This is a genomic window from Streptomyces sp. NPDC058469, from assembly GCF_042721125.1.
Taxonomy (GTDB): domain Bacteria; phylum Actinomycetota; class Actinomycetes; order Streptomycetales; family Streptomycetaceae; genus Streptomyces.
In genome coordinates this window covers 54,827-111,807 of sequence record NZ_JBHXME010000005.1, presented here as the reverse complement: position 1 = coordinate 111,807, position 56,981 = coordinate 54,827, and the positions used below count along the sequence as shown (strand labels likewise).

At 70.9% G+C, this 56,981-nt stretch carries 51 protein-coding genes and 1 pseudogene (1 of these 52 cut by a window edge); 24 read left to right on the top strand and 28 right to left on the bottom strand.

Going from position 1 to position 56,981, the window contains the following annotated elements; all coding sequences use genetic code 11:
• The first annotated feature begins 39 nt into the window (after positions 1-39).
• Both ACFWP5_RS05065 and ACFWP5_RS05060 read left to right on the top strand, forming a co-directional pair.
• On the top strand, positions 40-1,338 hold the full coding sequence (locus tag ACFWP5_RS05065; RefSeq protein WP_384150355.1) for an ABC transporter substrate-binding protein: 1,299 nt from the start codon (positions 40-42) through the stop codon (positions 1,336-1,338).
• A 93-nt stretch (positions 1,339-1,431) separates the two neighbouring features.
• Entirely contained in the window at positions 1,432-2,463 is a 1,032-nt protein-coding gene (locus ACFWP5_RS05060) for a LacI family DNA-binding transcriptional regulator (RefSeq protein ID WP_384150352.1), read from the top strand.
• Between the two features lie 2 nt (positions 2,464-2,465).
• Here the strand turns inward: ACFWP5_RS05060 and ACFWP5_RS05055 are convergent, their stop codons facing one another.
• Entirely contained in the window at positions 2,466-3,638 is a 1,173-nt protein-coding gene (locus ACFWP5_RS05055) for a glycoside hydrolase family 76 protein (RefSeq protein ID WP_384150349.1), read from the bottom strand.
• A gap of 204 nt (positions 3,639-3,842) precedes the next feature.
• On the opposite strand from ACFWP5_RS05055, the gene ACFWP5_RS05050 reads away from it, so the two are divergent.
• Positions 3,843-5,456 (top strand): glycoside hydrolase family 27 protein, encoded by a 1,614-nt coding sequence (locus ACFWP5_RS05050; protein WP_384150346.1) that lies wholly within the window; start codon positions 3,843-3,845, stop codon positions 5,454-5,456.
• A gap of 34 nt (positions 5,457-5,490) precedes the next feature.
• Complete coding sequence (locus ACFWP5_RS05045; protein WP_384150342.1) at positions 5,491-6,951, top strand: glycoside hydrolase family 76 protein; 1,461 nt, start codon at positions 5,491-5,493, stop codon at positions 6,949-6,951.
• 35 nt (positions 6,952-6,986) lie between these two features.
• Here the strand turns inward: ACFWP5_RS05045 and ACFWP5_RS05040 are convergent, their stop codons facing one another.
• Positions 6,987-7,886, bottom strand: coding sequence for an amidohydrolase (locus tag ACFWP5_RS05040; protein ID WP_384150339.1), 900 nt, complete (start codon positions 7,884-7,886; stop codon positions 6,987-6,989).
• A complete protein-coding gene (gene hutH / locus ACFWP5_RS05035; RefSeq protein WP_384150560.1) occupies positions 7,883-9,439 on the bottom strand; it encodes a histidine ammonia-lyase in 1,557 nt (518 codons plus the stop codon). The genes ACFWP5_RS05040 and hutH overlap by 4 nt, the downstream gene beginning before the upstream one ends.
• Before the next feature lie 223 nt (positions 9,440-9,662).
• Between hutH and ACFWP5_RS05030 the strand changes: the two genes are divergently transcribed.
• Positions 9,663-11,144 (top strand): MFS transporter, encoded by a 1,482-nt coding sequence (locus tag ACFWP5_RS05030; protein WP_384150557.1) that lies wholly within the window; start codon positions 9,663-9,665, stop codon positions 11,142-11,144.
• Positions 11,145-11,165: 21 nt separating this feature from the next.
• Here the strand turns inward: ACFWP5_RS05030 and ACFWP5_RS05025 are convergent, their stop codons facing one another.
• The 3 genes from ACFWP5_RS05025 to ACFWP5_RS05015 form a co-directional block, all read right to left on the bottom strand.
• Entirely contained in the window at positions 11,166-12,950 is a 1,785-nt protein-coding gene (locus ACFWP5_RS05025; protein WP_384150336.1) for a SpoIIE family protein phosphatase, read from the bottom strand.
• A gap of 53 nt (positions 12,951-13,003) precedes the next feature.
• Positions 13,004-13,708: a class I SAM-dependent DNA methyltransferase gene (locus ACFWP5_RS05020; RefSeq protein WP_384150333.1), complete on the bottom strand. Its 705-nt coding sequence runs from the start codon at positions 13,706-13,708 to the stop codon at positions 13,004-13,006.
• Positions 13,709-13,876: 168 nt separating this feature from the next.
• Complete coding sequence (locus ACFWP5_RS05015; RefSeq protein WP_384150330.1) at positions 13,877-14,008, bottom strand: hypothetical protein; 132 nt, start codon at positions 14,006-14,008, stop codon at positions 13,877-13,879.
• A gap of 197 nt (positions 14,009-14,205) precedes the next feature.
• On the opposite strand from ACFWP5_RS05015, the pseudogene ACFWP5_RS05010 reads away from it, so the two are divergent.
• Positions 14,206-14,373 (top strand): annotated as a pseudogene (locus tag ACFWP5_RS05010) (aldehyde dehydrogenase family protein); the annotation flags it as partial.
• Between the two features lie 116 nt (positions 14,374-14,489).
• Entirely contained in the window at positions 14,490-14,783 is a 294-nt protein-coding gene (locus tag ACFWP5_RS05005; RefSeq protein WP_384150327.1) for a hypothetical protein, read from the top strand.
• Here ACFWP5_RS05005 and ACFWP5_RS05000 read toward each other — a convergent pair.
• Positions 14,746-15,324: a TetR/AcrR family transcriptional regulator gene (locus tag ACFWP5_RS05000; protein ID WP_384150325.1), complete on the bottom strand. Its 579-nt coding sequence runs from the start codon at positions 15,322-15,324 to the stop codon at positions 14,746-14,748. The genes ACFWP5_RS05005 and ACFWP5_RS05000 overlap by 38 nt on opposite strands.
• 237 nt (positions 15,325-15,561) lie before the next feature.
• Here ACFWP5_RS05000 and ACFWP5_RS04995 point away from each other — a divergent pair, with 237 nt between their 5' ends.
• The 4 genes from ACFWP5_RS04995 to ACFWP5_RS04980 are packed head-to-tail and all read left to right on the top strand — an operon-like array spanning position 15,562 to position 20,522.
• Positions 15,562-16,152, top strand: a complete 591-nt coding sequence (locus tag ACFWP5_RS04995; protein ID WP_384150322.1) for a 2Fe-2S iron-sulfur cluster-binding protein — start codon at positions 15,562-15,564, stop codon at positions 16,150-16,152.
• A complete protein-coding gene (locus tag ACFWP5_RS04990; protein WP_384150319.1) occupies positions 16,149-17,141 on the top strand; it encodes an FAD binding domain-containing protein in 993 nt (330 codons plus the stop codon). Before ACFWP5_RS04995 ends, ACFWP5_RS04990 begins: the two co-directional genes overlap by 4 nt.
• Positions 17,138-19,273, top strand: coding sequence for a xanthine dehydrogenase family protein molybdopterin-binding subunit (locus tag ACFWP5_RS04985; protein WP_384150316.1), 2,136 nt, complete (start codon positions 17,138-17,140; stop codon positions 19,271-19,273). Before ACFWP5_RS04990 ends, ACFWP5_RS04985 begins: the two co-directional genes overlap by 4 nt.
• Entirely contained in the window at positions 19,266-20,522 is a 1,257-nt protein-coding gene (locus tag ACFWP5_RS04980; protein WP_384150313.1) for an XdhC family protein, read from the top strand. Before ACFWP5_RS04985 ends, ACFWP5_RS04980 begins: the two co-directional genes overlap by 8 nt.
• A 9-nt stretch (positions 20,523-20,531) precedes the next feature.
• Here ACFWP5_RS04980 and ACFWP5_RS04975 read toward each other — a convergent pair whose 3' ends face one another.
• Together ACFWP5_RS04975 and ACFWP5_RS04970 are read right to left on the bottom strand one after the other, a co-directional pair.
• On the bottom strand, positions 20,532-21,215 hold the full coding sequence (locus ACFWP5_RS04975) for an HAD family hydrolase (protein ID WP_384150310.1): 684 nt from the start codon (positions 21,213-21,215) through the stop codon (positions 20,532-20,534).
• Between the two features lie 19 nt (positions 21,216-21,234).
• Entirely contained in the window at positions 21,235-21,711 is a 477-nt protein-coding gene (locus ACFWP5_RS04970) for an Lrp/AsnC family transcriptional regulator (RefSeq protein ID WP_384150307.1), read from the bottom strand.
• Positions 21,712-21,901: 190 nt separating this feature from the next.
• Here ACFWP5_RS04970 and ACFWP5_RS04965 point away from each other — a divergent pair, with 190 nt between their 5' ends.
• Positions 21,902-23,395 carry an FUSC family protein gene (locus tag ACFWP5_RS04965; protein ID WP_384150304.1) on the top strand — a complete coding sequence of 498 codons (1,494 nt, stop codon included), beginning with the start codon at positions 21,902-21,904 and terminating at the stop codon, positions 23,393-23,395.
• Between the two features lie 155 nt (positions 23,396-23,550).
• Positions 23,551-24,588, top strand: coding sequence for a lactonase family protein (locus tag ACFWP5_RS04960; protein WP_384150302.1), 1,038 nt, complete (start codon positions 23,551-23,553; stop codon positions 24,586-24,588).
• A gap of 104 nt (positions 24,589-24,692) precedes the next feature.
• On the opposite strand, the gene ACFWP5_RS04955 is transcribed toward ACFWP5_RS04960, so the two are convergent.
• The 4 genes from ACFWP5_RS04955 to ACFWP5_RS04940 all read right to left on the bottom strand — a co-directional run bounded on the left by ACFWP5_RS04955 (position 24,693) and on the right by ACFWP5_RS04940 (position 28,594).
• On the bottom strand, positions 24,693-25,616 hold the full coding sequence (locus tag ACFWP5_RS04955; protein WP_384150299.1) for a sirohydrochlorin chelatase: 924 nt from the start codon (positions 25,614-25,616) through the stop codon (positions 24,693-24,695).
• Positions 25,617-25,711: 95 nt separating this feature from the next.
• Positions 25,712-26,713, bottom strand: a complete 1,002-nt coding sequence (locus tag ACFWP5_RS04950; protein ID WP_384150554.1) for an N-acetylglucosamine kinase — start codon at positions 26,711-26,713, stop codon at positions 25,712-25,714.
• The gene (locus ACFWP5_RS04945; RefSeq protein ID WP_384150297.1) at positions 26,698-27,375 is read right to left on the bottom strand and encodes a uracil-DNA glycosylase; all 678 of its coding nucleotides are present in this window, start codon (positions 27,373-27,375) and stop codon (positions 26,698-26,700) included. Before ACFWP5_RS04945 ends, ACFWP5_RS04950 begins: the two co-directional genes overlap by 16 nt.
• Positions 27,376-27,508: 133 nt before the next feature.
• Positions 27,509-28,594, bottom strand: a complete 1,086-nt coding sequence (locus ACFWP5_RS04940) for a WD40/YVTN/BNR-like repeat-containing protein (protein WP_384150294.1) — start codon at positions 28,592-28,594, stop codon at positions 27,509-27,511.
• A 281-nt stretch (positions 28,595-28,875) separates the two neighbouring features.
• Between ACFWP5_RS04940 and ACFWP5_RS04935 the strand changes: the two genes are divergently transcribed.
• A complete protein-coding gene (locus ACFWP5_RS04935; RefSeq protein ID WP_384150291.1) occupies positions 28,876-29,460 on the top strand; it encodes a hypothetical protein in 585 nt (194 codons plus the stop codon).
• A gap of 88 nt (positions 29,461-29,548) precedes the next feature.
• Here the strand turns inward: ACFWP5_RS04935 and ACFWP5_RS04930 are convergent, their stop codons facing one another.
• A complete protein-coding gene (locus ACFWP5_RS04930; RefSeq protein ID WP_384150288.1) occupies positions 29,549-31,651 on the bottom strand; it encodes a HEAT repeat domain-containing protein in 2,103 nt (700 codons plus the stop codon).
• Between the two features lie 86 nt (positions 31,652-31,737).
• A complete protein-coding gene (locus ACFWP5_RS04925; protein ID WP_384150285.1) occupies positions 31,738-33,405 on the bottom strand; it encodes an acyl-CoA dehydrogenase family protein in 1,668 nt (555 codons plus the stop codon).
• Positions 33,406-33,479: 74 nt separating this feature from the next.
• Here ACFWP5_RS04925 and ACFWP5_RS04920 point away from each other — a divergent pair, with 74 nt between their 5' ends.
• A complete protein-coding gene (locus tag ACFWP5_RS04920) occupies positions 33,480-34,235 on the top strand; it encodes a PaaX family transcriptional regulator C-terminal domain-containing protein (protein WP_384150282.1) in 756 nt (251 codons plus the stop codon).
• Between the two features lie 64 nt (positions 34,236-34,299).
• Here the strand turns inward: ACFWP5_RS04920 and ACFWP5_RS04915 are convergent, their stop codons facing one another.
• Together ACFWP5_RS04915 and ACFWP5_RS04910 are read right to left on the bottom strand one after the other, a co-directional pair.
• Positions 34,300-35,094: a pectate lyase gene (locus ACFWP5_RS04915; RefSeq protein ID WP_384150279.1), complete on the bottom strand. Its 795-nt coding sequence runs from the start codon at positions 35,092-35,094 to the stop codon at positions 34,300-34,302.
• A gap of 32 nt (positions 35,095-35,126) precedes the next feature.
• Positions 35,127-36,077 carry a polysaccharide lyase family 1 protein gene (locus tag ACFWP5_RS04910; protein ID WP_384150276.1) on the bottom strand — a complete coding sequence of 317 codons (951 nt, stop codon included), beginning with the start codon at positions 36,075-36,077 and terminating at the stop codon, positions 35,127-35,129.
• Between the two features lie 238 nt (positions 36,078-36,315).
• On the opposite strand from ACFWP5_RS04910, the gene ACFWP5_RS04905 reads away from it, so the two are divergent.
• Together ACFWP5_RS04905 and ACFWP5_RS04900 are read left to right on the top strand one after the other, a co-directional pair.
• The gene (locus tag ACFWP5_RS04905; protein WP_384150273.1) at positions 36,316-37,641 is read left to right on the top strand and encodes a PHB depolymerase family esterase; all 1,326 of its coding nucleotides are present in this window, start codon (positions 36,316-36,318) and stop codon (positions 37,639-37,641) included.
• Positions 37,642-37,741: 100 nt separating this feature from the next.
• Positions 37,742-39,004: an SGNH/GDSL hydrolase family protein gene (locus ACFWP5_RS04900; RefSeq protein WP_384150552.1), complete on the top strand. Its 1,263-nt coding sequence runs from the start codon at positions 37,742-37,744 to the stop codon at positions 39,002-39,004.
• A 238-nt stretch (positions 39,005-39,242) separates the two neighbouring features.
• Here the strand turns inward: ACFWP5_RS04900 and ACFWP5_RS04895 are convergent, their stop codons facing one another.
• Positions 39,243-40,628: a nucleobase:cation symporter-2 family protein gene (locus ACFWP5_RS04895; protein ID WP_384150270.1), complete on the bottom strand. Its 1,386-nt coding sequence runs from the start codon at positions 40,626-40,628 to the stop codon at positions 39,243-39,245.
• Positions 40,629-40,741: 113 nt separating this feature from the next.
• Complete coding sequence (locus ACFWP5_RS04890; RefSeq protein WP_384150267.1) at positions 40,742-42,088, bottom strand: FAD-dependent oxidoreductase; 1,347 nt, start codon at positions 42,086-42,088, stop codon at positions 40,742-40,744.
• Positions 42,089-42,315: 227 nt separating this feature from the next.
• On the opposite strand from ACFWP5_RS04890, the gene ACFWP5_RS04885 reads away from it, so the two are divergent.
• On the top strand, positions 42,316-42,789 hold the full coding sequence (locus tag ACFWP5_RS04885; RefSeq protein WP_384150264.1) for a DUF6214 family protein: 474 nt from the start codon (positions 42,316-42,318) through the stop codon (positions 42,787-42,789).
• A 9-nt stretch (positions 42,790-42,798) separates the two neighbouring features.
• On the opposite strand, the gene ACFWP5_RS04880 is transcribed toward ACFWP5_RS04885, so the two are convergent.
• Positions 42,799-43,545, bottom strand: coding sequence for a TetR/AcrR family transcriptional regulator (locus ACFWP5_RS04880; RefSeq protein ID WP_384150261.1), 747 nt, complete (start codon positions 43,543-43,545; stop codon positions 42,799-42,801).
• 262 nt (positions 43,546-43,807) lie between these two features.
• On the opposite strand from ACFWP5_RS04880, the gene ACFWP5_RS04875 reads away from it, so the two are divergent.
• Positions 43,808-44,056 (top strand): DUF2630 family protein, encoded by a 249-nt coding sequence (locus tag ACFWP5_RS04875; RefSeq protein ID WP_384150258.1) that lies wholly within the window; start codon positions 43,808-43,810, stop codon positions 44,054-44,056.
• A 115-nt stretch (positions 44,057-44,171) separates the two neighbouring features.
• On the opposite strand, the gene ACFWP5_RS04870 is transcribed toward ACFWP5_RS04875, so the two are convergent.
• The 5 genes from ACFWP5_RS04870 to ACFWP5_RS04850 form a co-directional block, all read right to left on the bottom strand.
• Entirely contained in the window at positions 44,172-44,873 is a 702-nt protein-coding gene (locus tag ACFWP5_RS04870; RefSeq protein ID WP_384150255.1) for a Clp protease N-terminal domain-containing protein, read from the bottom strand.
• A gap of 139 nt (positions 44,874-45,012) precedes the next feature.
• Positions 45,013-45,708: an HAD family hydrolase gene (locus ACFWP5_RS04865; RefSeq protein ID WP_384150253.1), complete on the bottom strand. Its 696-nt coding sequence runs from the start codon at positions 45,706-45,708 to the stop codon at positions 45,013-45,015.
• Positions 45,709-45,772: 64 nt separating this feature from the next.
• A complete protein-coding gene (locus ACFWP5_RS04860; protein ID WP_384150250.1) occupies positions 45,773-46,420 on the bottom strand; it encodes a phosphatase PAP2 family protein in 648 nt (215 codons plus the stop codon).
• A gap of 136 nt (positions 46,421-46,556) precedes the next feature.
• Complete coding sequence (locus tag ACFWP5_RS04855) at positions 46,557-47,492, bottom strand: M56 family metallopeptidase (RefSeq protein ID WP_384150247.1); 936 nt, start codon at positions 47,490-47,492, stop codon at positions 46,557-46,559.
• A gap of 223 nt (positions 47,493-47,715) precedes the next feature.
• On the bottom strand, positions 47,716-48,285 hold the full coding sequence (locus tag ACFWP5_RS04850; protein ID WP_384150244.1) for a DUF5134 domain-containing protein: 570 nt from the start codon (positions 48,283-48,285) through the stop codon (positions 47,716-47,718).
• A 267-nt stretch (positions 48,286-48,552) separates the two neighbouring features.
• Here ACFWP5_RS04850 and ACFWP5_RS04845 point away from each other — a divergent pair, with 267 nt between their 5' ends.
• The 3 genes from ACFWP5_RS04845 to ACFWP5_RS04835 all read left to right on the top strand — a co-directional run bounded on the left by ACFWP5_RS04845 (position 48,553) and on the right by ACFWP5_RS04835 (position 53,722).
• Positions 48,553-50,379: an FUSC family protein gene (locus ACFWP5_RS04845; protein ID WP_384150241.1), complete on the top strand. Its 1,827-nt coding sequence runs from the start codon at positions 48,553-48,555 to the stop codon at positions 50,377-50,379.
• A complete protein-coding gene (locus ACFWP5_RS04840; RefSeq protein WP_384150238.1) occupies positions 50,376-50,948 on the top strand; it encodes a MarR family winged helix-turn-helix transcriptional regulator in 573 nt (190 codons plus the stop codon). The genes ACFWP5_RS04845 and ACFWP5_RS04840 overlap by 4 nt, the downstream gene beginning before the upstream one ends.
• A 116-nt stretch (positions 50,949-51,064) precedes the next feature.
• Positions 51,065-53,722: a cellulosome protein gene (locus ACFWP5_RS04835; protein ID WP_384150235.1), complete on the top strand. Its 2,658-nt coding sequence runs from the start codon at positions 51,065-51,067 to the stop codon at positions 53,720-53,722.
• Between the two features lie 37 nt (positions 53,723-53,759).
• Here the strand turns inward: ACFWP5_RS04835 and ACFWP5_RS04830 are convergent, their stop codons facing one another.
• Positions 53,760-54,524, bottom strand: coding sequence for a VOC family protein (locus tag ACFWP5_RS04830; RefSeq protein WP_384150232.1), 765 nt, complete (start codon positions 54,522-54,524; stop codon positions 53,760-53,762).
• A 105-nt stretch (positions 54,525-54,629) separates the two neighbouring features.
• The gene (locus tag ACFWP5_RS04825; RefSeq protein ID WP_384150230.1) at positions 54,630-55,022 is read right to left on the bottom strand and encodes a VOC family protein; all 393 of its coding nucleotides are present in this window, start codon (positions 55,020-55,022) and stop codon (positions 54,630-54,632) included.
• 76 nt (positions 55,023-55,098) lie between these two features.
• Between ACFWP5_RS04825 and ACFWP5_RS04820 the strand changes: the two genes are divergently transcribed.
• Positions 55,099-55,638: a GNAT family N-acetyltransferase gene (locus ACFWP5_RS04820; RefSeq protein ID WP_384150227.1), complete on the top strand. Its 540-nt coding sequence runs from the start codon at positions 55,099-55,101 to the stop codon at positions 55,636-55,638.
• Positions 55,639-55,659: 21 nt separating this feature from the next.
• Here the strand turns inward: ACFWP5_RS04820 and ACFWP5_RS04815 are convergent, their stop codons facing one another.
• Positions 55,660-56,343: a glycerophosphodiester phosphodiesterase gene (locus ACFWP5_RS04815; RefSeq protein ID WP_384150224.1), complete on the bottom strand. Its 684-nt coding sequence runs from the start codon at positions 56,341-56,343 to the stop codon at positions 55,660-55,662.
• A 406-nt stretch (positions 56,344-56,749) separates the two neighbouring features.
• Between ACFWP5_RS04815 and ACFWP5_RS04810 the strand changes: the two genes are divergently transcribed.
• Positions 56,750-56,981, top strand: partial view of a DUF6421 family protein gene (locus tag ACFWP5_RS04810; protein ID WP_384150222.1) — the start only. The gene runs 1,166 nt beyond the window's last position; only the first 232 of its 1,398 coding nucleotides appear in the window; it begins with the start codon at positions 56,750-56,752; its stop codon lies beyond the right edge, outside the window.

Sequence of the window (56,981 nt, the reverse complement as noted above, 5' to 3'; positions counted from 1 at the left end):
CCTACGAGCCGTATGCCAGCCAGGTATCAGGAGGCCACGATGAAACGATGGATCCGTTGCGCCGGAGCGTTGCTGTCGGCGGGGGGACTGCTCGCGACGGCGACGGCCTGCGGCGGCTCGTCCGGGAAACAGTCGGACGGCAAGGCCACGGTCACCCTCATGACCTGGGAGTCCGCCGCCACCAACAAGGCCATCGACCAGGCCCTGACCGGCTTCCACGACCCGAACATCACGGTCAAGCGCGTGGACACCCCCAACGGCAACTACAGCGACAAGCTCGCGGCCCTGACCCAGGCCAAGAAGCTGCCCGATTTGTTCTGGTGCGGCAACGACACCGAGCAGCAGTACACCAGCCAGGGCCTGCTCACCGACTGGTCCTCCCGGCTCTCCGACTCCAGCGACTTCGGCGCGAGCAGCTTCGTCTCGTCCACGATGAAGAACTGGAAGACCGCCGACGGTAAGATAGGCGGGGTTCCCTCGCTGCTGAACACCTACGGCATCTGGTACGACGTCGACGCCTTCAAGGCCGCCGGCATCACCGTGCCCGCCGCCGGCTGGACCTGGGACCAGATGTTCGACGCCGCCGCCCAACTGCACGCCAAGGGGGCCAAGTACGGACTGGTCGCCGACGCCCTGACCTCCACCGACGGCCCCTTCTCCCTCAGCACGTACGCGCTGTCAGCGGGTGGCAAGCCCTTCGCCGACAACGTGCACCAGCCCACGAAGACGACCATCGACGCGACGTACACCGAAGGCGTCAGCAAGGTCGTGGCGGGCATCAAGAGCGGTGCCATCGCACCTCCCGGCTACGACATCAGCAACCAGCAGGGTCTGTTCGCCGCCGGACAGATCCCGATGCTGTGGAGCGGCCAGTGGCTGGCCGCGGGCTTCCTCACCGACAAGCCGAAGATCAAGTACGGCTTCGCGCCCCTGCCCCAGGTGACCAAGCCCGCCACCCTGTACGACGCCGTGGGCATCTGCACCCCGTCGTACACCCAGAACGCGGACGCCACCTTCAAGGTTCTCAAGTACCTCGACTCCACGGTGTGGACCAAGGTGCTGCCCGACTCCCCGGTCGCGGCCCCGGCCTATCTCTCGGCCCAGAACGCCTACTTCGGCGCCCTGGACAAGGCCGGGCAGACGACCGTCGCGGCCACCGTCAAGGCGGGACTGAACACGCCGACCACCATCGGCGTGCGCTTCACCACCCAGTGGGCGAGTCAGTCGAACGACTTGATCACCGCCTACTGGCCGGACATCCTCAACGGCAAGAAGCCGCTCTCCGACCTCCAGACGATGACCGACAAGATCAACGATGTGATCAAGAACAACAGTTAGCGCCCCGGACCGAGCGGCGGGCCGGGACCCGATACGTATCCTGAGGGCGGTCCCGGCCCCCGGTACGCGATGGAAGGTTGGTCTTCAACTCACGTGAGCAGTCGTCCCCCGCACCGCGAGAACACCAGGCCCACGATGCGCGATGTCGCGGAGCGGGCCCAAGTCGCCGTCGTCACCGTCTCCCGCGTCGTCAACGGCATCGGCACGGTCCGCGAGGAGACGGCCGAGCGTGTGCACGCGGCGATCGCCGCCATCGGATACCAGCGCAACGAGATCGCGCGCTCCCTGCGCCCCGGCCAGAACTCCATGACCATCGGGCTGCTGCTGGGCGACCTCACCAACCCGTTCTACGCCTCCCTCGCCAAGGCGGCCGTCGAGGTCGCCAACGAGGCCGGTTACGCGGTCCTGTTGAGCACCGCCGACGAGGACCCCGAGGTCGAACGCCGGGCCGTGGGCGAGCTGATCGGCCGCCGGGTCGCCGGGCTCATCATCGTCCCCGACCAGGGCGACCACGCCTTCCTCAACGAGATCAACGGCCACGACCACGTGCCCATCGTCTTCGTCGACCGGCCGGCCACCGGCGCCGAGGCCGATGTCGTCCTGGTCGACAACGAGGACGGCGGACACAAGGCCACCCAGCACCTCGTCGACCAGGGCCACCGCCGCATCGCGATCCTCGTCGCGCCCTCGTACTACAGCACCGGCCGACGGCTGCGCGGCTACCGCAAGGCCCTGCGCCGCGGCGGCATCGAGCCCGACAACGACCTGGTCGTCACCCTGCGCCGAGGCACCACCGAGGAAGCCGAGGCCGCCACCCGCACCCTGCTCACCTCCGCGAACCCGCCCACCGCGGTCTTCTCCACCACGGGCTTCCTCACCGAGGGCGTCCTACGGGCCTGCCGTGACCTCCAAGTCTCCGTGGCGGTCGTGGGGTTCGACGATTTCAAGCTCGCCGACATGCTCCCCACCCCGGTCACCGTCGTCACCTCCGACACCGAGGAACTCGGCCGCCGGGCCGCCCACATCCTGCTGGACCGCATCGACGGCGACGACAGCCCCTCCCACCGCACCGTCCTCCCGGTGCAGCTGATCGCACGCGGCACCGGGGAGATCGGACGCCCGTAACGTCAGTACAGCGTCCGCCACTTGGCGCGGGGCCAGGCGAGCACGGCGTAGAGCTGCGCGAGCGCGGCCTGCTGGATCGCCTGGGTGCCGCCGGCCGAGTCGAAGTGCACGAGGCCGGTGGCGGGATCGCGCATCGTGTCCCAGACCTGGTCGGCGTAGGCGGCCATCGCCCGGTGGTAGGTGTCCTTCCCGGTCACCGACTCCAGGAGCAGCAGGTTCTTGAAGAAGATCGAGTTGAAGAACACGGGCTGACCGAACAGCCGCCCCTGCGTGACGTAGTAGGCGTACGCGGCCTCCGCGATCCGCTCGGCCCGGCGCAAGTAGGCGCGGTCGCGCGTGACTTGGTACAGCAGCACGGCGACGCCCACCGGCACGCCCTGGTTGTAGGACCAGAAGGTCTTCTCGACGGTCCCTTGCAGGTCAAGTTGGTCCCAGTACAGGCCACTTGGGCTCTGCAGATGCGCGTTCGTCCAGTCGTAGAAGCGTCTGGCCCAGTCCAGGTAGTCGGCCTCGCCGGTGATCTGGTGCAGGCGCAGGGCGAGTTGGGCGCCCGGCATGTTCGAGACGGTGTTGCGGTCGTGGCTCCAGTCGGCCTGCGTCCAGAAGACCCCGCCGGGTGCGGCGTGACCGCTGTCGGTGTCCCAACCCGACCCGACCAGGGCGAAGATCTCCTTCGCGCGGGCCAGCGCGGCGGTGTCCCCCGTCTGCAGATACCGCTGGACCTTTGCCAGGCCGACCCATTCGTTGTCGTCGTAGAACATGTCACCGCCCGAGCCGTACGGCGCGACCGGGTAGGAGGCGTAACCGGGCAGGTCGGTCGTCCCGCCGCTCGCGTTCCAGTGGTGCTCCTGCGCCGCCGCCCGTCGCGTCAGCTCCGGCTCGAACTCCGGGGCCACGACGGTGAGATCGAGCGCGGCGATGTGCACCTGGGAGAAGGGCCATTCGTACGAGTACGGGTTGTCGCCGGCCGCCGCCGGAATCTGTTCGCGGACCAGCCCGGAGCCGTCGGTCGCGTCGAAGTGTCTTCTCAGCGCGGCGTACGTGGCCTTGGCGCGGGACAACGCCCGTGCGGAGCTTGGTCGTTCGGCCGCGAAAGAGGGTGTGGCGGCCGTCGCCGTCAGGGCGGCGGCCAGGCCGGAGCCGATCATCACTCGCCGGGAGGGACGCGGGGACATGGAGGCCTCCAAGGGTGCGGGTGATGGAAACGTTGTCATCGACTCAAGAGGTCGTCAACGCCTCTGACGACACGGGCAGTTCACTCCCGGGGCATTTTGGTCCGGACCATTGACGATGAAGCTCCGCTGATGGAACCTTCACGATGGTTACGTTTCCAAAGGTGAGTTCGTCCGGCCCCACACGGCGAAGCAGGAGACATCGACATGACCGTTCCGTCACCCTTCAAGAGACGCCTGAGCGCCGCCCTCACGATGGTGCTGCTGCTGGCCCTCGTCCCGGCCCTGCTGGTGCTGCGCGCCGCGCCGCCCGCGCAGGCCCTCGACAACGGCCTCGCCAGGACGCCCCCGATGGGCTGGAACGACTGGAACGCCTTCGGCTGCAACGTGACGGAGCAACTCGTCGAGCAGACCGCCGACTACCTCGTCTCCTCCGGGCTGAAGGACGCCGGGTACCAGTACGTCAACATCGACGACTGCTGGATGACCTCGGCCCGCAACTCGGCGGGCCAACTGGTCCCGGACCCGGTCAAGTTCCCGAACGGCATCAGCGGCACCGCCTCCTACGTGCACAGCAAGGGCCTCAAGCTCGGCATCTACGAGAGCGCCGGCACCGCCACCTGCGCGGGCTACCCCGGCAGCCTCGGCCACGAGCAGACGGACGCCAACAGCTTCGCCGCGTGGGGCGTCGACTACCTCAAGTACGACAACTGCAACCACCAGAACGTGCCCGACCAGCAGCGCTACACGGCGATGCGCGACGCCCTCGCCAACACCGGCCGTCCGATCGTCTACAGCCTCTGCAACTGGGGCCTCGCCGACGTGTGGACCTGGGGTGCGGGCGTCGGCAACAGCTGGCGCACGACCGACGACATCAACGTCAACTTCTCGACCGTGGTGTCCATTTACAAGGCCAACGTCAAGCTCGCCGCGTACGCCAAGCCGGGCGCCTGGAACGACCCCGACATGCTGGAGGTCGGCAACGGCATGTCGTTCACCGAGGACCGCTCCCACTTCAGCCTCTGGTCGGAGATGGCCGCCCCGCTGATCGCCGGCACCGACCTGCGCAAGGCCTCCGCCGCCACGCTCTCCCTCTACGGCAACAAGGACGTCATCGCCGTGGACCAGGACTCGCTGGGCAAGCAGGGCACCGAGATCTCCAACTCGGGTGGCCTGCACGTACTTTCCAAGCCCCTCGCCAACGGTGATGTGTCGGTCGTGCTCTTCAACGAGAACTCCTCCGCCGCGACCATCACTACCTCCGCGACGGCGGCCGGGCTGCCCTCGGCGTCCTCGTACAAGCTCAACAACCTCTGGTCGCACGTCGTCAGCAGCACCGGCGGAAGCATCTCGGCGAGCGTCCCGGGCCACGGCTCGGTGATGTACCGGGTCTCCGTCGGCAGCGGCACCAGCGTCGGTACCACCCACCCGCTGATCGGTGCCTCCTCCAACCGCTGCCTCGACGCCTACAACGGCGAGACGACCCCCGGCACCAAGATCGAGATCTGGGACTGCGGCGGCGGCACCAACCAGGCCGTGACCATCACGGCCGCCGGTGAACTCCGGCTCTACGGCGGCACCCAGTGCCTGGACGCCTACAACAACCAGACCAGCAACGGCACGAAGGTGCAGCTCTACGGCTGCAACGACGGCGCCAACCAGAAGTGGAGCGTCAACGCCAACGGCACGATCACGGGCACCCAGTCGGGCCTCTGCCTCGATGTCACCGGAGGCGACCAGGCCGCAGGCAACGTCAACGGCACCGCGCTGGAACTCTGGAGCTGCAACGGCGGCGCCAACCAGCAGTGGCGCCTGGGCTGACCTCCCGCATTCCCCCCACCTCCATGGAGCCGGCATGACACCGACAGCAGTGCGCGCCCGTAGAACCGGAGCAGGCCTGATCGCCGCCCTCGCCCTTCTCGTGCCGGCCCTGGCCGGCACAGCGGTCGCCGACGCGCAGGCGAGCGTGTGCAACAAGTACTGCGACGCCCGCGACCCGGCCCTGTCCCCGGGAGACCGACAGCCGGTGACCGCCGGCATCTACTCCCGGAGCATCGCGCTGCACTTCGACGACACCGACGCGATGGGCTGGGCCTCCATCACCAACGGCAGCCCCGGCGACGAGGTCTGGCTCGACCGCTCCTTCGACGGCGGCCGCACCTGGACCTCCGGCAGCAAGCTCGGCGACACCACCACCCCTGCGGGGCAAGGCGGTTGGCGCACCCTGATGTACAACGTCGACGACTGGAACGCCCTCGGCGTCGGTGCCCTGCGCGCCTGCGGCAAGGCCGGTGACCGGGCCGAGATCGCCTGTACGGCGTGGGCCCGCACGACGTGGAACGCCGGCAGCCGCCCAACTGCCGCCGCCACCGCGCTGATGCAGTCGTACAACCTGGGCACGGGCCTGTTCGACACCACCGGCTGGTGGAACTCGGCCAACGCCCTGACCGCCCTCATCGACAACGCCCGCGTCACCGGAATGGGCAGCTACAAGTACGCGATCGCCAACACCTACGACCGCAACCTCTCCGCCCAGGGCGGCAACTTCACCAACGACTACATCGACGACACGGGCTGGTGGGGGCTGGCCTGGGTCGACGCGTACGACCTCACCGGTGACAGCCGTTACCTCAACACCGCCCGCGCGGACGCCGACTACATGGCACAGTACTGGGACTCCACCTGCGGTGGCGGCGTGTGGTGGAGCACGGCGAAGACCTACAAGAACGCCATCGCCAACTCCCTCTACCTGGAGCTGAACGCCGCCCTGCACAACCGCATCGCGGGCGACACGGCGTATCTCGGCCGGGCCAACGCCGAGTGGTCGTGGTTCAAGGGCACCGGCATGATCAACGGCTCGCATCTGGTCAACGACGGCATCAACCTGGCGACCTGCGGCAACAACGGCGACACGACGTGGTCCTACAACCAAGGCGTGCTGCTCGGCGGTCTGTCGGAGCTGTACCGGGCGACCGGGGACTCCGGTCTGCTCACCACCGGCCGTCAGATCGGGGACGCCTCGACCACGTCGACGGCCCTCAACTCCGGCGGAATCCTGCGGGAACCGTGCGAGACGAGCGGCTGCGGCGGTGACGGTCCGTCGTTCAAGGGCGCGTACATCCGAGGTCTCAGCGCCTTCAACTCCCGCTTGTCCGACCGCCCTTACACCTCCTACATCAAACGCCAGGCCGACAGCGCGTACGCGAACGACCGCAACTCCCTTGACGCGTACGGGTTGCACTGGGCCGGACCGCTGGACTCCACCGACGCGGCCCGGCAACAGAGCGCGCTCGACCTGATGAACGCGGCGAACTGACATATCGTCAGTTGCGAACACGGCCGCCGGGTCGGTCACCCCTCCCCGGTGAGGAGCCGTCGCGGATTGGCGATGCGAAAGGCGTAGGCCGCCGCCCCACCCAACCCGTACCCCGGGTGGCGGGGCGGCTCCGCGTAGGGGCGGTCCGAGCCCTGGACGACGGCATTCACGCCCAGCGCGCGCACGATCGCGTCGACGGCTGTCGGGCCGTAGGACGACGTCTCGACGAACACGCCCTGGTCGCCCTCCTGTTGCTGCCCGCCCCGGGCGGTCAGCCGCTCGCCGTGCAGCGGGGCGAGTCCGGCGAGCAGGGCGAAGCACACGCGGAGGCGTGGATGGCGGGGGCGGCCGAAGGCGCGGAAGGCGTACCAACCGGCGTGCATCTGCTGGACGTACGGGACCATCGCGGGCCACCAGGCGGGGCCCGCCGAGGAGCCCACCGCGGGCCCCGGGTGGACGAAGAGCGGGAGGTCGCGTTCTTCGAGGAGATCGAGGAGCGGGGCGCAGCGGGCGTAACCGGCCGCGTCGGCAAGGGAGTTGGCGGGGAGTTGGAGGCCGGCGAAGCCCCGGTCGAGGTCCTTGGCCGTCACCTCCGCGTCGATGTCCCGTACGCAGGCGGCGGCCCATGCCCCGAACGGCTCGGGCAGCGCTGCCGCGCCGTCGTGATACGCGTCGAGCAGGGGCCGTGCGGCGGCCTCGGGCAGCCACTCCACACCGATCGGGGCGGACAGCGAGACGAGAACCCGGTCGAGACCGTCGGCGGCGGCGAGTTCCGCGCGCCGGGCGATGTCGTGGTCGGCGGGCGGTATCTCGAAGGGCGGCTCACCGTCCAGGTACAGCGTCCAGCCGTCCAGGAACGGCGGTTCGCGGCGGGCGCGCAGAGCCGTCACCAGCGAAGGGGTCCACAGATGCTGGTGTACGTCGACGTTGGTCATGTCGCTTCTCCCGCCAAGGCGTTCAGTGTGCTGCGGACGTCGTCGGACCCCAGGATGTCGCGGCTCACCGTCTCCACGTCCACCCCGTGCGGCCGGTCGTCGTTCAGTGTGGGCACGAGCTTCCGGATCGCGCGGTGCAGGAACTCCGGCCCCCGCCCCAGCGCGGCCGGTGCCGCCAGATCCACCGCCTGCGCGGCCACCACCGCCTCCACGGCGAGCAGTTGACGCAGCCGGCCGAGCATCGTCGTCAACCGCCGTGCGCCGAGCGCCGCGTTGGTCGAGTCGTCCTCCACGGCATCCGCGCCCTGCCGGGGATCGACGCACACCGGCGCGGACAGCATCCGGATCTCGGCGACCAACGCCTGCGCAGTCTTGACCAGCGGCGCGAATCCCGAACGCTCCGGACCGTACGGCGAGAGGTTCGCGGGAAGGCCACTCACCGCCGGGTCGAGCAGCCGTCGCATACGTTCGGCGGAGACGGCCGCGGTCTGGGTCAGGGCCAGCGCGAGCGTGTCGAAGGCGAGGGCCAGGGCAGGGGTGTGGAAGTTCCCGGACGAGACGATGTCCCCTGCGCCGCCCGGCACTTCCGGGTCGTCGCCTGCGCTGGTCAGCACCACCGGATTGTCCCCGCATCCGTTCAGCTCCGGTGCCAGCGCCGCATCCGCGAACTCCAGCGCCGCGTACCCGGCGCCGTGCACCTGCGCGGCGCAGCGCAGGCTGACCGGGTCCTGGACCCGGCGGGCGTTGTGGGGGTCGGTCAGCTCGCCGCCGGTCAGCAGGGCGAGCAGTTCGGACGCCGCCCGGGACTGTCCGGGAGCGGGGCGCAGGGCCAGTACCCGCGCGTCGAGCGGGCTGGTGTTCGCCCGGAAGCCCTCGTAGGTCAGTGCCGTGACCGCCTGCGCCAGGGCGAGCAGAGCGCACGCCTCGTGCAGGGCGAGGGCGCCGATGCCGGCCGCCAACGGGCTTGCGCTGCACAGCACATGGCCGTCCTTCGGGCCGAGTCGCGCCGAGGCGAGACCGGCCCGGCGCAGGGCCGTGGCGCCGTCGAGCACCTCACCGGCCCACTCCGCACCGCCCTCGCCGATCACGACCAGACCGACGTGCGCCATCTGGCACAGGTCGGACGCGCCGATCGATCCCACCTCGGGGATGACCGGGTGCACCCGCGCGTTGAGCAGGTCCACCAGCAGCCGTACGATCTCCGGCCGCACCCCGCTGCCGCCGCCCGCGAGGCCGTTGATCCGGGCGAGCAGGGCGGCGCGTACGACGGGGGCCGGCAGCGGATCACCGACCGCGTTCGCCCGGCCCCGGACCGTGCGGACGCTGAACGCGTCGAGTTCCGTGCGGGGCAGGGCGTAGGAGGAGCGGGCGCCGAGTCCCGTCGTCAGGCCGTACGTCGGCACCTGCCGGTCGACCACGTCGTCCACGACGGCCCGTTCGCGCACAAGGTGCGGCAACACCCCGTCCGCCAGGGCGACTTGGGCGCCATGGTGGGCGACGGCGACGACATCGCCGTAGGACAGTGTCCGTCCGTCGACGACGACCCAGGTCACCAAGAGTTTCTCCCTACGTCCTGTCACGTGTGAACCTAGCGCCTGGGCCTGTGATGATCGAGTGGTGGGGACCAGGGGGCGGGCGTACGGTCGAACGGTGAGCATCCAGTGGACGGAGCCGTTCACCGGCCTCTCGTGAGTGCGACCCGCCATGAGCAGCAGCCCTCAGCAAGCTTCCGCAGACCAGACCACCACCCGGGAGACCGGCGGTGGCGGAAGCACGATGGCGCTGCTGGTCATCGCGTCCTGCCAGTTGATGGTGGTCCTCGACATCACCATCGTGAACATCGCGCTCCCGCACATCCAGAGCTCGCTGGGCTTCTCCACGACCAGCCTGGCCTGGGTCGTCAACGCGTACACCCTCACCTTCGGCGGTCTGCTGCTGCTCGGCGGCCGGGCCGGTGACATCCTCGGCCGGCGACGGGTGTTCGTGTTCGGCGTGCTGCTCTTCGTACTCGCCTCCCTGCTCGGCGGGTTGTCCCAGAACGCGGGCGAACTCCTCGCCGCACGCGCCCTCCAGGGCGTCGGCGGTGCCGTCGCCTCACCGACCTCGCTCGCCCTGATCAGCACGACGTTCCGCGAAGGCCCGGAGCGCAACCGGGCGTTCGGGGTCTTCGCCGGTGTCTCGGCCGGCGGCGGCGCGATCGGACTGCTGATGGGCGGGATCCTCGTCGAGTGGCTGAACTGGCGGTGGGTGCTCTTCGTCAACGTCCCGATCGGACTGCTGATCGTCCTCGCCACCCCGCGCTGGATCAAGGAGTCCGAACGCCACCCGGGCCACTTCGACATCACCGGCGCGCTGACCTCCACCGTAGGCGTGGTGTTCCTGGTGTACGGCTTCATCCGGGCCGCGCAGGAGGGCTGGCGGGACTGGCTCACCCTGAGCTCGTTCGCCGCGGCCGTGGTCGTCCTCGCCCTGTTCGTCCTGGTCGAACGGCGCTCCCGGCAGCCGATCACCCCGCTGCACATGTTCCGCGACCGCAACCGGGCCGGGACGTACGGCATCATGCTCTGCCTCGCCGCCGCGATCTTCGGCATGTTCTTCTTCCTCACGCTCTTCGTGCAGGACGTGCTCGGCTTCAGCCCGCTCGCCGCCGGCTTCGCCTTCCTGCCGGTCAGCGCGGTCATCGCGGTCGGCGCGGGCCTGGCCTCACGGTTCCTGCCGACCTACGGCCCCAAGCCGTTCATGGTGGTGGGCGCGATCCTCGCGGCGGCGGGCCTGTCCTGGCTGACCCTGACGGACGTCCACTCCACATACCTGGGCAGTGTCCTCGGCCCGATGCTGGTGTTCAGCATGGGCATGGGCATGGAGTTCGTCTCGCTGACCCTGATGGCCCTCTCGGACGTGCCCGTCCAGGAGACCGGCGCGGCCTCCGGACTCCTCAACGTCACGCAGCAGGTGGGCGGTTCGCTCGGGCTGTCCATCCTGGTCACGATGTTCGGCACGGCCAGCAGGAACGAGGCGAAGGACCAGATCCCCGCGTTCCTGTCCCAGGCGACCCCGGCCGAGCGCATCCGTTTCCAGCGCACCGGCCAACTCCCGGGCACCTGGGGCGATCACGTCCTCACCGCCGGGGTCTCGGCCGCGTTCGTGGTGGCGGCGATCTTCACGGTGGTCGCCGCGCTGATCGCCGTCGTCGTGATCCAGGTCCGCCCCTCCGACCTCGAACGCCTCAAGGGCGGGACGGGTGTTGGGCCGGTCTGAGCACCAACTCCCGTGACATGACTAGCTTTTCGGTATCTGCTGCTCGAACCACACGACCTTCCCCGTGCTCAGCCGCGTCGCCCCCCAGCGCTGGGCGAGCCGGTCGACCAGGAACAGGCCGCGGCCGCCCTCGTCGCCGGGTCCGGCCTGCCGCATGCGGGGCACCTGGGGCGAGTCGTCGGTCACCTCGCAGCGCAGCACGTCGGTGCGCAGCAGCCGTAGGGAGATGGGACGGGAGGCGTACCGTACGGCGTTCGTGACGATCTCGCTGACCATGAGTTCCGTGGTGTCGAGGAGAGCGTCCAGGCCCCAGCGGCGCAGCACCCTGCGGGTCAGCCGGCGGGCCTGGCCCGCGGTGAGCGGGTGGGGGTCGAGGTGCCAGTAGCCGACGCTGTCCGGCGGGAAGCCCTCGAAGCGGGCGGTGAGCAGGGCGATGTCGTCGTCGCGGGGGCCCGGCGCCAGCGCGGTGAGGATGCGGTCGCACAGCCGCTCCAGCGAGGAGAGACGGTGTCTGTGCGGGGTGGACTGGAGGTGGGTGCGCAGCGCCTCGACGCCCGTCCCCACGTCCGTGTCGCGGGACTCGACCAGGCCGTCGGTGTACAGGACCAGCGTGGTGCCGGTGGGCGCGGGCATCTCCACGGACTCGAAGACGACGCCGCCGACGCCGATCGGCGCGCCCGGCGGGACTTGAAGGACCTCGGCGTGGCCGTTCGGGCGCAGCAGTACGGCGGGCGGGTGGCCGGCGTTGGCCATGAGCAGGCGGTGCGAGATCGGGTCGTAGATCGCGTACAGGCAGGTCGCGATGTGGTCGCTGCCGAGGCGTTGGGCCTGTTCGTCGAGGTGGTGGAGGACCTCGTGCGGGGGCAGGTCCAGGCCGGCGAGGGTCTGCACGATGGTGCGCAGCTGGCCCATGATCGCGGCGGAGGTCATGGAGTGGCCCATGACGTCACCGACGATCAGCGCGACCCGGCTGCCGGGCAGGGGTATCGCGTCGTACCAGTCGCCGCCGACCTGCGCGGTCTTCGAGGCGGGCAGATAGCGGCTGGCGAGTCGGATGCCGGTCGGCTCGGGCAGCGACGACGGGAGCATGGTGTGCTGGAGCGTGTCCGCCACGGAGGCCTCGTGGCCGTACATCACCGCCTTCTGGACGCCGATGGCGGTGTGGGTGGCCAGCTGGGAGGCGACGAGCAGGTCGTCGGCGGTGAACGCGGAGCGGTCGGGGCGGCGCAGCAGGACGACGGTGCCCATGACGTGATGGCGGCCGTGCAGCGGGGCGATGATCAGCCGGCGACCCGGCGGCAGCGTCCCCGGAGCACTCGCCGCGGGCCCCAGCAACTCGGTCACCGCGGGATCGATGCCCGGTGTGTCACCGAAGGCCGGCCGTCCTGCCAGGAGCAGCTTCGCGAGCCGCCCGGCGAGCGTCGGCTGAATCCGCTCGGCCACGCTCGCATACTCGGCGTGCGGCATCAGCAGCGCGGTCCTGGCCTCCGGCGCCCGGTCGACGCTGTGCAGTTGCAGGACCAGGGGCGCGGCCGACTTGTGGTCCCCGACGGGCAGCGGGTCGTGCAGGTGGATGACGATCGCGTCGGCGAAGGCGGGGACCGCCGCCCACCGCAGTTCCCGCAGCGTCTCGTCCAGGTCCATCCCGCGGGCGATCCGCCGGGTGGCCACGTCGAGGTACCGGAGCCGGTCCATCTGCCGCACGGGCGTCCGGCCGAGCGGTACGACGGGTGCCGGGCCGCTCGACGAGCCGCCTCGCCGGGCGGTTCCGGCGGGGCCTTCGCGGGGGCTGGGATGCTCCGTCACACGCTTCGTCCCGTCACTGGTGCGGCAGCGGCCGCCGTGTCGGTCCTACGACCTCAGTCGCGCCGTCGGCAGCAGAGGAAGACCTGTTCCTCGGGCGGGACGTCGGCGGTCGCCGGGGCGTAGGTGTAGGAGTTCTCCTTCACGATCTCGAAGCCGGCGGTGTCGAGGATCTTGTGCAGGTCTTCGAGGAGATAGCCGGAGACCCTGATCGTGTGGCCGAGGAACGGGATCGCGAAGTCGTCCACGTGGGCCTCCACCATCGACAGGGCGAACAGTCCGCCCGGATTCAACAGATGGTGGATCGTGCGCAGGGCCAGCGGGATCTCCGCGCGCGGGAGCATCAGCAGGGAGAAGAACGCGGCGACGCCGTCGAAACGGCCCAGGTCACGGGGGCCGCCCGGGCGCAGGTCGGCGAGGTCCAGCTGGTGGAACGTGGCGGTGGGGACGTACGCGCCGGCCAGCGTCACCATCCGGGCGGACAGGTCCACGCCCACGACGTCGAAACCCGCGTCGGCCAGCTGCCGGGCGGTCGGCACGCCCGTGCCGGAGCCGAGGTCCAGCACGCGGGAGCCCGGTTCGAGTGACTCGATCAGCCAGTCACCGGCGCCGACCTGGCCCTCCTTGTGCGGGAAGGCCTCGTCGTACCGGTCCCCGATGGCATCGAAGGCCTCGGCCTGACCGGTGCGGTCGAGCCGAAGACTGGCGTAGTCGGACCCGTCGTTCGTTCCGCTCACTGAAGTGGCCTTTCGTCCGCGCATAGAGGATTGTCCCACAAGTCCGTGAAGTGAGGTTTCGGCGGAGAAAGAACGTGAGGGGCGCCCTGGGGCACCCCTCACGGAACGTCGAGGGCGAGGAAGGCGAACGGACTGATTCAAGGAGCGTGAGAAGAAGCCCGCTCGTGGCCTCGCCGTGGCTGACGCTAGCAGTCAGGCGGGGATCAAGTCGCGCAGATCTTCGGAAGTCACGATCCGTGAGCCCGCGGGCAGCTCGTCGGGGCGGCGCAGCCCGATGTAGGTGACCGGATCGTCCGGGATCGTCTCGTCGTCCCACCGCGTCATCGTCGAGCGCGGTATCGGACATGCCGCGTCCTGGCACACGCCGTTCAACGGCCTCCGCCGTGGTCGACACACACACGCCGTCCTACGAGATCCGCGTCCATTTCGTGACAGCGCCCACGGGACGCACCGACTGCGACGGGGGCCACAGCCTCGCCGCCGACAGGTGCCCCCGGTTCTTCGAGACCGTGCACTGACGCCTGGCTTCGGGCATCCAGACCGGCAACCTCGCCCGCGCCCACCGGGCGATGCTCGACCCCAACATCCCCTTCGGCGGCGTCAAGGACTCCGGCTTCGGCCGCGAGTACGGCCCCGAGGGCCTCGCCGCCTACACCCGGACCAAGTCCGTCGTCGTCTCGCTCGACTGACCACCCCCATCAACGCGACTGACCACGCCCACCAAGGCGGCGCGACCCGGGACGACGGCACCACGACCGCGATCGCAGGCCTCTGGATTTTCGAAGGAGACGACCTGCGGCGGGAGTTGGAGGCCGACGTCTTGGGCCCGGAGTCGGCGGTCCCGTATCTCACCGCCCGTCACCCCGGCGGAAGGCGCACGTACGTCTCCTGCACAGCCCTCGACGCGGCCGACTTCGGCCCCGGCTCCCCGCTCGGTGTCGAAACGGCGGTACGGGAGGGGGAGGTGACACTCACGCTTCGGGGCCTCACGGACGACGAGCCGGTGACCTACACGATCACGCGCGCGCAACCCGCACGCCCGCTGGTCAGAGTGACCCGGCTCAGCGCCCGGGCGCTCCCGCTCGCAGTCCGTCCATGACGAGGTCCAGGAGCCGTCCGGCGCGTGACTGCCAGTCGCCGTGGGGGTCGATCTGCCACAGGCCGGCGATGGCGAGGAAGAAGTCCTCGGGGGTGACGCCCGGGCGGATGGCGCCGGCCTCCTCGTTCGCCTTCAGCAGCAGTGCCACCGCCTCCGTCACCACGCTGTGGCCCGGCTTGGCCGGGCCGCCGGACCCGCCGGCCGCCTGACGCAACGCGTCGGCCAGGCCGGCCTTGGCCATGGCGAACCGGGCGAGACGGTCCATCCACTCCCGCAGCGCCCGGTCCGGTGTGCGGGTCTCCAGCAACCGGGCCGCCGCATCGGCGACCTGCCGCATCTCGTGGCGGTAGATCTCCAGGAGGAGTGCCTCGCGGTTGGGGAAGTTGCGGTAGAACGTGCCCTGCCCTACGCCCGCCTTCTTGGCGATCGCGCTCAGCGGGACATCCGCCGCGAGCGTCAGCTCCGCGAGCGCCACTTCGAGGATTCGCTCGCGGTTGCGCTGGGCGTCCGAGCGCTGAGGCGTGCCCAACTCGTCGCGCACTCCTCCTCCTTCCGGAAAACACGGCAGAGCCGACCTTGCTAAGCGGACAGCTGTCCGTTAGGTTCGTGGATAGCGGACAGTTGTCCGTTTAGAGTTCACTCTACCCGCAGCAAGGCCCGTGCGGATGGCCGGAATCGCCCGCTGACCGGCATTTTCGCGCACCTTGCGCACGCCGCGGGCTCAGGGATCTCCTCGTCCGACTTCGACGCGCCCCACACCCGCGAGAGAAGGCTGATCATGGCCCCAGCGACGTCCAGCGTCATCACCCTCGACATCAACGGCGAGAAGTACACGCTGCCCGTCGACCACCGCACCACCCTGCTCGACGCACTGCGCGAACGCCTCGACCTCACCGGTACGAAAAAGGGCTGCGACCAGGGACAGTGCGGTGCCTGTACGGTGCTGCTCGACGGCCGCCGGACCGTCGCCTGCCTCCAACTGGCGGTGGCCGCCGAGGGGCGTGCCGTCACCACCATCGAGGGCGTGGCGGACGGCGAGCGACTGCATCCGGTGCAGCAGGCGTTCCTCGACCTCGACGGCTATCAGTGCGGCTACTGCACGCCGGGTCAGATCTGTTCGGCCCTCGCGGTGATCGAGGAGCACGCGGCGGGCTGGCCGAGCGCGGTCACCGCCGACGTACGGCCCGAGGCAGGGCCACCACCCCTCACCGCCGAGGAGATCCGGGAGCGGATGAGCGGCAACCTGTGTCGCTGCGGCGCGTATGTGTCGATCGTGCAGGCGGTCGCGCGGGCGGCCGAGGCGCAGGCGCAGATGACGGAACAACAGGCCGAGGAGCAGCCGGCCGAGCTCAAGGAGGCTGCCGCATGAGGGAGTTCGAGTACCGGCGTGTCCACGACGTCTCCGGCGCGGTCGCGCTGCTCGACGCCGACCCCGACGCCCGCTTCCTCGGTGGCGGTACGAATCTCGTCGACCTGATGAAGGCCGGGGTGGAGCGTCCGGCGCGGCTCGTCGACGTACGCGAACTGCCGCTTGACCGGATCGAGTTGAGGGCCGACGGCGCCCTGCACATCGGCGCCACCGTCACCAACAGCGACCTCGCGGCGCATCCCGAAGTCCGGCGCCGCTACCCGGCGTTGACCCAGGCCGTCCTGGCCGCCGCCTCCGGGCAGCTGCGCAACATGGCCACGGTCGGCGGGAATCTGCTCCAGCGCACCCGCTGCGCCTACTTCGCCGACGTGACCCAGCCCTGCAACAAGCGGACCCCGGGCAGCGGTTGCCCCGCGCTGAAGGGCGAGCACCACAACCACGCGATCCTCGGCGCCTCCGAACACTGCGTGGCCACCCACCCCTCCGACATGGCGGTGGCGCTGACCGCCTTCGACGCGGTCGTGTCGTACGAAACGGCGGACGGGCCCGGCGAGTTGGCGCTCGCGAACTTCTACCTTCCCGTGGGCGACACCCCGCACCGGGAGACCGCGCTGCCGCCGGGCGCGCTGATCACTGGCGTCACCCTGCTCGCCGCCTCGGTCGCCGCCAACTCCCGCTACCGCAAGGTGCGCGAGCGTGCCTCCTACGCGTTCGCGATCGGCTCGGTCGCCGCCGCGCTCGACGTGCGCGACGGCGTCGTACAGGAAGTGCGCCTGACCTTCGGGGCGGTGGCGTCCCGGCCGTGGCGGGCGCGGGCGGCGGAGCGGGTGCTGACCGGGGGGCCGGCGAGCGCCGAGGCGTTCGCGGCGGCCGCGGAGGCCGAACTGGCCGCCGCCGAGCCCCTGCAGGACAACGCGTACAAGGTCACTCTGCTGCGCAACCTGGTCGTGGCCGTGCTGACCGAACTCACCGAGGAGGCCGCCCGATGACCACGACGACCCAGGCCGTCCGGGCGACGGGTGCCTTCGGAACCGCGCACACCCGCGTGGAGGGACGGGACAAGGTCACCGGCGCGGCCCGTTACGCCGGAGACATCCCCTTCGACGAACTCGCCCACGGCTGGCTGGTGTTGTCCACCGTCGCCCGCGGCCGCATCCGCGAGGTGAAGGCCGGCCCCGTGCTCGCCATGCCCGGCGTCCTCGCCGTGCTGCACCACGGGAACGCGCCGCGGGTCAGCACCGACTACATGAGCGTCGTTGGGCCCCCGGACCCGGCCCTCGGCATCCTCCAGCACGATCAAGTGCCGTACGTGGGCTGGCTGGTGGCACTGGTCGTAGCCGAGACGTCCGAGCAGGCCAGGGAGGCCGCCGAGGCCCTTGTCGTCGAGTACGACGAGGAGCCGCACGACATCGCGTTCTTCGCCGGACACCCCGACGCCTACCCGCCCGCGGGCTCGCCCGTCGGGCCGGCCGAGGTGCTGAAGGGTGATGTGGAGGACGCCGGCGCCCGGGCCGCCGTGGTCGTGGACGAGGAGTACACGACACCCGAGGAACATCACTGCGCGCTGGAACCGCATGCCGCGACGGCTCGTTGGGAGGGCGGCCGGCTCGATGTCGTCGACTCCAACCAGAGCACCGTGTGGGTGGCCGGCGAGCTCGCGAAGCTGTTCTCCCTCGACCCGGCGGCCGTGCGGGTGCGGTCCGAACACGTCGGCGGCGGCTTCGGCTCCAAGGGGGTCCGGCCGCACCAGGTGGCCGCCGTGATGGCGGCGACCGTCCTCCAGCGCCCGGTCCGGGTGGTGTTGACGCGCCGTCAGATGTTCTCCCTGGTCGGCCACCGCAGCCCCACCACGCAGCGCGTCAGGCTCGGCGCCGACCCGGACGGACGGCTGCGCGCCCTCGACCACCAGGCACTGAGCCGCACCTCGACCGTGCACGAGTTCGTCGAACCGAGCGCCGCGTACGGACGCCCGCTGTACGACACCGACACCCACCGCAGCGTCTTCAAGGTCGTACGGCTCGACGTGCCGACCCCCACCTTCATGCGCGCCCCGGGCGAGGCACCGGGTTCGTTCGCGCTGGAGTCCGCCCTCGACGAACTCGCGGAGAAGTGCGGGATCGACCCGATCGCGCTGCGCGTCCGCAACGAACCGGCCGTGGGGCCCGTCTCCGGACTGCCCTTCAGCAGCCGCAATCTCCTCGCCTGCTTCGAGGAGGGCGCCCGGCGCTTCGGCTGGGCAAACCGCGACCCGCGCCCCGGCGTGCGCCGCGAGGGGCGTTGGCTGCTCGGGACCGGCATGGCCGCGTCGACGTTCCACGTGGGAGTCGGGCCATCCACGGCGGCCGTGACCGCGGAGGCGGACGGCACCTTCACCGTGCGGATCAACGCGACGGACATCGGCACCGGCGCGCGCACCGCGCTGACCCTCGTCGCCGCGGAGGCGCTGGAGACGGAACCGGGCCGGGTCCGGGTGCACATCGGGGACAGCGATCTCGGAGCCGCGATGTTCGCCGGCGGCTCCATGGGTACCCGTTCCTGGGCCTGGGCGGTCATGCGGGCGGCGGCCGATCTGCGGGAGCAACTGGCCCTGGGTGGAGACATCCCGCCGAACGGCATCACCGCCCGCTCGGACACCGCCGAGGCCGTCGCCGCCCTCACCAAGAAGGAACGGCACTCCTTCGGGGCGCAGTTCGCCGAGGTCGCCGTGGACGTCACGAGCGGCGAGGTCCGCGTACGGCGCCTGCTCGGCATCTTCGCCGCCGGACGGATCGTCAACCCGCTGACCGCACGTAACCAGTTCGTCGGCGGGATGACCTGGGGCATCTCGATGGCCCTGCACGAGGAGGCGGTCCGCGACGCGGCGTCCGGCGCCCAGGTAGGCCCGGACCTCGCGCACTACCACTTCTCCGCCAACGCCGACATACCGGCCATCGAGGCGGACTGGGTCGACGACCCCGACCCGGACGACCCGGTCGGCATCAAGGGCATCGGTGAGATCGGGGTCGTAGGGACCGCAGCGGCGATCGCCAACGCCGTCTGGCACGCCACCGGTGTCCGCCACCGCAACCTGCCGATCCGGCCCGACCGGGTCCTGACCGCGGGCGGGACACCAAGTGCTTGACATCGCCGAGGAGTTGGACCGCTGGGCGCGAGAGGGCCGGGACTTCGCCGTCGCGACCGTCGTCTCCGTCGGCGGCAGCGCACCACGCCCACCGGGTGCCGCGCTCGCCGTCGACACCGAGGGCACGGTCATCGGCTCGGTCTCCGGTGGCTGCGTGGAAGGCGCGGTGTACGACCTGTGTGTTCAGGCCCTCCAGGACGGCGAGCCGGTCCGCGAACGCTTCGGCTACAGCGACGAGGACGCCTTCGCGGTGGGCCTGACCTGCGGCGGTGTGATCGAGGTCCTTGTCATGCCGGTGTACGCGGACCAGCCCCTGTTCGCGGCCGCGCTGGCGGCCGCGGCCCGGGGAGAGGCGGTGGCCCTCGCCAGGGTGGCCAGGGGCCCGGCCGAACTGATCGGCCGGGCGCTGGTCGTACATCCCGACGGGATGTACGACGGCAGTCTCGGTGAGACGTACGAGGGCGGCCTGGGCGGGACGGAGGAAGGCGGTCTCGGCGGGACGTACGAAGACGCCGTCCGAGGGAAGAACCACGGCAGCCTCCGCGGCACTCACGACGGTGCCCGCGGCCGGCAGCAACACCCGCACCTCGACCGCACGTCGGCGGCCCAGGCCCGCGCGCTCCTGGACGTCGGCCGAACCGGCACGGTCGAGATCTCGGAGGACGGCTCGCACTGTCCCGGCGGCCTGACCCTCTTCGTCGAGTCCAGCGTGCCCCCACCCCGCATGATCGTCTTCGGCGCCGTCGACTTCGCGGCGGCGCTGGTGCGGGCGGGTAAGTTCCTGGGCTATCGGGTGACGGTGTGCGACGCCCGGCCCGTCTTCGCCACGCGGGGCCGTTTCCCGGACGCCGACGAGATCGTGGTCGACTGGCCGCACCGGTACCTCCTGCGCACGGCGACGGACGAACGCACGGTGCTGTGCGTGCTCACCCATGACGCCAAGTTCGACATACCGCTCCTCCGGGAGGCCCTGCGGCTGCCCCTCGCCTTCGTCGGTGCCATGGGCTCGCGGCGCACCCACGAGGACCGGAACCGTCGGCTGCGGGAAGCCGGCGTCACCGAGCGGGAGCTGGCCCGGCTGCGTTCTCCGATCGGCCTCGACCTCGGCGGCCGTACGCCCGAGGAGACCGCCCTGTCCATCGCGGCCGAGATCGTCGCCGTACGGAACGGAGGCTCGGGCGTACCGCTGACCGGCGCGCAGGCGCCCATCCACCGTGACCGGGGGAAGACCGTGCTGCGGGTGTCCTGAGGCGTTCGGTCAGTCCTCGGTGAGCCAGTCGTACGCCCCCTGTGCGCTGAACTCCGCCTGGCCGCCCCGGAGCAGCAGCCCCGCCGTGGCGAACTCGGGGGCGTCGGCCTGCGCGGCGACGTACGGGATCGCGACGCAGCGCATTCCGGCCGCGTGCGCCGCCACCGCGCCCGGAGCCGCGTCCTCCAGGACCACACAGTGGGCCGGAGCCGCTCCGAGCCGTCGCGCGGCCTCCAGGAAGACGTCCGGCGCGGGCTTGCCCCGCGCAACCTCGTCCGCCGAGACCACGGTCCGCAGCGACACGTCGAGCCCGGTGCCGGTCAGGATCGCCTCGATGGCCTCCGGCGACGAACCCGAGGCCACGGCCATCGGCACCTCTTCGGCCGCCAGCAGCTCCACGAACTTCCGCATCTCCGGGTACACACGCGTGGCGGCCCGGGCCAGCGCCAGATAACGGCGGTTCGTCTCCGCGAGCAACTCCTCCACCGGCGCCGTCAGGCCGTAACGCTCCTTCAGGAGGACGAGGGTCTCCTGGGTGCTGATGCCGACGAAGCGCTCGTGCTGGGCCCAGGTGAAGTCCGGGACGCCGTGCTCGGCGAGGGTCTGCCGGGTGGCTTCGTAGTAGTTCGGCTCGCTGTCCACGAGTGTTCCGTCGAGATCGAAGATGACCGAGAGGCCGCCGAGGTTGCTCATGGGTTCAGGATGCCAAGGGTCACGTGCCGGCCGCGCGGCCGATCGACTCCACCAGCGGCAGCAGGCGGTGCGGGACGCGCTCGCGCAGCGCCATCTCGGTCCGGGTGCGGACCACTCCCGGCAGGCTGATCAGCTGCTGGATCACGTCCTCCAGGTGGCCGTTGTCCCGCGCCACGACCCGGGTGAGCAGATCCCCGCCGCCGGTGATCGAGAACGCCTCGACGATCTCCGGTACGGCGGCCAGCGCGTCCCCGACCTCGTCGAGATGCCCCTGCGTGACCTCGATGTGCACGAAGGCGAGCACCGGGTGCCCGAGCGCGGCGGGGGAGAGGACGGGGCCCGTACCGGTGATCACCCCGTCCCGCTCCAGCCGGTCGAGGCGGGCCTGGAGCGTGCCGCGGGCGACGCCGAGCAGGCGGGCGTACTCGCGCAGGCTGGTGCGCGGCTGCTCCAGAAGCAGCTTCAGGATGCGGGTGTCGAGTTCGTCCACGCTCATGACGCATGACTGTACCAATGGCTCAGCACTATGCTACTGGGCCATTGGACCAGTGAATCGAGAGCCACTTGAGCCACTCGTCCCGATGATGCTCTCATGGGTACGTCGATGGCGCTGCGGACCTCCGCGGCGCCTTTTTCATGCCGGTGTCCAGCCGGTGTCCAGGGGTCTTCACAGGGGGCGGGAAGCAGTGCTGAAAAGGGTGTTCGCGGCTCCGGACCCGGGGCGTACGCGGCTGCGTTTCGCGGGCCGGGCCGTCCTCGGCATCGGCCTCGCGGTCGTCGTGTGCGGGCTGACCGGACAGTCCCTCGCGGGCGCCGTGACCGGCGGTCTCGCCGCGCTGCTCGCCCTGTTCACGGTGACGGACGCCACGGTGCGCGGGCAGGCCGTCACCACCGCGCTGCTGCCCTGCGTGGGCCTGCCGGTGCTCGCCGCCGCGGCCGAACTGCACGATCATCCCGTCGCCCGCGACCTCACCTTCCTCGCCGTGGTCGGCGCCGGCGTCTACGCGCGCCGCTGGGGACCGCGCGGCCACAGCCTCGGTGTCTTCGCGTTCATGACCTTCTTCGTGGCGCAGTTCCTGCACGCGACCACCGACCAACTGCCCAAGCTGTACGCTGCAGTTGTCCTCTCCGTGCTGACTGCGGCGGCGGTCCGCTTCGGCCTGTGGTGCTACGAGCGGCGACTGCCCCCGACCGCCGTACCCGCCCCACCGATCGGCCGCGGCCTGGCCCGGGTGACCACCCGGCAGGCGGTCCAGGCGACCGCCGGCGCCGGATTCGCGCTCGTGGTGGGCCAGTTGGTGTCCGGGCAGCGCTGGTACTGGGCTGTCGGCGCGACCTGGTGGATCTTCGTGAACACCGCCTCGCGCGGCGAGACCGTGGTCCGCGGCTTCCGCCGTGTCCTCGGCACGGTCCTCGGCATCGGCCTGGGCCTGCTCGTCGCCGTACCGGTCCACGGCGCCCCCGTCCCCACCGCGCTCCTGGTCGCCGCCTGCGTCTTCGGCATCTTCTACTCGGCCGCCGTCTCCTACACGTGGATGATGCTCTCGGTGACCTTGATGGCCGAGCTGCTCTACGGCCTGCTCGGCGTCCTGAACCCCGGCCTGCTGGCCCTGCGGTTCGCGGAGACCGGCGTCGGCGCGCTCGGCGCCGTACTGGCCGTCCTCCTCGTGTTGCCGGTGACCACCCACACCACCACCGACGCCTGGATCCAGCGCGCCCTGCGCTGCGTCCACACCTGCACCGCCGAGGCCGCCGCGCGTCTCGCCGGTTCCGCGACGGCCGACCCCGCCGGACGCGTCGCCGAACTCGAACAACTCCTCGGCCGGGTACGGCTGTCCGTCGCGCCCCTCGTGCACCCGCTGAACCCCATGCTCGGCCGCAAGCGCCGCGCCCGCCGGGTGCTCGCCCTGCTCGACGACTGCGCCCGCGAGATCCGCGGCCTCGTCGCTGTGGCCGCCGACCCGGAGGCCTCCCACGACGCCCGCCTGGCCGCCGCCTGCTGGCGCGTCGAGACCGCGGTCGAGACGCTCACCGACGGCGACACGTCGCGGCTCACGGCCATGGCGGCCCGGCCACCCGCGGAGCCGGCGCTGGCCCACCTCCACGGCCTGGAACGCGCCCTCGCCGAACTCGCCGAACCCTTGCGCAGTCGGTCCGGTCCGAGGCTCGTCGAGGCGTGATGCGGTGCGGCGGCCGGATGGGCCGGGCCACACCCGGACTTTGATCCTGGCCGGACGGGCAGGCAACCTTGAGCTTTGGTCTAGACCGGTCATGATCGACTGCTACCGTCACCCCCGACAGCGCGGACCGGAGCACGGACCGAGAGGGGACAGCGGTGGCAGACGGCGACAGGCGGGGACGGCGGGCCTTCATCGGGTCGTTCACGGCGGCGGGCGGCCCGGGTGTCGTCGCGGCGGCCGTGGACGCGGACAGCGGCGCGCTGACCGTCCTGAGCAGCGTCGACGGCGTCCCCGACCCCTCGTACCTCGCCCTGGCACCCGACGGGGACACGCTCTACGCCGTCAGCGAGACGGCCGAGGGCGCGGTGGCCGCGTACCGTGTGAACGGCGACAAGCCGGAGCCGCTCGGTTCGCCGGTGCGCGTCGGCGGCGCGGGACCGACCCACCTGAGCCTGTTCGCGGGGCACGTCCTCACCGCCGACTACGGCTCCGGCACCGTCACCGCCGTACCGGTCCGCCCGGACGGCACCCTGGCGAGCCGCCCCTCCGGGCAGCTCCGGCACACCGGCTCCGGCCCGCACGAGCGGCGCCAGCAGGGTCCGCACGCCCACCAGGTCCAGCCCGACCCGAGCGGCCGGTGGGCGGTCAGCGTCGACCTCGGCACCGACTCCGTGCGGGTGTGCACGCTGGACGACGGACGCCCCGTACTGCACCGCGAGATCGCACTCAGGCCCGGCTCGGGCCCCCGCCACCTGGCCTTCCACCCGGACGGCAGCCACGCCTACGTCCTCAACGAACTCACGCCGACCGTCACCGTCTGCCGTTGGGACGCCGAGAGCGGCTCGCTGAAGCCGCTGACCGAGGTGTCGGTCCTGCCCGGCCCGCCGGACGGCGACGCCGCCTACCCCTCGGGCATCGTGACCTCGCCGGACGGCCGCTTCGTCTGGACGGCCACCCGCGGCGAGGACGTGCTGTCCGTGCTCGCCGTCGAGGGCGAGGGGCTGCGGCTGGTCGGGACGGTGCCCTGCGAAGGCCACTGGCCCCGCGCGATCACCGAGGCCGACGGCCACCTGTACGTGGCGAACGAGCGCTCCGGCGACGTGACCTGGTTCGCCGTCGACCCCGCCACAGGCGTCCCGCGACGCGGCGGCTCGATCAAGGTGACCGCCGCGTCCTGCGTGGTGTTCGACTGAGCCAGTTGTTGTCGCCCGCTGTCGTCTCCGGCACATGCCGAAGGGCCCACTCCCGCGTGAGGAGGGGCCCTTTCGGCGCTACGGCGTTACGCGTGCGGGGTGGGTCAGCGAACCGGAGCGCCCTGCGGCTGCGGCGGGGCGATACCCAGCGCCATCGTGTACTTGGCGAGCGCGAGCTTGCCGATCGCCGGGTACGGACCGAGCGCCTCGGCGGCTGCGCAGCCCGCCTCGGCGGCGGCACCCTCCACCAGACCCTGGTCGATCTCGGGACCGATCAGATACGGGGCCAGCGCCAGCTGCTGCGAACCCGAGGAACGCAACTGCTCCGCGATCGCCGCGATCGAACCTTCCTGGTCCAGAGCCGCCGCCATCACCGGCACGGCGAGACGCGCGGCGAGCAGCATGCCGGTGATCCCGGCCGCCTGCACGGCCTCCTCGCCACCCACGGACGCGAGGATGATGCCGTCCGCGGCGGTCGCCACGGTGAACAGCCGGGCACGGTCGGCACGGGCCAGCCCCGCCTCCGACAGCCGCACGTGCAGCGCCTCGGCGAGCAACGGGTGCGGACCGAGTACATCGGTCAGATCGGCCGCGACCCGGCTGTCCATGACGGCCTGGCGGACCTGACGCAGCAGCGCGCTGTCCGGACCGGCGAGCAGCGGCACTACGACGGCCACCGGGCCGTCGGGCTCCTTGACGTCGGCGCCGGCGGCCCTGGCCTGCTCGAAACGGGCGGTGCGCTCTTCAGCGGCGTGCGCGAGCACGGACGTCAGCGTGGGGAACTCGGAGTCGTCCCCGTCGAGATAACCGATGCGGCCGTCGAGACCGGGCAGCTCGGAGCGCGCGATGCTCACGACCTCCTCGGCGAGGCTGCGCGTGGCGGCGCTGGGCGTGCCCGGCACGGCGAGAACCAGCGCGGGCGCGCCCTCGGGAGCCGCCAGCTGCTCGGGTCGGCGGTGCCGCCCGGGCTGGCGAGGTCGCGGCATTCGTACTGGCAGGCCGGACGCGGGCCCAGTGGGGGAGCTCATGGCGAGGCATGTTACTGGCTTCCTGGGCTCCTCTGTTCGGGGAGGGTGCAGGTGAGCGGTATCCGTCCTGTTTTGTCTGATGAGTTACGTACGGATCAGAAGTGATCACCTTGTCCCTTTGAGCTCACCACGGACAACATCGCGCCGTCACACGGCAGAGCGAGCGCGCCCGCCGCGAGATCCCGCGCGATCCGCACGGCACCGTCCAGCGGATCGCCCTCCGTCGGAACCAGCCGCGCATGCGGCAGCCGTTTCGCCAACTCCTCGTGCAGCGGTACGAGGAGAGGCTCGCCCATCTTGAACAGGCCACCGGTGAGCGCGACTTCGGGCTCGCCGGAGGCCGGGCAGACCGCGACGGCGGACCCGGCCATGTGCCGGGCGGCGGCACGCAGGATGCCGGCCGCCACCGGGTCGTCCGGGGCGCACTCGGCGACACGGGGCGCGAAAGCCGCGAGTACGGCGGGACGGTCCGACCGCGGATACAACTGGCCCGGCAACCCCGCCATCGCCCCGAACCGCTCCTTGGCGCAGCTCAACAGCGCTCCGGAACCACCGTCCCGGCCGTCATACGCACGCAGCGCCGCCTCCAGCCCCGCCCGCCCGATCCAGGCCCCACCACCACAGTCACCCAGCAGATGCCCCCAACCGTCCGCCCGCCGCCACCCGGTGAGATCGGTGCCGATCGCGATGAGCCCGGTACCGGCGGCGACCACGGCACCGGGGCGAGCCCCGAGGGCGCCCACATAGGCGGTGACGGCATCAGCGGCGAGCGCGACGGTCCGCACCCCGAACTCCCGGGCCAACGCCCCCGGCACCTCGGCCCGCAACCCGTCCCCGAGAGTGGCGAGCCCGGCGGCCCCGATCACAGCCGTGCCCACCTCGGACACCTCGGCCTGATCGGTCAACGCCCGCACCATCGGCGCCAGTTGCTCCATGAAATGCCCGGGATCGATCCCACGAGCACCGGTCCGAACGGGTTCCCCGGAGGAGAGCGGGCCGGATGTCCGGTCACTTCCGACCCCGCCTACGACGACACGGAGCCCGGAGCCTCCCGAGTCCACGGCGAGAAACCCCGGAACCGTCACGGCAGACGCCAGTCCACCGGTTGTCCTCCCTGCCGGACCAGCAGGTCGTTGGCGCGGCTGAAGGGGCGGGACCCGAAGAAACCGCGGTCGGCGGACATCGGGGAGGGGTGCGAGGACTCGACCGAGGGCAGGTCGCCGAGGAGCGGGCGCAGGTTGCGGGCGTCGCGGCCCCACAGGATCGACACCAGCGGCTTGCCGCGCGCCGCCAGCGCCCGTATCGCCTGCTCGGTGACCTCTTCCCAGCCCTTGCCGCGATGGGCGGCCGGACTGCGCGGGGCCGTGGTGAGCGCCCTGTTGAGCAGCAGCACCCCCTGCTCGCTCCACGGAGTCAGATCGCCGTTGGACGGCTGGGGCAGCGCCAGGTCCGTGTTCAGCTCCCGGTAGATGTTGAGCAGGCTCGGGGGCAGCGGACGTACCTCGGGGGCCACCGAGAACGACAGCCCCACCGCGTGCCCCGGAGTCGGGTACGGGTCCTGTCCGACGATGAGGACGCGGACGTCGTCGAAGGGCTGCTGGAAGGCTCGGAGGACATTCGGTCCGGCCGGTAGGTAGGTGCGTCCCGCGGCGATCTCCGCGCGCAGGAAGTCCCCCATCTCGGCGACGCGTCCGGCCACGGGTTCCAGGGCTTTCGCCCAGCCCGGTTCGACGATCTCATGCAACGGTCGTGGTGCCACGGGCGTCACCCTACTGCCGTACAGGGCCCGGCGATCAACCGGTGTCCGAAGCCCGACCGAAGACGATCGAACCGTCGACTCCTCTGAACGAAGCTTCCCCATCCGGGAGTTCGCGTCCTGGAAGCTCCCGCCTTCACGCGATGACCGCCGCGCGCACGCACAGCACATCCGGGAGATGGGACGCCAACTGCCGCCAGCTGTCCCCGTCGTCGTCCGACGCGAACACCTCGCCGTTGCGATTGCCGAAGTACACGCCCGCCGGGTCAGCGTCGTCCGTGCACATCGCGTCGCGCAACACCGTGCCGTAGTGGTCCTCGGCCGGCAGACCCGCCGACAGCGCCTCCCAACTCCGGCCCGCGTCCGCCGTGCGGAAGACCCGGCACCGGTGCTCGGCGGGCACGCGGTCCGCGTCGGCGTTGATCGGGAACACGTACGCCGTGTCGCCGCGGTGGGGGTGGGTCGCCGCCGCGAAGCCGAACGTGGACGGCAGTCCCTCGCCGATGTCCGTCCAGTGCGCGCCCGCGTCGTCGCTGCGGTAGACGCCCCAGTGGTTCTGGAGATACAGCCGGTCCGGGGTCACCGCGTCCTGCGCGATCTTGTGCACGCACTGGCCGAACTCCGGGTTCGGATCCGGCAGGAACACCGCGGAGACACCGGAGTTGGACGGCTCCCAGCTCTTGCCCCCGTCGCCGGTACGGAACACCCCGGCCGTCGAGACGGCGACCGTCACGGCCAGTGGGTCGCGCTTGTCCGTGAGGACGGTGTGCAGGCCTTCTCCACCGCCGCCCGGGACCCACCGCGAGCGGGTGGGGTGCTCCCAGAGGGGACGGACGAGTTCGAAGCTCTCGCCGCGGTCCTCGGAGCGGAACAGCGCGGCCGGCTCCGTGCCCGCGTACACCACCTCGGGTTCCGCGGCCGCCGGGTGCAGCTGCCACACCCGCTCCAGTGAAGCCCCGGTGTCCTTCGGGAACTTGACCGCCGGCCGCGCCGGCTCGGCCCACGTGCGGCCCAGGTCGTCGGAGTGGAACACGGACGGACCCCAGTGAGAGCTGTCACCGCCGGCCAGAAGTCTCGGTGTGGGGCCACGGGTGTCGACGGCGACCGAATACAGCGCCTGCGCGTTGAAGTACGGACTCTCGTCGAACTCCCAGACGCCACCCCGCCTGCGCCCGATGAACAGGCCTTTTCGCGTGCCCACCGCGAGCAGAACCTCCGTCATTCCGATCACCTCCGCTGCGTTTTTGGCGACTTCGCCCCCCATTACCGCCCAGTCTGCACCGCACCACTGACAGTCACCCCTGGAATCGGCGTCACCGCAGGTCAGGGGGCTGATATTGGTCCGTGGGGCGGATTCGTGAGGGCTTGGCGCCAAGCGCCTGCGGAAGTCCGGGCAGCCATGGGAACGTCGAGTCGGGGTATTCGTCGTGAGCATCGAGGGGACGTCTCCCGTATGGGAGGACGGTTCGGCATGTCAGTGCGTTCATGAGGAGGATGCCTTCGATGGCGTTCCGAGGTCCGAAGGTGTGGCTGTGGCGGTGGCGGCGCAATCCGCTCAAGCGCCGTGCCGATGCGGTGGAATCGTGGATCGTGCTCGGCGCCTGGCTGATCACCGTCCTCGCCGGTGTGCTCGCCGGTCTGACGGCGACCCAGTCCGTCGAACACGAACTGGCCCAGGAGCGCGTCGACTGGAAACCGGCGGTGGCCCTGGTGACCCAGGACGCGCCCGGCTCCGCCCCTGCGAACTCCACCAGAACCAGCAGCGAGCTGGTCTGGGCGAAGGTCCGCTGGACGGCCGTGGACGGCTCCTCGCACACCGGCCAGATACGCGTCCCCTCCGGCAGTGCGATAGGCGCTCCGGTGACCGTCTGGACCGATCCGCAGGGCCACCTGGTCACCAAGCCCGCCACCGCCTCGCAGGCCCAGTTGCGGGCCGTGATGATCGGCACCCTGCTGGGAGTGGGCGCGGCGGCCGTTCCCTTCGTCAGCGCCCGAGCCCTGCGCGGTCGTCTGGAACGCCGGCGCATGGAGCAGTGGGACGAGGAGTGGGCCCGCTTCGGCCCGCTGTGGGGGCGCAAGACGGGCTGAGCGCCCGGCACGGCGTCGCGTGCGCCCCTGGCATGCGGATCGGCAGACAGGGACCCTCGTCATGCCCGTCGCACAGAATCGGCCCAGGTCACTCCGCCCGTACCTCCCGGCACACCTCCAACAACCGCTCGTCCTCCAGAACGTCCTGGCTCCCGTGCCCGCCCGACCGCACCAAGTGCCGGCGCGAGGCGGCGAGTTCGGCCTCCACCAGGTCATGCAGCGGCGCCCCGGCCGCCCCCATGTCGACCAGACACGCGGCGACGACGCCCCGCACGCCCGGATGCTCCACCCAGGCCGAACGCAGCACCGGAAGCACCCTCTCCACCTCCCCGGTGACCCGCCACAACGCACACGCACCCACCGTCCGCTCCCGCGCACACTCCGCCTCGACCATCCGCGACAACCCGGGCAACGCGTCCCGCGCGGACGACCCCAGCCGCGCCAGCGCCTCCGCGGCAGCCCGGCGCCGATGCGCGTCCGGTCCCGCCAACTCCCGCACCAGCACCGGCAGTACGGCCGACGCATCCCCCTCTACTGACCACAGAGCACCCGCCGCGACACCGGCGCACTCGGACTCCAACAGCCCCCGCAGCGCCGGTACGACCCCCTCCGCGCCACCTCCGAACGCGTCGAGCGCCCGCACCGCCGACTCCACGATCCGGGGCCTCGACCGCACCCCGTCCGCCATCCCGCCCAACAACCGCAACACCTCCGGCACCGCCTCCCGATCGGCGAGCGCGGTCAGCGCCGACAGCAGGGGTACGGCGCGCTCGTACGTCTCGGGGGAGTCGAGGGGTACTTGGCCGAGCCGGTGTCGTAGCGCCGGGGCCAGCGGAGCGGCGGATCGGCCGAGGTGGACGATCACGCGCCCCAGATCGTCGGGTGCGACCGGTTGTGCGAGCACCTGGGCCAGTACCGGTGTCGCCCGTGGATCGCCGCTGCGGGCAAGGGACTTGAGCGGACCGCCCAGGGTCGGTGCCCGGCGTTCCCAGCGGTGCACCCACAGGTCGGGGCGGGAGGTCACCAGCGCGTGGAGGTGGTTCGCGGCAGGCGCGGCCAATCGGTAGAGATCGCCGAGGACCGACACCGCCGCGTCGCGCAACCGGTCCGACACCGCCGCACCGAGCAACGGACGTGCCCCCGCGCCCAGTTGCTCGCCGATCAGTTCGACGGGCACCGTGTAGTCGGCTCGCCACTCGCGGAACAACCCCGCCGACATCCACACCCCGTTGCACCGGTCGGCCGCGTCCGGGCTGGTCAACTGCCCTTCCAGCAAGGCGATCCGGTCGCTCACCCGCCCGCCGAGCGCGGTGTGCAGCGTACGCAGGAGCAGCGCGCCCTCCTCGTCCGAGGGCCGCAGTCGCCGTAACCGCCCGGCGAGCGTGTCCGGGTGGCCGTCCTCGGCCGGTGCCGAACGGCCCGACCGGCGTTGCTCGGACCGCTCCCCGAGCAGCTCGACGACGGTCGGGACCAGGTCGGCGGGGAGCAGATCGGGCGCGCAGCCCGCGAGTTGGCCGAGCGCGGCGAGCCGTAGACCGGGGTCGTACGGCGGAGTGCCGAGCGTCAGCAGGATGTCCAGCGCGTCGGCGGCATGGGACGGGTGTCGGCGTACGAACAGGCCGAGGCTCTCGGTGAGAGAGAGCAGGACCCGGTCGTCGCGCTCCACCGTGATCCGCTGCCGCAACAGGCCCAGCACGCGCGCGGGTTGACCGAGGAATTGGGCGAGCGCTTCGGCCGCCGCGCGGCGCACGCCGGAGTCCCGGTCCCCGACGAGTACGGCGAAGACCTCGGCCCCCGCGCGGACGGCTACATCCGCCAGCCCTCGCCCGTCAGTCGCTTCCTGCTCCGACCCGCGCCCGTCCCCGGCCTCCTGCTCCGGCCCGCGCCCGTCAGCCGTTTCCTCCTCCTCCGGTCCGTGTCCCCGTCCGATGCTGACCAGAAGTTCCACCAACCCGCCCCGGTCCGCGACCTCTTCGCGAGCCGCGAGAGCGAACAGAAACGGAACGCAGGCGAGCGTCGAGTCGTACACGATCCCCTGGTGGTGCACCGCGCCGTACATCCCGTCGAGCGCGCCCGCCCGCTCGACGGGGTCCGTGGAGGCCAGTCCCCGGAGCAGTCCGGGCACGTCCTCCGCACTGCCGTACGCATGCCGCAGTGAGGCCCAGCCGACCTCGTCGATCCCCGTGAACACGTTGTCCTCCCCAGGCGCAGTGCCAACTGATCGCGAGTCTGCACCACGCCACTGACAACGAAGCGGAATCGGGAGGTAACCGAGGGTCAGTCTCCTTCGGGCAGAGCGCGGGCGAGGATCGTGTCGAGGTCGGCGGAGTCGGGGAGGGTGCCGAAGGCGTGTCCCCAGTCGCCCGCCAGCCGGGTCGCGCAGAAGGCGTCGGCGACCGCCGCCGGGGCGTGTCGTACCAGGAGGGAGGCCTGGAGGGCCAACGCCATCTGCTCGACGAGACGGCGGGCTCCCGTCTCGGTGGCCTCGGCGAGTTGGGCCTTGAGGCGGGTCACGGACGCGTCCAGGCGGGTGTCCGCGCCCTGCGCCAGGGCGAGTTCGGCGAACAGTGCCTCCGCCGTGCCGGGGTCACGGGTCAACGCCCGTAGGACGTCAAGGGCGTTGACGTTCCCCGAGCCCTCCCAGATGGAGAGGAGCGGTGCCTCGCGGTAGTGGCGGGGCATGCCCGAGTCCTCGACGTAGCCGTTTCCGCCGAGGCACTCCAGGGCCTCCGCGGTGAAGGCCGGGCCGCGCTTGGTGACCCAGTACTTGCCGACGGCGGTGGCGATCCGGCGGAACGCCGACTCGGCGTCGTCCCCGCGCACCGCACGGTCCGCCGCGCCCGCCAGTCGTAGCGTGAGGGTGGTGGCGGCCTCGGACTCCAGCGCCAGATCGGCCAACACGTTGCGCATCAGGGGCTGTTCGAGCAGTCGCGCGCCGAACGCGGACCGGTACCGCACATGGTGGCCCGCTTCGACGAGCGTTTTGCGCATCAGCGTCGCCGACATCATCACGCAGTCCAGGCGGGTGCAGTTGACCATCTCGATGATGGTCTTGACGCCGCGCCCCTCGGGGCCGACCAGCCAGGCGACGGTCCCGTCGAACTCGGGCTCCGAGGACGCGTTGGAGCGGTTGCCCAGCTTGTCCTTCAGCCGCTGGATACGGAACGTGTTGCGACTGCCGTCCGGCAGCACGCGCGGCACCAGGAAGCACGACAGACCGCCCGGGGCCTGCGCCAGGACGAGGAACACGTCGCACATCGGCGCCGACGTGAACCACTTGTGGCCGCGCAGTGTGTACACGCCGGGTTCGGCGGTGGGGGTGGCCGCCGTGGTGTTCGTGCGGACGTCGGAGCCGCCCTGCTTCTCCGTCATCCCCATTCCGGCCAGCAGCCCGCGCTTCTCGGTCGGCACGCGCAGGACCGGGTCGTACACCCGGCTGGTCAGCAACGGCTCGTAGACCGCGGCCAGTTCGGGCGTACTGCGCAGGGCGGGGACGGCGGCGTACGTCATCGACGTCGGGCAGCCGTGCCCGGCGTCGGTGTGTCCCCACACCAACCCCCGCGCGGTACGGGCCACATGGGCGCCGGGGTGCTCGTCCGCCCAGGGCGCGCCGGCCAGCCCCTCGGCCACGGCGACGCCCATCAGCCGGTGCCAGCTCGGGTGGAACTCGACCTCGTCGATCCGGTTGCCGTAGCGGTCGTGCGTGCGCAGCTCCGGCTCGTGCCGGTTCGCCTGCTCACCCCACTCCTGTGCCTCCGCGCTGCCCGCCGCCCGCCCGAGTCGCCGCACGTCCTCCTCGGCCCAGCCTGCGCCCTCCCGGCGCAGCCCCTCCAGCAGGGCCGCGTCCTCGGAGGCGTCGTACGGGGTCAGGGGCGGGGGCTGGTTGGTGACGTCGTGCGTGGCGTTCCGCGACTGCGGCTGTATGTGCGCGAGTGTCTGGGCCATACGTGCAGTGTTGCACTATCTCTACGGCCGCACCAATGATGTAACACGAGAATCGCCACGTAGAGTACGAGGCCATGCGGATGAACGTGTCGGAAGGGCCCAACGAGGTGGACCTGCGCCCGCTGTCCGCACGGTCGGTCGTCCTCAGCCTGCTGCTGGGCACGCACCCGCCAGAGCTGCCCGTACGGGATCTGCTGCGTGCCGTCGAACCGCTCGGAGTCGCCGGCTCCACGCTGCGGGCCGCGCTCAGCCGGATGGTGGCCGCCGGCGACCTGCGGAGCACGGACGCGGTCTACCGGCTCAGCGACCGCCTGCTGGAACGCCAGCGCCGCCAGGACGCCGCCGTACACCCCGAGACCCGCGCCTGGGACGGCGACTGGGAGATGACCGTCGTCACCGCGACCGGCCGAGGTCCCGCCGAACGCGCCGATTTGCGCGGCAAGTTGACCGCCCTCCGGCTCGCGGAACTCCGCGAGGGAGTCTGGCTCCGCCCGGCCAACCTGCTACGGCCCCGACCGGACGAACTCGGCACGGTCGCCCGGCACTTCACCACCCGCCCCGAGGAACCCGCCCGCCAACTGGCGGGGACTCTCTGGCCACTTGAAGCCTGGGCAAAGACGGCCGAGGCGCTGCTCGACCGGATCACCGCCACCGCCGACCACCCGGCCGACTGCTTCACCGTACTCGCCGCCGCCGTGCGGCACTTGCTGGCCGACCCGGTCCTGCCCCCCGAACTCCTGCCCACCGACTGGCCGGGCCCTGCTCTGCGCACCGAATACACCCGCCACCGGCGGGAGTTGATCGCGACCGTGCTGGGGAACCCGGCATAGCCGGAGCGGCCGTGCGAAGCGTCGTGCGGGGACGCTTCGTACGGCCGCCGTCACCGTGGGGGCCTCACTTGTAGGTGATGTCCGACGACGCGAACTTGCAGTAAGTGCCGTCCGCGCCCGTGCCGTTGGTCGTCGGCTCCGCGCCCGTGTTGTTCCCGATGTACTTCTGGCAGGGGATCATCTTCTTGCTGGTGTCCCCGACGATCGTGATGGCCTTCAGGGTCGCGCTGTCACCGTAGTTGGTGTTGATGCCGACGATCCGGCTGCCCTTGTAGGTCGCCTCGATGGTGTTGAGGTTGATCGTGCGCTTGTACTGCGTCTTGCAGTTGCCGCACGAGCGGACGAACGTGCCGAAGGTCTGCGCCGCGAAGTTGGAGACGTTGAGCGTCCCGGCCCCGTTGAACTGGAACACCTTGTCGCTCGCCTCCTTCGCGCCACCGCCGTTGACGGTGTACACGTTGGACGACGAGGAGCCCAGGAAGGTCGCCGCGTCCTCGCCGACGTCCTCCCACCAGACGTTCTGCAGCGTGCAGCTGCCCAGGCAGTGGATGCCGTCGGCGGCGGGCGAGCCGATGATGACGTTCTTGATCACGGCACCGGCGGCCAGCTCCAGGATCGGCCCCTGATCCTCGTCCTGACTGCCCGTGCCCAGGTCACCGCTGCCGTACAGCCGCAGCATCCCGTAGTCCTTGGTACCCGAGACCGAGATCGTCGAGGTCACCGCCTGGCTGCCGCTCGCGGTGGGCCAGGTGGCGGCACTGGCCGGCGAGAGGGTGCCGGATGCCATGATCATGCCAATGGAGAGGCCGAAGGCGGCCAGTGCGCCGGTGAGCGCACGCGATCGTGCGGAAGAAGTCATGTCCCGATTCCTTCTCCGAGGTGGGGGAGTGGTCAGAGCTTTCCGGTGCCCGCGCCCGCGGTCACCGAGGCGACGACGGTCGAGGCGGGCTCGGCGGTGTAGCTGTACGGCGGGCTGGTGAAGGTGCCGACCTGCGAGATCTCGGTGGCGGCTCCGCCGAGGTCGTTGCCGCTGAGGTTGGCGTACCCGTCCACGTCGCTGTCCCGGTTCGTCGTGACGGCGACCTCGGTGTCCCGGAAGACGTTGTTCTGGACGAACATCTGGGCGCCCATGCGCGAGTGCACGGCCGTCTCGGCGCCGACGACGTAGTTGTCGTAGAAGTGCCCGGTGCCGAAACGCAGGCTGGGGATACGGGAGTTGACCTGGTCGAACCAGTTGTGGTGGTACGTCACCCGCAGATGCCCGGTGTCCTCGCTCGCGTTGTTGTCGCTGTGGCCGACGAGCGAGCCCTTGTAGTGGTTCTTGAAGGTGTTCCAGGAGACGGTGACGTAGTCGGAGGCGTGGCTGATGTCGACCAGGCCGTCGTAGTAGTCCTTGCCGTGGTCGAGGTCGGACGAGAAGGCGTTGTGGTCGATCCACACCTTCGTCGACGCCTGCACGGTGATGCCGTCGGCGGGCGCGACCGGCTTGCTGATGTTCAGGTTGCGGACGACGACGTTCGTCACCTTTTTCAGGCGCAGCCCGCCACCGGTGAACCCGGACGCCGAACCGACCCCCAGGACAGTCGTGTTGGACCCGATGTCGACCTGACCGCTCAGCGAGATCAGGCCGTTGACCTTGACCACCTTCGAACTGCCGCCGGTGACCGCCGACTTGAAGGCGTCCAGCGTCGACACCGTGACCGCGGCGGCGCTACCGCCACCGGTCGTCCCGGCACCGAAACCGACCGGTGAGGCGTCGACCGCCGACGCGGACTGGGGGAGTGCGAACACGGCGACGACGGCGAGAGCGGCCACCGCCGGAGCTGATCTGCGAGTACGCATGCGGGTGCGTCCCTTCGGAGGGCTTAGTTGATCGTGTACGTGAACGATGTACGCCATGAAGGACCGCGCGGTCACACTTCTGAACGGAACGTAGAGTGCAAGCGCTTTCTAGTCAACGCCCTGTGCAGAAACTATTCGAAGCGTGGGAGCGCTTCCATGGCGCTCATGTCCATGTCACGATGCCGATTGCTCTCCCCGAAAGATGCCGCACGAGCCGCGATCAGGAAGGGACGACGACGTGCGCCCCACAGTCACCAACACCCTCAAGTCCGCTCGGAAAAGGCCGCGTTCGGTACTCATCGCGCTCTTCGGGGCGCTGCTGCCGCTCCTCGCGGCCCTGGCCCTCCTGGCGCCCCCGGCCGCCGCCCGCACCGAGGCCGTCCCCACCGCGAGCCTCACCGAGGTCACCGGCTTCGGCGCCAACCCCAGCAACCTGCAGATGTACGTGTACGTCCCGGCCACCGTCACCGCGCACCCGGCGATCGTCGTGGCCGTTCACTACTGCGGGGGATCGGGTCCGGCGATGTACTCCGGCACCGAATACGCCTCGCTGGCCGACCAGTTGGGCTTCATCGTCGTCTATCCGTCGGTCACCCGCGCCAGCAAGTGCTTCGACGTCTCCTCGCCCCAGGCCCTGCACCGTGACGGCGGCAGCGACCCGGTCGGCATCAGGTCGATGGTCGACTGGGTGGCCAGCACCTACTCCGCCGACACCTCCCGCGTCTTCGCCATGGGCGTCTCCTCCGGCGCGATGATGACGAACGTCCTGCTCGGCGACTACCCCGACGTGTTCGCCGCGGGCGCCGCCTTCGCCGGCGTACCGTTCGGCTGCTTCGCCACCACCGACGGCTCCGAGTGGAACACCGCCTGCGCGAACGGCACGGTCATCCAAACCCCGCAGGAATGGGGCGACTTGGTCCGGGGCGCCGACCCCGGCTACACCGGCCCCCGCCCCCGTATGCAGCTGTGGCACGGCACTGCGGACGACACGCTGCGCTACCCCAACTTCGGCGAGGAGATCAAACAGTGGACGAACGTGCTGGGCGTCAGCCAGACCCCGGCCGCCACCGACTCCCCGGCAACAGGCTGGACCCGCACCCGCTACGGCGCCACCGGTGACCAGGCCCCCGTCGAGGCGATCAGCCTCCAGGGCGTCACCCACAACCTCTACACCTACGGCATGGGCGCCCGCGTCCTCACCTTCTTCGGCCTGACCGGCGGCGGCACCACACCCCCGCCCTCGACCGGCCCCTGCAAGGTGACGGTCACGACCAGCGCCTGGAACACCGGCCTCACCGCCTCCGTGACGCTCACCAACACCGGCACGACCACGTTCAACGGCTGGCAGCTCGGCTTCACTCTGCCCACCGGCCAGACCATCACCAACGGCTGGGGCGCGACCTATGCCCCCGCCTCCGGCGCGGTGACGGCCACCAACGCGTCGTACGACGGCACCCTCGCCCCCAACGCGAGCGTGACCATCGGCTACCAGGCGAACCACACCGGCAACAGCGCCGCGCCGACGGCCTACACGCTCAACGGGACGGCCTGCACGGTCGGTTGACCCCTCCCGGGGTGCGTGCCATCCGCCCCCGGCACGCACCCTCGCCCCCAACTCCCGCCAGAGGAAGGCCGGTTCCGTGCAGCCAACGAGACGGACAGCGATCGTGGCCACGACGACAACAGCGCTGTCGGCCCTGGTCGCCACCAACCCCGCACGCGCCGAGGGAAGTTCAGCCCCTCCCGTCGCGCACTGGGTGACCACCTGGACGGCGATGCCCCAGCTCACCGAGCCCGCCAACCTGCCACCGGCACCGTTCACCGGGACCAAGTCGGTCCTGGTCGACACCACCCTGCGCCAGACACTCCGCGTCACCACCGGAGGCCGGAAGCTGCGCCTGCGCTTCTCCAACGCCTACGGCGACACCCAACTCCCACTCACCGCCGTGACACTGGCGCTCCCGCAGGACGGCAAGGCGGGAGCGAGTGCGACCGTGCCCGGCAGCGGCAGGCCGGTCACCTTCGCCGGACGCAGATCGGCGACCGTCCCCGTCGGGGCCCAACTGGTCTCCGACCCAATGGACTTGGACCTGCGTGCCGCGTCCGTCCTGACTGTGACGACGTACCTGGCGACGGGCCAGCCCTCCCTCGCGCTCACCTCGCACCCGGGCTCGCGCACGACGTCGTACCTCCGCACCGGCGACCACACCGAGGACCAGGATCTGCTGCCCGGGGCGACCCCGGTCGACCACTGGTATCTGCTGAGCGACGTCGAGGTCCTGGCCCCGCGCGCCACCACGGCCGTAGCGATCCTCGGCGACTCGCTCACCGACGGACGAGGCTCCACGACCAACGCCAACGACCGCTGGCCCGACCAGCTCTACGACCGCCTCCGCACCCACCCCGCCACCGCGGCCGTAGCGATCCTGAACCAGGCCGCCGGCGGCAACCGGGTCCTCAACGACGGGCTCGGTCCCAACGTGCTCGCCCGCCTCGACCGTGACGTTCTCTCCCGCAGCGGGGTCACCCGCCTCATCGTCTTCGAGGGCGTCAACGACATCGGCACCGCCGACGCGACCCCCGCCGCCCAACACCAGGTCACGGAAGACCTGTTGGCCGCCTACGGCCAGATCGTGGTCCGCGCCCACGCCCAAGGCATCCGGGTCCACGGCGCGACCTTGCTGCCCTTCGGCGGCAACACCTACGACGACCCGGCGGGCGAACGCGAGTCCTCCCGCCGGGCGGTCAACACCTGGATCCGCACGGCCGGTTGCTTCGACGCGGTCCTCGACTTCGACCGCGCCGTACGCGACCCCGCCGACCCGCGCCGCCTGCTTCCGTCCCTCCAGGTCGGCGACTGGCTGCATCTCAATCCGGCGGGGTACGGCGTGCTGGCGGCGACAGTCCCCGCCGGACTGCTGCGGTAGCACCTGGCCGGCGGATCGGGGCGCAAAAAATCGGCGGTGCCTGATCGGTGCCGGTGAGTGGTGCGTCGTGCGTGCGGCTGCAAGGCGGAAGGGACGTTGACATCAGCGGCTGCCGTCACGGGCGCCGAGAACGGGGGAGCCGGCGACCGATGGCAACTCCGCCGGGGCTCACGCCCTTTGGGCAGTGGGGGAGTGCGTGCCACGCCCCGCGTCTGCGACAGGATCCGCCGGACAGGCCCTAGAGGACAGGCTCCTCCGCGACAGCGCCGGCGGGAGTCGCGGTGCCGGCGGCGGGTGAACTCCCCTTCGCCGGAAGGTGGTTGAAGAGCAGGTTCAGCAGGATCGCCGTCAGGCAGCCCGCGCTGATACCGCTGTTCATCACCGTCTGGAACCAGTCCGGGAACTGTGCGTAGATTGTCGGCACCCCGACCGGGAGCACGCCCACGGCCACCGAGACGGCGACGACCGTGAGGTTGTGGTTGTCCTTGAAGTCGACCTGGGTCAGGGTCCGCAGACCGCTCGCGGCGACCGTGCCGAACATGACCAGGCCCGCGCCGCCGAGCACCGGCGCGGGTATCGCCGCGACGACCGCGCCGAGCTTGGGCAGCAGGCCGAGGACCACGAGGATGCCACCGGCGACCGCGACGACCCAGCGGCTGCGGACGCGGGTCATGCCGACGAGGCCGACGTTCTGCGCGTACGCCGTGTACGGGAAGGTGTTGAAGATGCCGCCGAGGACCGTGGAGAGGCCGTCGGCGCGCAGTCCGTCCGCGAGGGAGCGCGGCTCGATCCTGCGATCGGTCATCTCGCCGACCGCGATCAGGTCACCGGTCGTCTCGGTCATCGTCACCAGCGCCACCACCAGCATCGACACGATCGCCGAGGCGTGGAAGGTGGGCGTACCGAAGTGGAACGGCGTGCTGATGCCGACCCAGTCGGCGTCCCCGACCCCGCTGAAGTCCGTGAACCCGAACACCACCGCGGCCACCAGCCCCACGGCCATGCCGATCAGCACCGCGATCCGGCTGAGGAAGGCCGGCGCGAACCGCTGCACACCGAGGACGACCGCGAGGACGAACGCGGCGAGAGCGATGTTCTTCGGCTCACCGAAGTCCTTCGCGCCCTGGCCGCCGGCCGCCCAGTTGCCCGCCGCCGGCAGCAGCGACAGACCGATGATCAGGATCACCGTGCCGGTGACCAGCGGCGGGAAGAAGCGCAGCAGCCTGCCGAAAACGGGCGCCAGGAGAGCGATGGCGAGCCCGGCGATGATCACGGAGCCGTAGATCGCGGGCAGTCCGCCGCCCGTCGTACCGATCAGCACCATCGGCGACACTGCGGCGAACGTACAGCCCTGCATGATCGGCAGCCGCACGCCGAACCGCCAGAAACCTATGCACTGGATGAGCGTGGCTATCCCGCACACCAGCAGGTCCGCGGTGATCAGATACGCCAGATCGGCGGCCGACAGCTTCATCGCCCCGCCCACGATCAGCGGCACCGCCACCGCGCCCGCGTACATCGCGAGCACATGCTGGAGCCCGAAGGCGGCCAGTTGCCGTACGGGTGGGACCTCGTCGACTGGATGCACGGGTGCGGGTGCGGGTGCGGGTGTGGTCGTGGCCATGGGCACTCCTGAGCGGCGGAGAGGGGAGAAACGTGCGAACAGTTCGAGACCGTAGGCGCCTTGAACAGTTTGTTGATTTCTGGGTTGTTGCCGCTGTGTGTCATGCCCATCTGCTATGTGTGCGACCCACGTACCGCCGCCAGCAAGGCATCCCAGTCAGGCAGTTTGACCACACCACCCCGCCCGAGCGAGGCCCCCAACTCCGCCTCGGCCCGCTCGATGGCCTCCCACCCGACCCACTCGACCGGATCGATCCCCTCGGCGCGCAGCACGGTGAGGGGATCTTCGGGCAGTTCCTTCGCTACGAGCACGGAGGCGTCCGCGAGCAGGGACGTCACCGTCTCCTTGGCGTCCGGGCGGTTGGTGCCGATGACGCCGGTCGGGCCCCGCTTGATCCAGCCGGCCACGTACTCGCCGGGTACGGTCCGCCCTTCGCGTACGACACGGCCCGCCCGGTGCGGCACGGTGCCCTGCTCGGCGTCGAACGGCAGCCCGTCGAGCGGCACCCCGCGATAGCCCACCGAGCGCAGCACCAACTGCGCCTCGATCTCCTCGAATTGGCCCGTGCCGACCACTCCGCCCCGCCCGTCCGGCGCGGTGCGTTCGAAGCGCACGGCGCCCACGCGCCCCGCGTCGGCGAGGAGTTGGACGGGACGGAGGAAGAAGCGGAGGTGGATGCGGCGTGGGGCACCCTGAGGAGGGAGCGCGGCCCAGTTGCGAAGGGCCTCCACGTTGCGACGTTGGGTGCCGGGCAGGGCGGAGGAGTCGAGGCAGTCCGGGTCGAGCGCCAACTCGGCCGGATCCACGGTCACTTCGGTGTCCGGGAGGCCGCCCAGTTCGCGCAGCTCCTTGGTGGTGAAGCGGGCCTGCGACGGACCGCGCCGGCCGACCATGTGGACGTCCGTGACCCCGCTCGCGGCCAGCGCGGTGAGCGCGGCCTGCGGTATGTCGGTACGGCTCAGCTCGGCCGCGCCGCGCGCCAGCATCCGCGTGACGTCCACCGCGACGTTGCCCACGCCGATGACCACGGCCGAGCGCGCGCCGAGCACGAAACCGTCGGCGGTGGAGTCCGGGTGGGCGCTGTACCAGGACACGAACTCGGTCGCCGACCAGCTGCCCGGCAGCTCCTCGCCGGGAATTCCCAGATGGCGGTCGGTGGCGGCACCCACGCAATACACGACCGCGTCGTACAACTCCCGCAATCGGGCGGCCGACAGTCCGCCGGGTCCCACGAGCACCCCGCCGAGGAATCGCACCCGCCCGTGCTCCAGGACCGCCCGCAGATTGTTCTGCAGCGACTTGATCTTCTCGTGGTCCGGCGCCACGCCGTAGCGCACCAGACCGTACGGGCACGGCAGCCGGTCCAGGACGTCGACCAGCACCCCGGGTTCCAACTGGACCAGGCTCTGGGCGGTGTAGACCCCGCTCGGCCCGGAGCCGACGACGGCGACACGCAGCACGGCGGAACTCCTCACCCGTCAGGCACGCAGGAGAACGCTGATTCGCCAGACCACTGACACCTCCAGGATCGCACCACCGGTGCTCCGCTGACAGGGTGCCGAACGCACCCGTAGGCGCTGGGGGCGCGCGTGTCCGTTCGTATGGAATGTGATCATGCGGTTACGTTGCGTGTGTGCTAGAAGCATCCTTTGTTAATCTTTCCGATCGCTCTCCGTCGGACGGTGCGGTGTCGGTGTGGCCCGCGTGGGAAGTGCAGGAGCACGACGGGGCCACCTCGTGGTTCCACGTCCGGCTGGCCTTCCCCGACGGCGCACGGGTCGACGCCCTCGCCGTGGTGTCCGAGCAGAACGTCTCCGTCGAGGACGTACGGGCCCAACCGGCCCTGTCCCTCGACGACTTGACGGTGCTGGCCGACTGGCTGGAGGGGCCGCTCTGCGAGGCGTGCGGGCTGGAACCGGTGCCGGCGGACGGGGAGGAGTGGACGGAGTCGGGCGGAGCGCGGCGGGCGCGGCCGGCCTGGCCGCGAGGCATCGAGGGTCGGTGGCAGATCGCCCAGGAGTACCGCGCCGCACAGGAGGAGGGGGCTGATCCCGTCCTCGCGGTGATGTGTGCGACCGGGCACAGTCGGCGCCGGTCTCTTCGGCTCATCTCGCAGGCGCGGGACGCGGGTTTCCTGACGCCTCGTCATGCCAGGCGCTGAGTAAGCCCGTTACGCGTCGGAGGGCTCGGCCGGCCGGTCGTCGGCCGAGCTTTCGGGTGTGAGTGCAGGCGTGGGTGCGGGCGGCGTGGGGGTGGGTGTGGATCTGTAGTCCGTCGCGAAGAACCGTGACAGGTCGGTGTCGGCAGCCCCGGCCCGCGCACGGGCCTCCGGCGGAATCCCCAACTCCCAGTCGAGTCCGTACCGTTCGAACAACTCGGTCCGCAGCACCGGAATCGACATCGGCACCCCCGGCACGAGCGCCGAGTAGACCGCGCCCATGAGCAGGGCCCGCAGCATCGGGTAGTCGGAGGGGACGTTCCCCGACCCGTACCGCGCGATCGTCTGCCCGAGTAGCTCGGACAGGCGTCGCTGCTCCGGGCACTGGACGAAGCCCTCGCCCTGGAGGAGTCCGGCCATGTGCTGGCGCATCAGTACGGGCCGGTCGTGTGCGAGGCCCAGGATTGCGTCGATGGCCCGCGCCATCCGCTCCCGCCCGTCGTCGGTCCGGGGCTCGCGCTCCAGGGCCTCCTCCAGCGTGCGGTGCATCAGACGGTGCACGGCGGACTGCACGAGCTGGCGCTTTCCGGGGAAGTAGTACGACACCAGACCGCGCGCCGAGCCGGCCCGGTCCGCGATGTCGCCCAAGGTCGTGGCCTCGTACCCACGCTCACCGACCAGTTCCAGGGCCGCCTGCAGGAGTCGTTCCCGGGAACGCCGTCGCAACTCTTCATTGACCGATGCGCTTCGCGGGGACATGCTGTAACTCCTGCGTTGACTGGCTATCAGCCAACTATACTCAGGACGTCCGGGTCTCCCGTCGAGGGGGCTCGGCGCATGCTGCCGTCCGTCTGGGGCGACGCGGGGGATCGTCTCAGGCGGGCGGCTCCTTTTCACCCCAATGGTTTCCTTGGGCGACTTTTGAACCGGTGTCCGGCGCCGCCTTCTCGCACATCTGTCGCACGGCACGTGATCCGTCCCTAGAGTGGGCACGGATATCGAGCCGAGGAGGCGCACGGGCATGGAGCAGGACCAGCAGATCTTCGCGCGGATCAACGAGATGGTCGACGACGAGCGCAAGCTCCGGGAGGCCGTCGCGTCCGGCACGATCGACAGCGCCACGGAGCATCAGCGACTCGGGCAACTGGAACGCGAACTCGACCAGTGCTGGGACCTGTTGCGCCAGCGCCGCGCCAAGGCGGAGTTCGGGGAGAACCCTGACGAGGCGCGGGTGCGGCCGGAGTCCGAGGTGGAGGGGTATCAGGGGTGAGGTGACGCGCGTTGGCGTGAGCTGACGGGTGGGGAGGCCGCGTCGGCCCGGACGGGCGCGGCCACGGATTGTTTCGCCCCGTTTCGTTACTGCTGATCGCTTCGGTGCTTCGTCGCTATTTGCCGCGCGCGGCAAGCCTGTTGGTGATCTCGGCCTTGACCGTCTCGTGCAGTTCGTCCGACGTGAAGCCGAGGTTGCGCAGGATCTGCGCGGCCGGGCTCTCCTCGACGCGGATCAGTCCCAGCAGCGCGTGTTCCGTGCCGACCCAGTCGTGGCCGAGGTCGGCCGCCGCGCGGCGGGCCTGGTCGATGGCCTCCTTGCTCTCGGGCCGGAACGCGATGTGACCCCGCAGCACCTTCGCCCCGGCCGGCGGCAGCGCTTCCTCGATCGCGTCGCGGACGCGCTGCTCCGACTCGGTCTTCGCCACCAGCACCTCGTACGCCAGGCCCTGCGGTTCGCCGAGCAGGCCGAGCAGAAGGTGTTCGGTGCCGATGGAGTCGTGCCTGTGCGTTCGAGCGGCCTCCTGCGCGAGCACGATGCTGTGCCGGTTGAGGTTGGTGTACCGCTCGAAGGGGCCGGGTGCGTGGCGTTGCTGGGCGGCCTGTTTGGACACCCCGATGGCGTCGCCGATCTCGGTCCACGACGCGCCGACCTGCTTGGCCTTGCTGACGTAGTGGTCGATGAGCTGGTCGCCGAGGTCGGACAGGGTCTGGGCACGCAGCCGCGCTTCGCTGATGCGGGCCAGTTCGTTGGTGTCGGGGAGCTCCTCGTCGAGACGGGCGATCAGATCGGCGAGGCTGATGTCGAGTGGGCTCATGCGTCAACCTTAAGTTGACGATGCTCAATCGTCAACTTGTAATTGACGATCGTTCGGGGTGCTCCCGCGTGATGATCCGGAGGTGCTCCAGCCCGATGATCAGGCTCCGGCCCAATGATGAGTCAGCCCAGCAGCCGCCCTACCTCCGCCCGGCAAGCTCAAGCACGGGACGCAGACCGTCCGGCCGCTCGGTCACCAACCGGTGGTCCACGAAGTGCACCCCGCAGCCCAGAGCGGCCGCCCCGCCGTCCGCCCGCCGGTCGTCACCGACCATCAGCACGTCCTTCGGGTCGACACCGAGCGCCTCGCAGGCGACGCTGAACAGGCGCGGGTCCGGCTTCTGGATGCCGTGTTCGTACGACAGGACGTACGCGTCCACGTACGGGTCGAGACCGTGCTCGCGGAACACGGGCCGCAGATCCCAGCCGATGTTGCTGACCACGCCCACGCCGATCCCGCGCTCGTGCAGGGTCCGCAGCACGTCTTCCGTGTCCGGGTACGGCGTCCACGCGGCCGGCGTCATGTGCCGGTCGTACAGCGCGTCGTGCAACGCCGGGTCGGGGAGCGGGACTTGGCGCGAGACGCCGGTGTACGCGGCCCGGTGCAGCGCGGAACTCTCGTCCCGGATCGCCCACACCTCCGCGAACTCCTCGGGCAGTTGCTCGGGCTGCGCCCCACCCGGCATCGCCCCCGCCGACTCCAGCGCCCATGCCGCCTCGGTCAACTCCGGTTCGGGCAGCGCGGTCCCGGTCTCGCGCAGCACGGCACGCAGCCAGGACTCGGTGGACTCGATGCGGAAGAGGGTTCCGGAGAAGTCGAAGAGGACGGCATTCATGCGGTGATCTTACGCAGCGACATTCTGCTTGTTGCGTGTGCTGTGCGTCCCGCTGCGGCCGCGCTCACACCCGCCACCGTTCGTACGCCCCCACGGCCACCGCCACCACGAACGCCCCCAGCACCCACCCGCCCACCACATCCGACGGCCAGTGCACGCCCAGCCACACACGGGTGATTCCCACACCCACAACGGAGATCACGGCCAGGGTCATGGCCGTACGCCACACAGCGCGTCCGGCGCCGTAGTCGTGGAGCAGCCACAGGAGCAGGCCGCAGACCACCGTGGCGGTCATGGCGTGGCCCGAGGGGAAGGCTGCGTAGTCGGCCGAGTCGACGGGGTCGGGCCATACCGGGCGGGGGCGGTTGACCAGCGCCTTCAGGGTTTGTTGCAACAGTGTGCCCAGCGCACATGTGGCCCCCAGCCATAGAGCTGTCCACCATGCCGAACGTCGCCACACCAGCCACACCATGGCGGCCGCACACACGAGGCGCAGGGTGAGCGGGTCCCAGACCCAGTCCGTCAGGATGCGGAACGTGTGCGTCAGTCCGTGGTCCTCGACCGCCCAGCGATGCGTGGTCCGGGCGATCCGCGCGTCGACGTCGATCAGCGGACGCCACTCCACCGCGACCAGGGTGAGGAGCAGCGCGGAGCACAGGGCGAGGGTGATGCCGGTCTGCCGGAGAGTCGGGGGGCGAGGCGGGTAGTGCATGGGACGATCCTCGCCGACTCGCGGTGGGCGGAGTCAACTCCGCTCCGGGACTACATCCTCTTGGGCCCCTCCTTGCCCCTACCCCGGTCCTTTCTCGCCCCTCCTCGACCTTCCCTCGGCCCTTCCCCGGCCCTCCTCAGCCGAGCGCCCGCAACCCCGGTACGAACGCCACGAGAACCGGCACCACCGGCACCAGTGCCGCCGTGGCGGTGAACCCCAGGCGGCGCATCGCCGTGAGCCGGTCCGGGGGAGTGAGCAACCGGTGCACCCGCTGCGGCACATGCGCGTGCGGCGTGGGGCACGGCCCGAACACCCCACGGTCCTCGTTGAGTTCGACCAGTGCGAGGGCGGTCGTGAGGCGGCCGAAGCGCCGGGAGGCCATGTCGTCGGCGGCGAGTTCGACCAGCCGGTGCATCTCGTCCCGGAACGCGGCGAACACCGGCACCTGCGGAAACCCGTTCGCGAGCGCGCCCGAGCAGTGCAGCAGCCAGTCGTGCCGGGCCTGCGCGTGCCCCTGCTCGTGCGCGAGCAGCGAGTCCAGTTGCCGCCCCTTGAGGCGTCGCAACGCAGCTGTGGTGATGACCAGTTGGGGCGCGGCACCGGCCATCCACCAGGCGTCCGGGCGCTCCCCCTCAAGGATGACCAGCGGCTCGGCACCGGGCTCCTCGCCGGGCAACACCGGGGCGCGCACGAGGAGTTCGGCCCTGCGCAGCCGGCGTCGCACCCGGGCCCGTACGACTTCACGGACCAGCATCGCCGCGGTCCACGCCCCGCCGCACGCGAGGGCCACCGCGGTCGTGGCGGCCCAGGGCCCGGTCGTCACAAGGGGATAGGCGTCCACGACCGCGTGCGGGGCGTTGGCGAACACATGGCCGCGCACCGCCTGCCACGCGGCGGCGGCGCTGAGCGTCATCGACAGGACGCAGCACAGGAGTACGGCCGCCACCACGCACTGCCACACCCACAGCGCGAGCACCGGCTCATGGTCCGGCCAGTCGGCCCGGGCGAGCAGCCGGGGGGCGACGACGGCGGCCAAGGCGCCGAGCAGCAACAGTGCCGCGGGGACCATCATGGGAGCACCCTATGAGCGCCGCGGTGATCAGGGGTACGGCTTGTTACGGCAAAGTGACGCAGACCACGATTTCGTACAGCGGCACTTGTCGCGCCTCGCGCGGAGACTGACCCCCTCCGGGCAGTCGCGCGCCCGTCCCGCCTAGTGCGGCGCCCGTCCCCCTTCGTGCAGCCGCGCCCACTCCCCGCGCTTCACTCCCGCCTCGCCCCCGCCGCCCCGCCGTTTAGAGCGTCAGCAACATAGCGACCATGCCGATCCCCATCGACAACCGGCACGCCCGCGCCAACTCCGGCCGGTCGCCCCAACCGACGCTCCCGGTGCCGACGGCCACGCCGCTGACCGCTCCGGTGACGGGCACCAGCCGGATGCCCGACAGCAGCACGTATCCCACGAAGTAGAGGAGCAACGCGCCCGTCACGAGCGGCACTCCGGAATCGCCGTGCTCGTGGTGGTGCGGGGGCGAGGCAGCCATCGCGAGCGCCATGTAGACCATGGCCGCGGTGCCCAACAGATGGTGCACATGGTGCGGACTCCTGCGCGCCGACCACAGGGCGCGCAGCGCCGCCGCGCCGAACACCGCCGCGTAGGCGGGCCACGCCCACGACGGCGGGGTGAACACCGCGGCGGGCACGGCCATCGCGGCCATGCCGAACCCCATCAGTGCCTCGCCGCCCGCGGCCCGGCGCTGTTCCTCGACGGGGCTGCGCATCCGCAGCAGGCAGTAGGCCCCGGTCGCCGCGCACAGCGCGACCAAGAGCCAGCCGGGCGAAGCCGGTCCACCGTGCACGCGCATCCCCCCTGGTCCACGTCCTGGTCTACGTCTGCTCCGCGTCTGCGTCTGCTCCGCGTCTCGGAAGATCGGCCGGGCGCACCTGCCCTCCCGTCCCCCGCCTCACTCTCCGCCGATGTTCGGTCACAGGATGCCCGTGCCGCACGGGGCGCAACCAAGCGCAACGGTGTACACGGGGAGCATTCGGCGGAGTGCGGCAGCCCGGTGGCGCCTCGGCGGCATGCCCGGTGGAAATGTTTCACGAGTAAAACACCTGCTAAACTTACTTCCATGAGCAGTGCGACCCCCACCCCCACCCAGCGAGTCCGACATCTTCCGCTCACCGGCGTGCTGCGCCTCGGCCGGCCCTCCGACATCTGGTTCAAGCCCGCGCTCAGCGCGGTCGCCTCGGTCGCCCCGCCCAACCTGACCCTGCTGGCCCTCGGCCGCCTCGACCTGGCGATGTACACCATGGCCGGCTCTTTGTGCGCGCTCTACGCCCACAACAAGCCGTACGCCGCCCGGGCCCGCGCCCTGGTCTGGGTGGTGCTCGGGATGATCGCCGGTCTCGCCGTCGCGCTGGTCACGGCCTCGCTCACCACGAACGCCGTCGTGCTGGTCACGGTCGGCGCCGCCCTGGCCGCCGTACAGAAGGGACTGTGCGACGCGACCCGGATCGGTCCGCCCGGCAACGTGGTCCTCACCTTCATCAGCTCCGCCTCGCTCTTCGCACCGCAGACACTCGGCCAGGTCCCCGGCCACCTCGCACTGGCCGCCGCCGCGGGCGTCTGGGCCTGGCTCGTCGGCATGGCCCCCGCACTCGTCCGCCCCTACGGCCCCGAGCGCCGCGCCACGGCCCAGGCCCTGAACGCCGCCGCCACGTACGCCGCCACGCGCGGTACCGGAGAGCACGCGCGGGGCGCCGCAGACGGCCACGCACGCAGCACCGGAGGCGCCCACGCGCCCGGTACCGAAGACGGCCATGCACCCGCCCCAGGAGACGCCCCCGCACCCGGCACCCATGGCGCCCCCGCCCCCGAAGACACCGCCCCCGCACGCGCGCGTGCCACCGCCGCAGCCGCCATCCACGGCGCCTGGCAGTCCCTCCTCGCCACCGGCGCCCGCACCGCACCCCGGCGCGCTCTCGAACGCCTCGTCGTCCGTGCCGAGGTCGCGCTCGCCGCGCCGGCGGACGCCGATCCGGAGCGGCTGCGCAGCTGGGCCCGCGAACTGCGTGGCAGGGGACCGGTCCCGCAGACCGACGTCTCGGCGGGCGCCGTAGACGAACTGCTCGGTGTGGACGCCGAACTCGCCGTCCCCGTCCGCCCGTTGTGGACCAGGCTCGGTCCGCTCACCCCCCTCATGCTGCGTACGGCGCTCGGCTGCGCGCTCGCCGGATACGCCTCCCTCGCGCTCGGTGTCGGCCGCCCCTACTGGGCCCTCGTCACCGCCGCCTCCCTCTACCAGGCCAACATCACGCTCACCTGGGGACGGGGCGTGCAGCGGGTCGTCGGGAATCTCGCCGGGGTGCTCGTCTTCGCCGCGGTGGTCCCGCTCGCCCACGCCCACCCGGCGGCCCTCGTGCTGTGCTGCCTCGCCTTCAACTTCGGTGCCGAGGCGCTGATCGGCCGCAACTACTGGCTCGGCAGTGTCTGTGTGACCCCGATGGCGCTGCTCATCACGGAGTTCGCCCGGACGCAGCAGCCCGGTGAGCTGATCACCGAGCGGGTCGTCGACACCCTCGTCGGCGCGCTGGTGGGCCTCGTCGCCGCGGCCGTCGTCACCAACCGGCGCGCGACCGACCGTATCGAGGAGGCGCTGACCGCGGTGGAACGGGCCCGCGAGCGGGCCGCGCGCCTCCTGGCGGAGCCGGCTCCCGCGCGCGGGGCCCTCGATTCCGCGCACCGCGCGCTCGCCGCCGCGCTGGTCGAACTGCGCGCCACCGCCGACGCCGCGTCCGGCGAGTGGTGGCAGCGCGCGCTGCCGCAGGAGCGGGTCGTGCTCGCCGAACAGTCCGGACACCGTACGCTCGCCGCGACGGTACGACGCCGGGAGTCGCACTCCTGGCCGACCGGGGATCGGCGCACGGGCGGAAAGACGGAGGGCGTACGGGGATGACGGCAATGAACGGACGGCCGGTTGACGGGGACGGTGCGGCTCGCCCAACCCCTCCGAGTGTGACCCGGAGCGACACCGTCGCCGCCGTCGTCGGGCAGTGGCAGGCCGTGCACCCCGACCTCGACACCGGCCCGATGGAGATCATCGGCCGGATCAACCGGTGCGCCGCCCTGCTCCAGCAGGCCGAGGACGCGCCCCTGCGCCGGGCCGGGCTCAGCCGCCCCGAGTTCGACCTGCTCGGCGCGCTCCGGCGCACCGGGCACGAGCTGACGCCGAGCGAGCTGACCCGTGAGACCTTCTCCTCGGGCGCCGCCGTCACCAAGCGCCTCAAGCAGCTGACCGAACGCGGGCTGGTCGAGCGCCGCGGTGACACCCGCGACCGCCGCGTCGCCCACGTCCGCCTCACGGACACCGGCCGCGACCTCGTGGACGCGATCCTCCCCGAGCAGCTCGCCTACGAGACCACCGTGCTCGCCGGTCTGGACACCCCGGGGCAGGGCGAACTCGCCTCCCTGCTGGGTGAGTTGCTGGTCCAGCTGGAAGGCCGACTGGGCATGCTGCGCGTCTGAGGCCGTACGCGGGCGTCGACAGACCGTTGACGCGAGTCGCGTGATCTCCCTACGTTCGATCAAGCCGGTTCGGGACGCCGACTGGCGTACGACATGTCGAACAAGGGATTGATGTCGTGGCAGCCGAAACCTCCGCCGCTCCTGTTTCCGGGAACCTCACCATCGACCTCGGTACCGACACGGGCCCCTTCCATGGAGGCGCGAGCGGCACGCTCTACGGCCTGTACGGCGACGGCGTCCCCAGCCGCAACGCCGTCGAGGGCATGTACGTCCGCACGGTCTCCACCAAGGCCCAGGACGGCACCCAGCACCCGGGCGCCGACGCCCTGGAGATCCTGCGCCCGTTCGTCGAGGCGGGCGGCAAGGACGTCTACGTCTACATGACCGACATCTACCGCGGCTTCCCCTACGAATGGCCGGGCGACACCGGAGCCGAGCGCCTCGCCGACTTCACGGCCCGCGTCCGCCGCCAGGTCGAGCAGGTGCTGACGCTCGGCGCGTACAAGTCCCATGTCGTGTACGTCCCCTTCAACGAGCCCGAGGGCAACATGTTCGGCACGGGGGAGTGGAGCTACGACCAGGTCTCCTGGCGCACCGACCCGGGCCACTACTTCACCGCCTGGCGTGACATCTACCGCCTCATCAAGGAACTCGACCCCGGTGCCCGCATCGCCGGCCCCAACACCTGTCTCCTGTACGACGAGGTCCGGGGCTTCCTGGAGTTCGCCAAGGCGGAGGACGTACTGCCCGACGTCATCACCTGGCATGAGCTGACCTCGCCGGACGAGATCCGCACGAGCGTCGCCAAGTACCGTGCGCTGGAACGGGAGTTGGGCATCGGCCCCCTGCCCGTCAACATCAACGAGTACGCCCACAACTACCACTTGTCCGTCCCGGGCCAGATGATCCAGTGGATCGCCGCGATCGAGGAGTCCAAGGTCGACGGCGACATGGCGTACTGGAACATCGACGGCAACCTCAACGACTCGGTCGTGGAGGCCAACAAGGGCAACGGCCAGTGGTGGCTGTTCAACGCCTACGGGCAGTTTACGGGCAACACCGTCCGGGTCACCGCGCCCCACCCCAACGTCCAGTACACGCTGCAGGGCGTCGCCGTGCTCGACCGTGCCAAGCGGCAGGCGCGGGTACTGCTCGGCGGCGCGGGCGGCTCCGCGGACGTCGTGTTCGAGCACGTCGACTCCGAAGTCTTCGGTACGACTGTCCATGTGCGGTTGCTGGAGATTCCCTGGACGGGGCAAGTCGGCGCCTCCGCGCAGCCGTTGCGGCTGGCGGACCATGAACTCCCCGTCGTGGAGGGCAAGGTGACGCTGCGTCTGGTCGGCCTGGAGGCGATGTCGGCGTACCAGGTGATCCTGTCCCCGGGTGGTGAGGGAGCCGTGGCGCTGTCGCCCTCGGTCGGCTGGCGGCGCTCGTACCAGGCGGAGGACGCGGCCTACATCGGTGACGGCCACTCGCTGAACGGGCCCGAGGGGTCCCCGTCCGACGTCGACAAGTTCGCCGGCTCGACCGGCTACCACGTGGGCGGACTGCGCACCGGTTCCGACGGCGTGCTCGTCTTCTCCGTGGAGGTCCCGCGGGACGGGACGTACGACGTGAGTGTCTTCGCCAACTCCCACAACCTGGCCGACGCGGTGCGCGAGCAGGGGCCCACCAATGTCTTCCTCCGTGTCGACGGCAGCCACCCGCAGGAACTCCGCCTGCCGCTCGGCTACAAGTGGGCGGTGTGGGGTCACACCGACACCCGGGTCGAACTGACCGCCGGCGCGCACACGATCACCCTCGCCGCCGAGGACCCCGACCTCGGTGTCACGCGGGGCGACGCGGTCGTCGACCGGCTCGGCCTCGCCCTGCGCGACGACCAGGTGACCGCACCCGCGCTGTACGACGCCGAGTTCGCGGTCCTGGGCGGTGGCGCTCGCGTCGACTACGCACAGCGCGGAGCCTCCGGTCCCGGTGTCGCCGTACTGCCGCGGGGCGGCACCGCAACCTTCTGGGTGCACGCGGCGGACGACGGGGAGGCGACCGTGACCATCGATCGGATCGGCCTCGGGGAGGGCGAGTTGACCATCAACGGCGAGAACGTGGGGATGGTCGGCGAAGTCGACAGGGGGATTGCCGGTGGAGGTGACATGGGGATTGCCGGCGGAGATGACATGGAGATCGTTGAACGATCCTATGTTCCCCTGTTCCTCGCGTCGGGCATCAACAAGATCACCATCGCCGGCACCTCGGACCGACTCGTCCTCGACCGTCTCCAGGTAGGTCCTTCACGCGGCCTCCTCCCCACCTCGACGCACCCGGCTGAGGAAGGCACGACGACCGGCAGCGCCCGGGTCACCGGCGCCCACACGTTCGCCACGGGCGGCAAGGCGGTCGACGGCATCGGCGGCGGCGCCGCGAACGCGCTCACGCTCACCGTGACGGCGGAGCGGGCCGGACGCCACGCGCTCACGATCCGCTACTCCAACGGCGAGCAGGCACCCGCCACCCACTACAACCCGGACCCGGTCTGCCGCCACGCGGACATCGCGGTCAACGGGGCCGCCCCGCAGCGCGTCCTGTTCCCCACCACCTTCCACTTCAACAACTTCCACGACCTCTCCGTCCCCGTCACCCTCGACCAGGGCACCAACACCCTCACTTTCACCGCCGACGAACTCCCGGACCACGACGGCCACTCCAGGAACCAGTACGGCCAACGCTCCGCGTACGCGCCGGTGATCGACCGGGTGACGGTGACGCGGTTGGCGTGAGGGTGAGGGCGGGAGGAGGGGAGGCGGGGGCGCCGCCTCAACCCTCCTCGCCCGCCGCATACACCCCGAACATCGCCCCCTGCGGATCCCGCAGCACCGCGATTCGCCGTACGTCGGCGATGGACGTGGGCTCCATGACGACCGCGCCGCCCGCCTCCGTCGCCACGGCAGCGGTGGCGTCGACGTCCGACACCGCGAAGTACGGCAGCCAGTGCGGAGGCACCTCCGGTGGGAACTTCGCGTCCATCGTCATCATGCCGCCGAAGTCGGCGCCGTCGATGCCCCATTGCGGGTAGTGCTCGGAGGGACGGACGGTCCAGCCGAACACCGTCGTGTAGAAGGTCTCGGCCCGCTCGGGCGCCCGCGTCAGCAGCTCCACCCAGCCCAGCGCGCCGGGCGCGTTGAACAACCCGGCGCCCGGGAAGGTCCGCGCCTGCCACATCTGGAACGCGGCGCCCCCCGGGTCGAGGGCGACCGCGAAGCGCCCGATGTCGAACACGTCGATCGGTTCCATCAGCAGCGTCCCGCCCGCCGCCCGCACCTTCTCCGCCGTCGCGTCGGAGTCCGTCACCGCGAACGACACGTTCCACGCCACCGGCTGCGACTCCTGGAACAGCGGCGTCAGCGCGGCGACCGCCGCGTCCCCGATGTGCGCGAACGTGTAGCCGCCCGCCTCCGGCCGGGGATCGGTCTCCGGACGCCAGCCGAACACGTCCGAGTAGAACCGCTTGGCCGCCTCCAGATCACTGGTCCCGAGCTCGGTCCAGCAGGGCCCGCCGGTCACCGGCCTGTCGAGCTTCATGGCGTTCCTTCCGCAGAAAGCTCCCCTCCCAGCACGCTAAGCCCGGGCCGCGACCCCGGCCATCCGGCACGGAGAAGGGCGCCACAGCCGCCGTAGACCCAAGACCTACATCCCCGGCCGGTACCTCAGCGGATGATCCGCCGGCACCTCCACCAGTGCGATCCGCGTCCCGTCCGGATCCGAGATCCACATCTCCACCAGCCCCCAGGGTTCTTTCACCGGCGGCCGTACGATCTCGACCCCCTTCGCCCGCAGCTCCTCGTGCGCGGCCTCCGCGTCCGCGACCTGCAGCCACAGCTGTACGGCGGGGGAGGGCGGGGTGTCGGAGCGTCCGGAGACCTCCAGGAACCCCCCGCCGAGGAAGTAGACGGTCCCGCGTTCCACACCTGTGCCGAACTCCCGGTAGACGGGCAGGCCCAACTGCTCGCCGTAGAAGACGCGGGATCGTTCGGGATCGGTGGAGCGCAGCAGGATGCGGCTGCTCAGTACATGCACCATGCGGCCGGAGCCTAGTCGCAGGGGCCGCGTTACTCTCGTCTCTGCCTGAGCCGCGCCCTGATCGGAGTTGTGCACCATGGACACCGCCGCCACCGGACTGACCTTCCGCGACGCCACCGACGCCGATGTGGACGCCTTGGTCGTGTTGATCGAGTCGGCCTACCGGGGTGACGACAGCCGGGCCGGTTGGACCACCGAGGCGGACATCCTCGAAGGGCAGCGGACCGACCCCGAGGGCGTGCTGCAGGTCATCAAGTCGCCCGACAGCCGACTGATGACCGTCGAGCGCGACGGCCGCGTCGTGGCCTGTTGCCAGCTCGAACACCGGGGCGAGCACGCGTACTTCGGGATGTTCGCCGTCAGCCCGCAGCTCCAGGGCGGCGGCCTCGGCAAGGTCATCATCGCGGAGGCGGAGCGCATGGCCAAGGAGACCTGGGGGGTGCGGGAGATGCACATGACCGTGATCTCCGTACGCGACGACCTCATCGCCTGGTACGAGCGCCGCGGCTATCGCCGTACGGGCCGGATGACCCCGTTCCCGTACGGCGACGAGCGGTTCGGCATTCCGCAGCGCGACGACCTGCAGTTCGAGCTGCTGGTCAAGGAACTCGCATAGCCGTTACGGCCGTTCCATCCGCTACGCCGTGAAGCGGCCCGTGCGTTTGATCTCCGGGTAGTCGGTGGTCGCGCCGTCCAGCCCCAGGGCGCGTACGAGCCGCAGCTGGTCCTGTGTGTTCACGACCCAGCCGATGATCTTCAAGTCCGCCTTGCGGGCCGCCTCGACGACCTCCAGGGTCAGCCGGCGGATGTTGAGGCAGACCGTCTCGGCACCGGCCTCGGTGGCGCGTTCCACCACGTCGGGGCCGAAACGGCTGGCGATCAGCGCGGTCCGTACGCCGGGCACCAGGCGGGCGATCTCGGCGATCGCCTCGTCGTGGAACGAGGACACCTCGACCCGTTCGACCAGGTTCCGCCGGTGCATGACCTCGGCCAGCGCCCGTGCCGCCGCCAGGTCCTTGATCTCGGCCTGGACCGGCGACTTGACCGCGTCCAGGACCTCTTCGAAGACCGGTACGCGCTCGCCGCGGCCCGCGTCCAGGGTGCGCAGTTCGCCGAGGGTCCGCTCGGCGATCGGGCCGGTCCCGTCGGTCGTACGGTCCACGTCGGCGTCGTGCATGACGACGAGGGCGCCGTCCTTGCTCAGATGCAGATCGAGTTCGATGACATCGAGGCCGGCCTGCTCGGCGGCGACGAAGGAACGGAGAGTGTTCTCGGGTTCGAGACCCATGACTCCGCGGTGACCGATGGTAAGGAAGTTCAAGGTTCAACTCGCTTCCGTCGACGGCGGCTCGGCACGCGCGCGCGGGCGCGGCCGGACACCGGCGTCCACGCGGCAGAGCCGCAGCCTAATGGCCGGGCCCGGCGATGTACCCGCGCGTACACGGTGGATTGGGGGTGACGGCCGGGGTGTACCTGGAGCGTACTGCGCGATGCCGTCACCCGGCCGTGGGCGAGTCCGGCGGCCGTTGACCGAAACCGCCCCTCGGTAACAGGAGCTCGCCCGTCTACCCCGCCACAGCGGAAGTAATCGTCTTCTTTGTGTCCGGCAGGAAAAAGAGCGGTGACGGACAGGGGGTGCAGGATGATTTGCGGAGCCTTGCCTTGCTAGGGGAAACCATGAACGCATACGGTGTCCAGACGCGAGGTTCTCCCGTGGAGGATGGGATATGACGGAAATTCTTGTGCAGGTGGGTTTTGAGGAGCGGTTTCCTCCCGTGACCAGGGTGGTGGAGCATCCGGCGTGGCCCGTGCTCAAGGATGCCGTGGAGCGGATCCGGCCATGGCAGTCGAAGGACGGCTCGATCGACTTCGCGGCCGAGGGCGCCCCGGGCCGCGCGGAGGCCGAGTCCGCCGTGCGCCGCGTGACGAGCGCCGTCGAGGAGCTTTCCCCGCTGCTCC

Coding starts and splice junctions, on each gene's coding strand:
- ACFWP5_RS05065 (WP_384150355.1), top strand. CDS start 40: ATGAAACGATGGATCCGTTGCGCCGGAGCGTTGCTGTCGGCGGGGGGA.
- ACFWP5_RS05055 (WP_384150349.1), bottom strand. CDS start 3,638: ATGTCCCCGCGTCCCTCCCGGCGAGTGATGATCGGCTCCGGCCTGGCC.
- ACFWP5_RS05050 (WP_384150346.1), top strand. CDS start 3,843: ATGACCGTTCCGTCACCCTTCAAGAGACGCCTGAGCGCCGCCCTCACG.
- ACFWP5_RS05045 (WP_384150342.1), top strand. CDS start 5,491: ATGACACCGACAGCAGTGCGCGCCCGTAGAACCGGAGCAGGCCTGATC.
- ACFWP5_RS05040 (WP_384150339.1), bottom strand. CDS start 7,886: ATGACCAACGTCGACGTACACCAGCATCTGTGGACCCCTTCGCTGGTG.
- ACFWP5_RS05030 (WP_384150557.1), top strand. CDS start 9,663: ATGGCGCTGCTGGTCATCGCGTCCTGCCAGTTGATGGTGGTCCTCGAC.
- ACFWP5_RS05020 (WP_384150333.1), bottom strand. CDS start 13,708: ATGCGCGGACGAAAGGCCACTTCAGTGAGCGGAACGAACGACGGGTCC.
- ACFWP5_RS05015 (WP_384150330.1), bottom strand. CDS start 14,008: ATGACGCGGTGGGACGACGAGACGATCCCGGACGATCCGGTCACCTAC.
- ACFWP5_RS04995 (WP_384150322.1), top strand. CDS start 15,562: ATGGCCCCAGCGACGTCCAGCGTCATCACCCTCGACATCAACGGCGAG.
- ACFWP5_RS04990 (WP_384150319.1), top strand. CDS start 16,149: ATGAGGGAGTTCGAGTACCGGCGTGTCCACGACGTCTCCGGCGCGGTC.
- ACFWP5_RS04985 (WP_384150316.1), top strand. CDS start 17,138: ATGACCACGACGACCCAGGCCGTCCGGGCGACGGGTGCCTTCGGAACC.
- ACFWP5_RS04975 (WP_384150310.1), bottom strand. CDS start 21,215: ATGAGCAACCTCGGCGGCCTCTCGGTCATCTTCGATCTCGACGGAACA.
- ACFWP5_RS04970 (WP_384150307.1), bottom strand. CDS start 21,711: ATGAGCGTGGACGAACTCGACACCCGCATCCTGAAGCTGCTTCTGGAG.
- ACFWP5_RS04955 (WP_384150299.1), bottom strand. CDS start 25,616: ATGAGCTCCCCCACTGGGCCCGCGTCCGGCCTGCCAGTACGAATGCCG.
- ACFWP5_RS04940 (WP_384150294.1), bottom strand. CDS start 28,594: ATGACGGAGGTTCTGCTCGCGGTGGGCACGCGAAAAGGCCTGTTCATC.
- ACFWP5_RS04935 (WP_384150291.1), top strand. CDS start 28,876: ATGGCGTTCCGAGGTCCGAAGGTGTGGCTGTGGCGGTGGCGGCGCAAT.
- ACFWP5_RS04925 (WP_384150285.1), bottom strand. CDS start 33,405: ATGGCCCAGACACTCGCGCACATACAGCCGCAGTCGCGGAACGCCACG.
- ACFWP5_RS04920 (WP_384150282.1), top strand. CDS start 33,480: ATGCGGATGAACGTGTCGGAAGGGCCCAACGAGGTGGACCTGCGCCCG.
- ACFWP5_RS04915 (WP_384150279.1), bottom strand. CDS start 35,094: ATGACTTCTTCCGCACGATCGCGTGCGCTCACCGGCGCACTGGCCGCC.
- ACFWP5_RS04910 (WP_384150276.1), bottom strand. CDS start 36,077: ATGCGTACTCGCAGATCAGCTCCGGCGGTGGCCGCTCTCGCCGTCGTC.
- ACFWP5_RS04895 (WP_384150270.1), bottom strand. CDS start 40,628: ATGGCCACGACCACACCCGCACCCGCACCCGCACCCGTGCATCCAGTC.
- ACFWP5_RS04880 (WP_384150261.1), bottom strand. CDS start 43,545: ATGTCCCCGCGAAGCGCATCGGTCAATGAAGAGTTGCGACGGCGTTCC.
- ACFWP5_RS04875 (WP_384150258.1), top strand. CDS start 43,808: ATGGAGCAGGACCAGCAGATCTTCGCGCGGATCAACGAGATGGTCGAC.
- ACFWP5_RS04870 (WP_384150255.1), bottom strand. CDS start 44,873: ATGAGCCCACTCGACATCAGCCTCGCCGATCTGATCGCCCGTCTCGAC.
- ACFWP5_RS04865 (WP_384150253.1), bottom strand. CDS start 45,708: ATGAATGCCGTCCTCTTCGACTTCTCCGGAACCCTCTTCCGCATCGAG.
- ACFWP5_RS04860 (WP_384150250.1), bottom strand. CDS start 46,420: ATGCACTACCCGCCTCGCCCCCCGACTCTCCGGCAGACCGGCATCACC.
- ACFWP5_RS04855 (WP_384150247.1), bottom strand. CDS start 47,492: ATGATGGTCCCCGCGGCACTGTTGCTGCTCGGCGCCTTGGCCGCCGTC.
- ACFWP5_RS04850 (WP_384150244.1), bottom strand. CDS start 48,285: ATGCGCGTGCACGGTGGACCGGCTTCGCCCGGCTGGCTCTTGGTCGCG.
- ACFWP5_RS04845 (WP_384150241.1), top strand. CDS start 48,553: ATGAGCAGTGCGACCCCCACCCCCACCCAGCGAGTCCGACATCTTCCG.
- ACFWP5_RS04840 (WP_384150238.1), top strand. CDS start 50,376: ATGACGGCAATGAACGGACGGCCGGTTGACGGGGACGGTGCGGCTCGC.
- ACFWP5_RS04830 (WP_384150232.1), bottom strand. CDS start 54,524: ATGAAGCTCGACAGGCCGGTGACCGGCGGGCCCTGCTGGACCGAGCTC.
- ACFWP5_RS04825 (WP_384150230.1), bottom strand. CDS start 55,022: ATGGTGCATGTACTGAGCAGCCGCATCCTGCTGCGCTCCACCGATCCC.
- ACFWP5_RS04820 (WP_384150227.1), top strand. CDS start 55,099: ATGGACACCGCCGCCACCGGACTGACCTTCCGCGACGCCACCGACGCC.